At 58.6% G+C, this 57,671-nt stretch carries 46 protein-coding genes (2 of these 46 cut by a window edge); 26 read left to right on the top strand and 20 right to left on the bottom strand.

What is annotated here, in order from left to right; all coding sequences use genetic code 11:
• The 9 genes from K3J57_RS15850 to K3J57_RS15810 form a co-directional block, all read right to left on the bottom strand.
• Positions 1-123, bottom strand: the 5' end (the start) of a protein-coding gene (locus tag K3J57_RS15850; protein ID WP_259797880.1) for a biotin transporter BioY. It extends 423 nt beyond the left edge of the window; 123 of the gene's 546 nt are visible here — the first part of the coding sequence; its start codon is at positions 121-123; its stop codon lies beyond the left edge, outside the window.
• Positions 124-147: 24 nt separating this feature from the next.
• Positions 148-774: an energy-coupling factor transporter transmembrane component T family protein gene (locus K3J57_RS15845; RefSeq protein WP_259797878.1), complete on the bottom strand. Its 627-nt coding sequence runs from the start codon at positions 772-774 to the stop codon at positions 148-150.
• Positions 749-1,486: an energy-coupling factor ABC transporter ATP-binding protein gene (locus tag K3J57_RS15840; protein WP_259797877.1), complete on the bottom strand. Its 738-nt coding sequence runs from the start codon at positions 1,484-1,486 to the stop codon at positions 749-751. The genes K3J57_RS15845 and K3J57_RS15840 overlap by 26 nt, the downstream gene beginning before the upstream one ends.
• A 210-nt stretch (positions 1,487-1,696) precedes the next feature.
• The gene (locus K3J57_RS15835; protein WP_259795076.1) at positions 1,697-2,347 is read right to left on the bottom strand and encodes an ATP-binding cassette domain-containing protein; all 651 of its coding nucleotides are present in this window, start codon (positions 2,345-2,347) and stop codon (positions 1,697-1,699) included.
• A 4-nt stretch (positions 2,348-2,351) separates the two neighbouring features.
• The gene (locus K3J57_RS15830) at positions 2,352-4,052 is read right to left on the bottom strand and encodes an ABC transporter permease (RefSeq protein ID WP_259797875.1); all 1,701 of its coding nucleotides are present in this window, start codon (positions 4,050-4,052) and stop codon (positions 2,352-2,354) included.
• A 53-nt stretch (positions 4,053-4,105) separates the two neighbouring features.
• The gene (locus tag K3J57_RS15825; RefSeq protein ID WP_375542853.1) at positions 4,106-5,302 is read right to left on the bottom strand and encodes an ABC transporter substrate-binding protein; all 1,197 of its coding nucleotides are present in this window, start codon (positions 5,300-5,302) and stop codon (positions 4,106-4,108) included.
• Positions 5,303-5,338: 36 nt separating this feature from the next.
• Complete coding sequence (locus tag K3J57_RS15820) at positions 5,339-5,941, bottom strand: CDP-alcohol phosphatidyltransferase family protein (protein ID WP_259787299.1); 603 nt, start codon at positions 5,939-5,941, stop codon at positions 5,339-5,341.
• 163 nt (positions 5,942-6,104) lie between these two features.
• Positions 6,105-7,202, bottom strand: coding sequence for a ParB/RepB/Spo0J family partition protein (locus K3J57_RS15815; protein WP_259795069.1), 1,098 nt, complete (start codon positions 7,200-7,202; stop codon positions 6,105-6,107).
• Position 7,203: 1 nt separating this feature from the next.
• A complete protein-coding gene (locus K3J57_RS15810) occupies positions 7,204-8,589 on the bottom strand; it encodes an AAA family ATPase (protein ID WP_254450064.1) in 1,386 nt (461 codons plus the stop codon).
• 500 nt (positions 8,590-9,089) lie between these two features.
• Between K3J57_RS15810 and K3J57_RS15805 the strand changes: the two genes are divergently transcribed.
• Positions 9,090-10,280 (top strand): replication initiation protein, encoded by a 1,191-nt coding sequence (locus K3J57_RS15805; protein ID WP_259777501.1) that lies wholly within the window; start codon positions 9,090-9,092, stop codon positions 10,278-10,280.
• A 21-nt stretch (positions 10,281-10,301) separates the two neighbouring features.
• Here K3J57_RS15805 and K3J57_RS15800 read toward each other — a convergent pair whose 3' ends face one another.
• The 6 genes from K3J57_RS15800 to K3J57_RS15775 form a co-directional block, all read right to left on the bottom strand.
• Entirely contained in the window at positions 10,302-11,291 is a 990-nt protein-coding gene (locus K3J57_RS15800) for a helix-turn-helix domain-containing protein (RefSeq protein WP_259795066.1), read from the bottom strand.
• A gap of 71 nt (positions 11,292-11,362) precedes the next feature.
• Positions 11,363-14,221, bottom strand: coding sequence for an aminomethyl-transferring glycine dehydrogenase (gcvP, locus tag K3J57_RS15795; RefSeq protein WP_259797869.1), 2,859 nt, complete (start codon positions 14,219-14,221; stop codon positions 11,363-11,365).
• A gap of 72 nt (positions 14,222-14,293) precedes the next feature.
• A complete protein-coding gene (gene gcvH / locus K3J57_RS15790) occupies positions 14,294-14,659 on the bottom strand; it encodes a glycine cleavage system protein GcvH (RefSeq protein ID WP_173485117.1) in 366 nt (121 codons plus the stop codon).
• Positions 14,660-14,724: 65 nt separating this feature from the next.
• Positions 14,725-15,822 (bottom strand): glycine cleavage system aminomethyltransferase GcvT, encoded by a 1,098-nt coding sequence (gene gcvT / locus K3J57_RS15785; protein WP_259797867.1) that lies wholly within the window; start codon positions 15,820-15,822, stop codon positions 14,725-14,727.
• A 90-nt stretch (positions 15,823-15,912) separates the two neighbouring features.
• Positions 15,913-16,326: a universal stress protein gene (locus tag K3J57_RS15780; RefSeq protein WP_173485115.1), complete on the bottom strand. Its 414-nt coding sequence runs from the start codon at positions 16,324-16,326 to the stop codon at positions 15,913-15,915.
• 61 nt (positions 16,327-16,387) lie between these two features.
• Positions 16,388-17,749 (bottom strand): alanine/glycine:cation symporter family protein, encoded by a 1,362-nt coding sequence (locus tag K3J57_RS15775; protein WP_259795061.1) that lies wholly within the window; start codon positions 17,747-17,749, stop codon positions 16,388-16,390.
• A gap of 250 nt (positions 17,750-17,999) precedes the next feature.
• On the opposite strand from K3J57_RS15775, the gene K3J57_RS15770 reads away from it, so the two are divergent.
• The 7 genes from K3J57_RS15770 to modC all read left to right on the top strand — a co-directional run bounded on the left by K3J57_RS15770 (position 18,000) and on the right by modC (position 23,673).
• The gene (locus K3J57_RS15770) at positions 18,000-18,614 is read left to right on the top strand and encodes a helix-turn-helix domain-containing protein (RefSeq protein WP_259795059.1); all 615 of its coding nucleotides are present in this window, start codon (positions 18,000-18,002) and stop codon (positions 18,612-18,614) included.
• Between the two features lie 134 nt (positions 18,615-18,748).
• Positions 18,749-19,453 carry an ABC transporter permease gene (locus K3J57_RS15765; RefSeq protein WP_173485113.1) on the top strand — a complete coding sequence of 235 codons (705 nt, stop codon included), beginning with the start codon at positions 18,749-18,751 and terminating at the stop codon, positions 19,451-19,453.
• Complete coding sequence (locus tag K3J57_RS15760) at positions 19,453-20,172, top strand: ATP-binding cassette domain-containing protein (RefSeq protein WP_259797866.1); 720 nt, start codon at positions 19,453-19,455, stop codon at positions 20,170-20,172. Before K3J57_RS15765 ends, K3J57_RS15760 begins: the two co-directional genes overlap by 1 nt.
• The gene (locus tag K3J57_RS15755) at positions 20,169-20,963 is read left to right on the top strand and encodes an ABC transporter substrate-binding protein (protein ID WP_055191065.1); all 795 of its coding nucleotides are present in this window, start codon (positions 20,169-20,171) and stop codon (positions 20,961-20,963) included. The genes K3J57_RS15760 and K3J57_RS15755 overlap by 4 nt, the downstream gene beginning before the upstream one ends.
• A 163-nt stretch (positions 20,964-21,126) precedes the next feature.
• Entirely contained in the window at positions 21,127-21,894 is a 768-nt protein-coding gene (gene modA / locus K3J57_RS15750; protein ID WP_259797865.1) for a molybdate ABC transporter substrate-binding protein, read from the top strand.
• Entirely contained in the window at positions 21,894-22,592 is a 699-nt protein-coding gene (modB, locus tag K3J57_RS15745; RefSeq protein ID WP_055191069.1) for a molybdate ABC transporter permease subunit, read from the top strand. The genes modA and modB overlap by 1 nt, the downstream gene beginning before the upstream one ends.
• Entirely contained in the window at positions 22,585-23,673 is a 1,089-nt protein-coding gene (gene modC, locus K3J57_RS15740) for a molybdenum ABC transporter ATP-binding protein (RefSeq protein ID WP_259795051.1), read from the top strand. The genes modB and modC overlap by 8 nt, the downstream gene beginning before the upstream one ends.
• Positions 23,674-23,841: 168 nt before the next feature.
• Here the strand turns inward: modC and K3J57_RS15735 are convergent, their stop codons facing one another.
• Complete coding sequence (locus tag K3J57_RS15735; RefSeq protein WP_259795047.1) at positions 23,842-25,392, bottom strand: alkaline phosphatase family protein; 1,551 nt, start codon at positions 25,390-25,392, stop codon at positions 23,842-23,844.
• 365 nt (positions 25,393-25,757) lie between these two features.
• On the opposite strand from K3J57_RS15735, the gene K3J57_RS15730 reads away from it, so the two are divergent.
• The 7 genes from K3J57_RS15730 (at position 25,758) to arsJ (ending at position 33,647) form a co-directional block, all read left to right on the top strand.
• Positions 25,758-26,891 (top strand): ABC transporter substrate-binding protein, encoded by a 1,134-nt coding sequence (locus K3J57_RS15730; protein ID WP_259787175.1) that lies wholly within the window; start codon positions 25,758-25,760, stop codon positions 26,889-26,891.
• Positions 26,892-27,011: 120 nt separating this feature from the next.
• Positions 27,012-28,124: an ABC transporter ATP-binding protein gene (locus K3J57_RS15725; protein ID WP_259787174.1), complete on the top strand. Its 1,113-nt coding sequence runs from the start codon at positions 27,012-27,014 to the stop codon at positions 28,122-28,124.
• Positions 28,125-28,135: 11 nt separating this feature from the next.
• On the top strand, positions 28,136-29,056 hold the full coding sequence (locus tag K3J57_RS15720; RefSeq protein WP_173485105.1) for an ABC transporter permease: 921 nt from the start codon (positions 28,136-28,138) through the stop codon (positions 29,054-29,056).
• Positions 29,053-30,324 carry an ABC transporter permease gene (locus tag K3J57_RS15715; RefSeq protein WP_259797864.1) on the top strand — a complete coding sequence of 424 codons (1,272 nt, stop codon included), beginning with the start codon at positions 29,053-29,055 and terminating at the stop codon, positions 30,322-30,324. The genes K3J57_RS15720 and K3J57_RS15715 overlap by 4 nt, the downstream gene beginning before the upstream one ends.
• 247 nt (positions 30,325-30,571) lie before the next feature.
• Positions 30,572-31,390, top strand: coding sequence for an arsenate reductase/protein-tyrosine-phosphatase family protein (locus K3J57_RS15710; RefSeq protein WP_259797862.1), 819 nt, complete (start codon positions 30,572-30,574; stop codon positions 31,388-31,390).
• A complete protein-coding gene (locus tag K3J57_RS15705) occupies positions 31,387-32,385 on the top strand; it encodes an ArsJ-associated glyceraldehyde-3-phosphate dehydrogenase (RefSeq protein WP_259797861.1) in 999 nt (332 codons plus the stop codon). Before K3J57_RS15710 ends, K3J57_RS15705 begins: the two co-directional genes overlap by 4 nt.
• A 26-nt stretch (positions 32,386-32,411) precedes the next feature.
• Positions 32,412-33,647, top strand: coding sequence for an organoarsenical effux MFS transporter ArsJ (arsJ, locus tag K3J57_RS15700; protein WP_259798000.1), 1,236 nt, complete (start codon positions 32,412-32,414; stop codon positions 33,645-33,647).
• A gap of 34 nt (positions 33,648-33,681) precedes the next feature.
• On the opposite strand, the gene K3J57_RS15695 is transcribed toward arsJ, so the two are convergent.
• Entirely contained in the window at positions 33,682-36,018 is a 2,337-nt protein-coding gene (locus K3J57_RS15695; protein ID WP_259797860.1) for a Tex family protein, read from the bottom strand.
• A 78-nt stretch (positions 36,019-36,096) separates the two neighbouring features.
• Positions 36,097-36,522: an Lrp/AsnC family transcriptional regulator gene (locus K3J57_RS15690; RefSeq protein ID WP_173485099.1), complete on the bottom strand. Its 426-nt coding sequence runs from the start codon at positions 36,520-36,522 to the stop codon at positions 36,097-36,099.
• Between the two features lie 86 nt (positions 36,523-36,608).
• Between K3J57_RS15690 and rocF the strand changes: the two genes are divergently transcribed.
• The 5 genes from rocF (at position 36,609) to K3J57_RS15665 (ending at position 45,218) form a co-directional block, all read left to right on the top strand.
• The gene (gene rocF, locus K3J57_RS15685; protein WP_259795035.1) at positions 36,609-37,529 is read left to right on the top strand and encodes an arginase; all 921 of its coding nucleotides are present in this window, start codon (positions 36,609-36,611) and stop codon (positions 37,527-37,529) included.
• A complete protein-coding gene (ctlX, locus tag K3J57_RS15680) occupies positions 37,529-38,449 on the top strand; it encodes a citrulline utilization hydrolase CtlX (RefSeq protein ID WP_259795033.1) in 921 nt (306 codons plus the stop codon). Before rocF ends, ctlX begins: the two co-directional genes overlap by 1 nt.
• Positions 38,450-38,461: 12 nt before the next feature.
• A complete protein-coding gene (gene ocd / locus K3J57_RS15675; RefSeq protein ID WP_375542852.1) occupies positions 38,462-39,502 on the top strand; it encodes an ornithine cyclodeaminase in 1,041 nt (346 codons plus the stop codon).
• A 128-nt stretch (positions 39,503-39,630) separates the two neighbouring features.
• Positions 39,631-41,460, top strand: a complete 1,830-nt coding sequence (locus K3J57_RS15670) for an autotransporter assembly complex protein TamA (protein WP_259797858.1) — start codon at positions 39,631-39,633, stop codon at positions 41,458-41,460.
• The gene (locus K3J57_RS15665; RefSeq protein ID WP_259797856.1) at positions 41,457-45,218 is read left to right on the top strand and encodes a translocation/assembly module TamB domain-containing protein; all 3,762 of its coding nucleotides are present in this window, start codon (positions 41,457-41,459) and stop codon (positions 45,216-45,218) included. Before K3J57_RS15670 ends, K3J57_RS15665 begins: the two co-directional genes overlap by 4 nt.
• A gap of 206 nt (positions 45,219-45,424) precedes the next feature.
• Here K3J57_RS15665 and katG read toward each other — a convergent pair whose 3' ends face one another.
• Positions 45,425-47,617, bottom strand: coding sequence for a catalase/peroxidase HPI (gene katG / locus K3J57_RS15660; RefSeq protein ID WP_259797999.1), 2,193 nt, complete (start codon positions 47,615-47,617; stop codon positions 45,425-45,427).
• A gap of 120 nt (positions 47,618-47,737) precedes the next feature.
• Between katG and K3J57_RS15655 the strand changes: the two genes are divergently transcribed.
• The 6 genes from K3J57_RS15655 (at position 47,738) to K3J57_RS15625 (ending at position 57,294) form a co-directional block, all read left to right on the top strand.
• Complete coding sequence (locus tag K3J57_RS15655; RefSeq protein ID WP_259787165.1) at positions 47,738-48,688, top strand: LysR substrate-binding domain-containing protein; 951 nt, start codon at positions 47,738-47,740, stop codon at positions 48,686-48,688.
• Positions 48,689-48,879: 191 nt separating this feature from the next.
• Complete coding sequence (gene rpiB, locus K3J57_RS15650) at positions 48,880-49,329, top strand: ribose 5-phosphate isomerase B (protein ID WP_259795028.1); 450 nt, start codon at positions 48,880-48,882, stop codon at positions 49,327-49,329.
• Between the two features lie 248 nt (positions 49,330-49,577).
• A complete protein-coding gene (locus tag K3J57_RS15645; RefSeq protein ID WP_259797854.1) occupies positions 49,578-52,373 on the top strand; it encodes a calcium-binding protein in 2,796 nt (931 codons plus the stop codon).
• 179 nt (positions 52,374-52,552) lie between these two features.
• Positions 52,553-53,683 carry a DegT/DnrJ/EryC1/StrS family aminotransferase gene (locus K3J57_RS15640; protein WP_259787163.1) on the top strand — a complete coding sequence of 377 codons (1,131 nt, stop codon included), beginning with the start codon at positions 52,553-52,555 and terminating at the stop codon, positions 53,681-53,683.
• Positions 53,684-53,799: 116 nt separating this feature from the next.
• Positions 53,800-56,178, top strand: coding sequence for a M10 family metallopeptidase C-terminal domain-containing protein (locus K3J57_RS16070; RefSeq protein ID WP_311196524.1), 2,379 nt, complete (start codon positions 53,800-53,802; stop codon positions 56,176-56,178).
• 273 nt (positions 56,179-56,451) lie between these two features.
• Positions 56,452-57,294 (top strand): glycosyltransferase family 2 protein, encoded by an 843-nt coding sequence (locus K3J57_RS15625; RefSeq protein ID WP_259787162.1) that lies wholly within the window; start codon positions 56,452-56,454, stop codon positions 57,292-57,294.
• Here the strand turns inward: K3J57_RS15625 and K3J57_RS15620 are convergent.
• Positions 57,234-57,671, bottom strand: partial view of a glycosyltransferase family 2 protein gene (locus K3J57_RS15620; protein WP_259797850.1) — the 3' portion only. 606 nt of this gene lie beyond the right edge of the window; the window shows 438 of its 1,044 coding nt (coding positions 607-1,044); its start codon lies off the right edge, out of view; it ends in the stop codon at positions 57,234-57,236. The two genes, K3J57_RS15625 and K3J57_RS15620, sit on opposite strands and share 61 nt — an antisense overlap.

The following is a 57,671-nucleotide window of genomic DNA, read 5'->3' as shown; positions in this document are numbered from 1 at the left end:
CAACATCACCCCAAGGCTTTGCGCCGTGATTGGCACCCCGAACCCCAGCGCAATCGGCGGGATCAGCCCCAGCGCGGCAATCAACGCCGCAAACAGCGCAATCAAAGTCACATTCCGTTCCATAACCCTCACTCCTTCAGGATCGTATTATTTATTTGTGTCTGACATCTGCATGGCCTGAAACCCACCCCTTGCGCGCAAGGCATCGGCCACATGATCCGCATCATCCAGCGCCTGCACCGTAAAAGGCAGCACGATACGCCAGCCGGGCCGGCGGGTCGAGCGCGCCTGCCACGCCATGCGCAACCCCTGCCCTTTCTCAACCAGAACCGGTGTGAAACGGATGACCAGAGCGATAGCGATTTCAAGCGCCTCCGCCCGCAGCCCAACCCGCCGCAACGGCCGGGTGATCCAGCGGATCACCGCAATGAAATCCGACAGGCGCGTGGTCATGGTAACAAGATTGGCCAGCCCGACCGCCGTCATCATCCGCAGAACGATCACACTGCCCGCCTCGTAATCTGCGGTGACCAGATGCCAGGCCGCCATCAGGGCCACAAACGGCCAGATCACCCGCACCGCGCGCCAGCCCGCTTTGGCAAACTCCACTCCGGGCAGCACATAGAGCACCACCATCAGGACAAAACCTGCCAGCTGCGGTGGAATCGTGCGCGCCGAGAAAAGGACGACAGTTGCGCCCCCCAAAAGCGCCAGCTTAACCCCGGCGGGCCAATCATGTGCGGGGGTCTTAATTGGCGAGGTCAGCGAGATCATTACTCTCTCCTTGCCGCGCCATTTCATCCAGATAGGCAGGCAGCAGAGTATCCGGTGCCCCCTGCCCCACCAAACGGCCCTGATCCAGCCAGATCACATCGTCATACCCGGTCAGGTCCTCTGGCGCATGGGTCACATGCAATATGTGGCCATCATAGCGGGCAAGACGCCGTGTCAACTGTGCCCGAATGGGCAGGTCCAGACCGGAAAAGGGTTCATCAAGGATCAACCATTTCGGCCGCATCGCCAGCACTGACATCAGGCACAAAAGTTGCTTTTGCCCCTGTGACAACTGACTGACATGAGCATCGCGCCAATGTGTCACCTGATAGTCTGCAAGCCATGTTAGAGCCTGTTTTTCCGCCGCCTCCCTCGTCTCTCCCATCTGGGTCAGACCAAAACACAGCTCTTCCAGAACCGTCGGGAAAATGATCTGGTGATCCGGGTTCTGAAACAGGATCCCAACAGCGGACAACGCCGCTTTGCGATTTTTGGAAGGAGAGATGCCGGCGACCCTGATTTCGCCCGTATCCGGGTCCAAAAGGCCGGCCACAAGGCGAGACAGCGTGGTTTTCCCGGACCCATTGCGCCCAACAACTCCCACGCGCCGCGCAGAGACCGACAGTGACACATCCGCCAGGATTGCCTTTCCATCGCGTGCATAAGATACGTCGTCAAACCGTATCCCGTTCATGGGCTGCTGCTGTTGCATGTGTTGCATCGGTCCCGAAAATCTCCCGGCCATCCACCGGATTCGTTCATTGGCAGGGTTTTACGCGCATCGCACCATAAATGCCGCAAGAAAATGCACCAACATCATTTGCGAGAAACCTGGGCCGTGCATAGATCCCCACCCCTCAATGAGATTGAGATCTTTTGAAATCAGTCTTGGTGAACCACTGGAAGGGTAGATCCGGGCAGGTTAGAGACTGTTTTCGACAGAATTCTCCCCAAGAACCACAAGCGACCCGGCGGCGGCCAAGGCATCCTCGCGATCATGGGTCACCATCAGAACGGGCAGGTTTTGCGACCTCGCCTGCTCAAACACAACTGCGCGGATCTGATGGCGCAAAGTTTCATCCAGCCCTGAGAACGGTTCATCCAGTAGAAGGGCCCGCGGTTGTGACAGCAGGACACGCATCAAAGCCACACGTGCGCGCTGCCCCCCCGATAGCGTCGCGGGATCGCGGTCCGCAAACCCTTCCAACCCAACTTGAGCCAAGGCGTGCTCGACCGTGGCCTTGCGCTGTTCACGCCCGCCCCCAGGCGCAAGGCCAAACGCCAAGTTCCCGCCAACCGACAGGTGCGGAAACAACAGGGCATCCTGGAAAAGGATCCCAATCCGGCGCAAATGAGGAGGTCTGTCGGTGATGTCCTCTCCGTTCAAAATGATCCTGCCGCGCAGATCAAAGGCCGGAGCCAGGGATCCGATCACGGCAGACAGAAGGGTCGATTTCCCGACCCCGGATGGCCCCATGAGCGTCAGCACCTCTCCGGGGCTGATATGCCGGTCCAATGATACCAACGGCGTTTGATTGTGAGTGATTTCGACCCTATTCAGGCTCAATCCCATGGATTTATCCTTCATGTCGCAACCCCAACCTATTGCGCCAGAGCAGCGCAGGGACCAATAATGCCAGAGCGAAGGGCGCAAGCGCCACCACGGTCTGCAACAAGGCAAACACGCCAATCGCGCGACGATCGCCCCCGGATGACAGGGCCAGAGCTTCTGTTGTCAGGGTTTCCACCCGGCCGCCGCCCATCAGAAGGGTTGGCAGATATTGCCCAACCGAAACCGCCACGCCAACCGCAAGCGCCGTCAGGACTGGTCCCAACAGCATTGGCAGGCGGATCTGCCAAAGCACCCGGTTCGCAGAAGCGCCGAGCGACGCTGCCACCAAAGCCTGCCGCTGATCCCATTGTCGCCACGGATCCTGAAGAGAAAGGCGCATATAAGGCAACACAAAGACCAGATGAGCCAGCAGCACCCCTGCCCTGCCCGTCTCGATCCCAAACGACAGCATCAAGGTCTGCAGGCCCGGCAGGAACGCGGTTTGCGGCACCAGAAGCGGCAGATACAGAAGCCACATCCCACGGCTGCTCAGACGTTTGCCCTGACGCTCTTCCGCTTCAAGGCATCCTATGGTCAGAAATAGACCCAAACTTACCACAATTCCCGCAATCAAAGCGGTTTCAAGCGTGGCATTCAGGCTGCCCGTGGCATGTCGTTGCCAACTGCGCAGGGTAAACTGGTCCGGCAACAGGTCAGGAAAGGTCCAAAACCCTGCAAATGACCAAACCAGCATTCCCAGCAGGCCCAGTATGAGCCACAGAACGACGCTGAACGCCAAGAACAGCCCTCCGCCCCGCGCGGCACCGTCCGCTTCAAACCGAACGCCACGCGCCACCAGACGGCCACAGAGGCCCGCCAATACCCGTTCCAGCCCCCACCATAGGGCGAGCCCCCCCAGAACCAGCCCAAATTGCAGCAACGCGCCTGCTGCGGCGCGCAATCTGAACACCAGATCGGGGTCCGACATCCAGCGCACAATCTGAACAGAAAGGGTGGACGGCGTGGAGGGCCCAAGGATAACCGCGACGTCAACCACCGACATGGACCATGCCAGCACGACCAGAACCGGCAGTCGAATCCTTTGATAAATGGCGGGGAACACAGCGATCAGCCAACCAGCGACACGCCCGTAGCCCAGAGATTGCGCCACAATCAGCCGCCGGCCTCCCCCAACCTGGCCCAATGCAGCAATGGACATCAGCAGCAAGAACGGAACCTCTTTCATCACCATTCCAGCGATCAGTGAGAGCCCCGCCGGGTCCTGCAGGATCAACAGATCCGGCGGTCGCTCCCACCCGGTCAGACCAGGTGAGAGCAGTCGAAACACCCAACCGGATGGCGCAATGAGGAACGCGAACCCAAAGGCTGCGGCCGCGTGCGGCACCGACAGTAATGGTGAGAGCGCGCGTTCAACCCAGGCAAACCATCGGGTGCCCGACCACCCCGCAAGGATCAGCGCCACAATGAGCAGTGACAAAGCGGCTGCCGCAAAACCGGTGGTCAGAGACAACCGAACCGATGCCCCCAACCCCGGCCAGGCCAACAGGTCCCGAAACGGCTCGAACGATGGTCCGACATAGCCGGCGGCGGGCAAATGGCCCAAAGCGGGTAGGACCACGCCATAGAGTCCCGCCAAAACCGGGCCAAGCAACACCAGAAGGGTCAAGCCTGGTAAGACAGACAATAGGCTGGCTCGGTTTGACATTCACACTCCCGACTGATGCAAATCAGTCCCTAAACAGGCGAATAGAGACGGTTTTACTGCGACACACCATACCGGGTTTGCCAGTCTTCCGAAATGCGCGTCATCCAGCTCGGATGAGGTTCAGCCTGCGCTTGCCCCAACTCTTCCGGCGACAAGGTCGCAATCCCCAGATCGAGGTCGGCAAACCGGGCTTTATCAGCCTCAGGCAGCGACGCAACATCCAGCACAGTGCCATATCCAAGCACATTCGGGTCCTGGGCACGGGCCTGTGCTTCTGGGCTCAGCAGGAAGTCGGCCAAGACCATGGCCCCTTCCTTGGATCCGGAATTATAGGGAATTGCCACGAAGGAGGCATTGCCAATGGTACCCTTTTGCAGGACGAACGTGCGAACCGTGTCAGGCAACTCATAGTTTGCAATGGCGGTTGACGCTGCACCCGGGCTGAAGGAAATCGCCAGATCCAGCTCTCCGTCATTGATCAGCTGGATTTGTCTGGTTCCGTTGGGAGGATACGCCCTGCCCTCGCGCCACAGAACCGGAGTGAGCTCTTCCAGATATGCCCAAAGCGGTTCGGTTACGTCGGCATAGGTTTCATCCGACACCGGTTGCGACAACAACGCAGGGTCTTTGATCAGGTCGACCAGCACCTGTTTGAGAAACGTGGTTCCCAGAAAATCAGGCGGTTGAGGATAGGTGAATCGACCCGGATGCGTTTTGGCCCACTCAAGGATCTGCTTGGCAGACGGCAAAGGCGCATCGATATCTGCGGTGTCATACATGAACACGACTTGCGCCATTGCCCAGGGGCTTTCATACCCCTCAACCGGAACGGTGAAATCGGTGCGTACGGTTTTGCCCTCAACGTCAACATACCGCCAGCCGGGAAGCTGTTCGGCAAAAGGCCCAAACAACAGGTTTGCTTCTTTCATCGAAGCAAAATTCGCACCATTGATCCAGATAAGATCAATCGCACCATCATCGTCCTTGCCCGCCTGTTTTTCCGCAAGCACCCGTGTCACCGCATCGGCCGTATCAGTCAACTTCACATGTTCAACCGTTACCCCATATGCTTCCTGCACCCGCTGACCTGCCCAGGCAATGAACGCATTGGTCGTTGGCGATCCGCCCCAGGCATTCCAATAGACAGTTTGCCCTTCAGCTTTTTGGAGCACGTCACTCCAGTTGCCCGGATCTGTGTCGGCCTGCGCAGAGAACGGGACCAACGCCCCGAAAACGGCTGCCTTCAACATTGTTTTGATCATGGTCTCTCCATCTTTCATATCTGGTCAGAACAGTTTGGACGCGCCAAATACGCGCAACCCGGCCGTGAGGAAGCAAAGGATACCGAACCCCCAGGCCAAAACCGGGAAAATTGCCGGGAAGAGGCAAAGAATAACAAAAAATGCAATAGTTTCAGTGCCTTCCAGAATTCCATTGGAGTAATAAAGCGTTTTCACACCTTGCGCACGCGTCTCCATGCCAGCTTTGGCCGCCAGAATGGCATATCCAAGGAAGCTGGCGCCATTGGCATAGAAGGACAAAAGCAGAAAGGCCCCTGCGGAAGCGTTGGTCGCGGGGTCCGCAAGGACAAATGCAAACGGAACAGCCCCGTAAAACACAAAGTCGCAAACGATATCGAGATAGCCTCCGAATGCGGTCGGCCCGCGAGTTCGAGCCACCGCACCGTCAAGCCCATCCGCCATTCGAGAAAGCAACACGAAGACAAGTGCAACAGAATAGATTTGCGCAACGATAAGGCTGGCAGCAATCAGCCCCAACCCAAGCCCAATCAGGGTCACCATGTTGGCAGAGATGCCCAACGCCGCCACGCCCTGCCCCATTGCATTCAACGGAGGATCAATCAGTTTTCGCATGACACGGTCGAGCATCAGTTTCTTGTTCATCTTGTTGGTTTCGGATCTCGTCACCATCCGGTCTAGGCGGAATAACGCCCCTGGTCCATTGCGCAAACGGAAACGTGAGAACTTGTTAAAACGGCAAGTCCGGTCCCGCCAATCTGGGATACAGGAAGGTTTCGCGGCGAAACCTCTTTCAGTCCGAGAGGAGTGCTGTGAGTTCAGCAGTCAGAGCCTCTACAATAGCTTCGTCCACACCAGCCCCTTCCAACCGCAGAAAAAATCCACTGGCATCTTTGCCGGATTTTATGACCACAGGCTCCCCACGGCGAAGCGCCTTGAACCGATCCTTGGCGGAAGTTGCTTTTCGTGAACTTTTCGGACGCCCCCCTCGGGTACTGTCTTTTGGACCTTCTTCCGCCGCTTCGATCACTGGCAACAGAGCTGACCATTCCTCCTCTGCAGAGTGCACCTCTCCATGGGCAAGGCACTCACGCAAGGCCTGAACATGTCCCATGCGCAGAGCACCCGCTAGGCGCAGCCCCTGCTTCTCCGTCAGCTCCGATGCAAACAACATCAGGTCACCCATCTCCTCAAAGACATGCGCAAACGAACGTACCTTCGATCGCTTTGCTTTGGACGCCGACGCAAACAAGGCAGACACTGCGCCCTCAACAGTCTCAAATGCGCCCTTTTGGGTCGAAATCACGGCGATTCTACCGCGCTCAAAGTGGCTCAGCTGTGAACGCACTTCGTTTTCTTCGACCATAGCGACGAATGCGTCCGGAACAGTCTCTATTGGCTTGATTAGAGCCTTAACTGTCTTGAATTGATCCCGCCCGGTTTCAGCAAGGAGGTCTTTGATCGCCAGGACACGCCTAAACCCGGAAACAACGCCAAAACGGTGAGGGTTGCTAGCGTCGTTCAACTCGTAAAGCTCGACGGGCAGTCGAAGCCCATTGGCCGAAATCGAGGTCTTCAGTTCCTCAAGTTCAACTGGGTCGATATTCACGCGATCCCTGATCATATCCTCAAGATCGATCTCACTCAGATCAACCTCTACCATGACAAGACCTCGCCCTCGGGCAACCCGAAGCTCATCAGCATCTGCGGCGTCTTTTGCGATTTTTTCCCGCGATGCCGTATCAAGAACGGGGCTTTGGCCAGCCGCGTCCGCCGCCACTTGGGCAATCGGCGCCATGGCACCTTTCATCGGGGTTTCGCGGCGAAACTCTTGCTCCAGCCTGTCCAGATCTGCTGCTGAAGGGGCTTGTAGTTTCCGTCGTTTTGCCATCTCAAACCTCCTCAGCATCATTCATTTGAAGATCTCGCCACCAGCACCCAAGGATCAGCTCCTTCACCTCGGCCCATGTGCGATCAAAGGTTTCCCGGCCCCGCACATATGTATCCCGATTAAACTCTCGATAATCAGCCTCATAAATCCCATTCACCTGCTCACCTGCTTGCCCGACCATGGCCGTGACTTCCTGGCGATAGGTGGTCATGAAATCCCCGAAATATGCCTGGATGACATTTGCCAGATCCGTCTGCTGAGCGGCGTCAAATCTGGTGATCAAGGCGCGGACCGCGTCCCATTCAAAGCGGACCTCCTCCAGCCCATGCTGACGTCGCATGGCATTTTCACCTTCTTCGATTGAGGCGAAGGTGGAATACAACATGTCAAAAAACCGGCCCGTAGAGTCGAATTCCAGAAAAGATGCGCCGAGCGGGATCAACAGAATATCGGCGGCCGCCAGGGCATTGATGGTCAGATATCCTAGGGCAGGGGGGGTATCCAGGATGATCAGGTCATATTGAGAGAGCAGATCTTCACTCTCCAGAAAACCCGTCAACGCGTCCCAAAGCGGCCAGGAGCGCAGTTGCATCCGCCAGACCGGCACCTGAAACTCAGCCCAATACAGGTTCAATTGGGCACCGATCAGATCGATATTTGGCCAATGGGTGTTTTGAATAACGCGCGTGGCGTCAAACTCCAGCGCCTCCTTGAGTGTCTCGTCAAGTGGCAGGGTAGGGTGCCCGGCAGCGGCACGCACCTTGTTCTCTTCTTCGAGGAACTGGGCATAGTGTTTTGCCATGAGCGGAAAAGCGGTTTGCCATTCATCCTCAACCTGACCGCCCATGATCGAGGTCATTGACCCCTGACTGTCAAGATCAATGACCAGAACCTTATACCCGTCCAGCGCTGCGGACATGGCCAGATGCGCCGCGGTTGAGGTCTTCCCAACACCGCCTTTGAAATTCGCAACCGCCAAAACCTTTGCGTCCAATCCCTCAGGACGCCAAGGGCGGTATTCACGTGTCGACACACCTTCTGCGGCGAAGTAATCGCGCAATGTCAGAACGTCGGATAATGTGAACCATTTTGAGCCACCATCACCTTCGCCTTGAGGGAGTGACGGGTTTTGTTTCAGAACTCTTCGAAAATGCGCGGGAGCCACGGGAATGAGGTATTTGCAAACTTCCCAGGTTGAAAACTTACGTAGCCGTTTGCGGCCATCCGGGGCATAGCCTCGCTTGGCCAGGTCATCACGACCACGGGCTGCAAAGCTGGCAGCTTTGGCAAATCTTGCGGTGTTGATTGGTTCGGAGAGTTTGCCTGCGGCCTCTTCTGGGTTAATGTTGAAATACGGAGGAGGAGGTGTTTGAGCTGCTCTAGCCATGGTTTTTCCCATATGTGCGCTTTTTCTGCATTTATTGCGTAAACCATATGACATGGCGGTTGCAATGAAAACATCCCATTGGAAAGGGAAGGGTTTCGTGACGAAACCATAAATAATGGCAACAACAATGCTTTATTTTTTTTAAGATATTTAGAATCTTTCGGATCGAAAACAAACCTTATTTCAAACACTTAACTATATTAGGGGACCTGAATACGGGAGCAAAGGCACCCTTTGACAGGACCAGAAGCACCAATACCCGTGCTGGAGAGGGCTGATTCGCAGGGAGAAGGGGTCCTGACTCCGGTTTCTGAGGATAACTCGTGGTTTTTGTGGATAACTGGACCAAATGGGCGCGCCGCAGTCCCGTGTATGGGTACCTAAAACCCCCAAAGGTACCTGTTTCCGGTCTCGCGGAAATTCGCAAAGGAACCCGCTGCCGACTTGTCATGAGGTGCCTATCATGCGATTGTTGGCCAGTTTCAAAGAGGTCGAGCAGAATGGACCCGATTCCCAAAGACCGCCTGACGGGCGCATTACGGCGTGAAAGCGTCAAAAAGAACGTGGCGGCGATCCACGTATCCGGCAAGTTGTCTCTGTTGCAGCGAAAGCTGTCCAATGTGCTGTTGCTGAATGCCTATGATACGTTGACCTCTCAGGCCAGCCACAGGATTGATGCCCGAACCCTGTGCGCGATGATTGGGTATAACTCAAACGATTTCGATACATTGAAAGCCTCGTTGCGTGGATTGGCCGAGACGGTTGCGGAATGGGATATGCTGGACGAAGCGGGGCGGCAGGAATGGGGCGTTTCGGCGTTGTTGTCCTATGCCAAGCTGAAAGGGGGAATCTGTGAATATGCCTATTCCCCTGCGTTGGCAGAGAAATTGCATGACCCCAAGGTATTTGCCCTCATAAACCTCAATATCCAGCGGCAGTTCACCGGCGGGCATGCGCTGGCGCTTTATGAGAACTGCTTTCGGTTTGTGAATACCGGGTCAACCGGATGGTGGACGCTGGAGATCTTTCGTCGCCTGATGGGGGTGGATGACAGTGACTATTACAAAAGTTTCAAACACCTGAATGCCAAGATTATCAAACCCGCCGTGGCAGAGGTGAACAAGGTCAGTGATATCATCGTCACGCCGGAAACCCGAAAGATGGGGCGGGCGGTGACGGACATTCGTTTCCTGATCAAACGCAACCCACAGCTGACCATTCTGGATATTGATGATGGCAAGGGGCTGCGCAACACGGCGACCTATGACCGCCTGACCAAGCTTGGTGTGAGTGATCGCCTGGCGCGCCAGTGGATCGGCCAGCATGGGGATGTTTATGTGTCAGAGAAGATTGATCTGGTCGAGGCGCGGGATGGGGTGAAAAGCCCGGTCAAATACCTGTCGGCCGCGATTACCGAGGATTACCAGCCAACCGAAACCGGGCAGGGCAGGGCGGTCACGCCACAAACGCGTGCCCGCGGGGCCCGGATTGGGCGTGTGCTGGAGGTGGCCAACAAGCGTTCCCCTACACAAAAAGACGCTGATCGCCGCCTGTTCATGAGCCAATTGTCCGACCCGGATGCGCGGGATGATTTTGAACGGCATGGATGGACCTCGGCATTGAATGTCGAGGCGATCTTTGCCTTTTGGGAAGATATGGTGCCTGGCCTGTTCGAGGATCTGAGCAGCTGACCGAGATTGGGGGCGCTGCACTCAGGCGGCTGATGCGGTGTAAGAGGATTGTCGCAACGCGCAGGGCGTCACCTCATACACGGTGCGGAACCAGCGGGTCAGGTTTGATGTTGCGCCAAACCCCGTGGCAATAGAGATTTCACGCAGCGGCATGCTGGTCAGCGTGATCAGTTGATGCGCCCGTTCAAGCCGCAGGTTTCGATAAACGGTAAGGGGCGTCTCCCCTGTCAGATCCATGAACCGGCGCTGCAACTGCCGGGAGGAAATATTGTGCCGCTCCGCCAGCTCTTCAATCGCCAGGGGTTGCTCCAGATCCGCCTGCATCGTGTCTAATGCCGCGCAAATCAGGCGATCGCCCCCGGATTTTTGGCGGATCTTCAGGGCAAACTTGCTCTGGCTGCGCTCAAAGCCGGTTTCCAGCCCGATATAGTCGCCCAGAGCGCCCGCCACATAGTCGCCGTGACGATGGGCAAATTGTTTCAGCAACAGGGTCAGGGCGGCAAAGTTGCTGATGGCGCTGTCGATGCGGCCGGACGAGGCGTATTTCAAGCCGATATCACCGCAGATCAGGCCTTCCTCTTCCGCGGCGGCGAGGAAGTTCGGGTGAATGGCCAGGGGCAGGTTAGAGGCCTGACCGGACTGGCACAGCAGAAAGATGGCACCGCCAACGAGGACAGACCGCCCGGAAAGACGCAGGATCTGTTGGGCGCGGCCACGTTCCTCGCGCGAAAAGGACCAGCGAGACCGGATATCCCCCAGAAACAGGACGGTTCGGTCGCGCCAGTATAACGGGTCACTTGCAGGGCTGTCGGTAAGCGTATGGGTGTCGACAACATAAACGCTGTTCGGTGCCAGATCATTGGCCGCCGAGAAAAGGTCGTTGAACATCTGGGCGCTGGCTGCGTTTGCGCGGGCCGGCAGGATAATGTTCACGCGATGCATGGTCAGGTGGGCCGCGGGGGCGGGCAGGGCGGTCTCATTATCGAGAGCGGCGGGAGAAATCTGGTTCATTTCTGTCTCCTGCTTGGGGTCAGACCCCGCCAGCGAACTGGCGGGGCAGAGTGTTTTGGACGTGCCAGGCCTTACTCGGCTGCGTCTTCGTAGGCCTCCATCGGGGGGCAGGTGCACACGAGGTTACGGTCGCCATAGGCGTTGTCCACGCGGTTGACTGGGGACCAGTATTTGTCGACCCCCAGGGACCCGGCCGGGAAACAGGCTTCTTCGCGGGAATAGGGTCGATCCCAGTCCCCCACCAGATCACGCACCGTGTGCGGCGCGTTTTTCAGCGGGTTGTTTTCCGCGTCGATCTTGCCGTCGATGATGTCCTGCGCTTCACCGCGGATCGAGATCATGGCGTCGCAGAAACGGTCCAGCTCGTCCTTGGGTTCCGACTCGGTCGGTTCCACCATCAGCGTTCCGGCCACCGGCCAGGACATGGTCGGTGCGTGGAAGCCGCTGTCAACGAGGCGCTTGGCGATGTCGTCCACGGTCACGTGGCCCGCTTCGTCCAGCGGACGGGTGTCGAGGATGCATTCATGCGCCACCCGGCCCGTTTCAGAGGTGTAAAGGATCGGGTAGGCATCTTTGAGGCGCGCCGCGATATAGTTGGCGTTCAGGATCGCCACTTTTGTCGCTTGCGTCAGGCCAGCCCCGCCCATCAGCAGCACATAGGCCCAGCTGACCGGCAGGATCGAGGGCGAACCGAAGGGTGCGGCGGAAACCGGTCCAATGGCATCGTTCAGCTCCGGGTGACCGGGCAGATAGGGTTCGAGATGTGCACGCACACCGATCGGACCCATGCCGGGGCCGCCCCCACCATGCGGAATGCAGAAGGTTTTGTGCAGGTTCAGGTGGCTCACATCACCGCCGATCTTGCCCGGTTGGGCCAGCCCGACCATGGCGTTCATATTGGCGCCGTCGATATAGACCTGACCGCCAAAATCATGGGTGATCTGGCAGACCTCCTGGACGGTTTCTTCAAACACGCCGTGGGTGGACGGGTAGGTGATCATGCAGGCGGCCAGCTGTTCGGAATGTTCCGCAGCCTTGGCCTTGAAATCCACCACGTCGATATTGCCGTTCTCATCCGCTTTCACCGGCACAACCTTATAGCCCACCATCTGTGCGGTGGCCGGGTTGGTGCCGTGGGCCGATGTCGGGATCAGGCACACGTTGCGGTGTCCCTCCCCACGGGCCTCGTGGTAGTTGCGGATGGTCATGAGCCCCGCATATTCGCCCTGGGCGCCCGAGTTCGGCTGCATCGAGATCGCGTCATATCCGGTGATCTGGCACAGCTTGTCGCTGAGATCCTCGATCATTTCCTTATACCCAAGCGCCTGATCTTCCGGCACAAACGGGTGCAGGTTGGCAAATTCGGGCCAGGTGACCGGGATCATTTCGATCGTGGCATTCAGCTTCATCGTGCAGGACCCGAGCGGGATCATCGCGCGGTCCAGTGCCAGGTCACGGTCGGCCAGACGGCGCATGTAGCGGGTGATCTCGGCCTCGGCCCGGTTCTTGTGGAAAATCGGGTGGGTCAGATACTCGCTTTCACGCAGCGCATAGTCGGGCAGGCGATAGGCGCGGTTGGCGACACTGTCGTCTTTCTTGTCGATGCCAAAGGCGCCCCAGACCGCTTCGATGGTCTCGGCGCGGGTCTGTTCGTCCAGCGAGATACCGATGCGGTCGTCACCCACTTTGCGCAGGTTCACGCCACGGGCCACGGCGGCCTCCATCACGGTTTTCTGCAGCGGGCCAACCTTGATCGTGATCGTGTCGAAGAACACGGCCGGATCCACCTTGAACCCGTGCTCTTCCAGCCCGGCGGCAAGGCGCGAGGTCTTGCGGTGCACCGATTGGGCAATCGCCTTGATTCCGTCGGGGCCGTGGTAAACGGCATACATCGACGCCATGACCGCCAACAGCGCCTGGGCGGTGCAGACGTTGGAGTTGGCTTTTTCGCGGCGGATATGCTGTTCGCGGGTCTGCAGGGCAAGGCGATAGGCCTTGTTGCCGCGACTGTCGATCGACACGCCGATGATCCGGCCCGGCATGGAGCGTTTCAGCTTGTCGCTGGTCGACATATAGGCCGCGTGCGGACCACCATATCCCATCGGCACACCAAAGCGCTGGGTTGAGCCAATGGCGATATCGGCCCCCATCTCGCCGGGAGATTTCAAAAGCGCCAGAGCCAGAATATCTGCGGCAATAATCGCGATGCCCTTGTGTTCATGGATTGCGGCGATCTCGGCGGTGAAATCACGCACATGGCCGTAAGTGCCGGGATATTGGAAAATGGCCCCGAAATAGGCGCCGGGTTCCAGCTCGTCGGGGTCGGCCACGGTCACGTCAACCCCCAGCGGCTTGGCGCGGGTCTTGATCACTTCGATGGTTTGGGCGTGGCAGTTGCGGTCGACAAAGAAAGCGGCGGCGTTCGATTTCGACTTGCTGGCGCGTTTCGCCATTGCCATGGCCTCGGCCGCGGCGGTGGCTTCGTCCAGAAGTGAGGCGTTGGCCACGGGCAGCCCGGTGAAATCCGACACCATGGTCTGGAAGTTCAGAAGCGCCTCAAGGCGGCCTTGGGAAATCTCGGGCTGATAGGGGGTGTAAGCCGTGTACCAGGCCGGGTTTTCCAGAATGTTACGCAGGATCGGGGCAGGCGTGGTTGTGCCATAGTAACCCTGACCGATCAGAGAGGTCAGAACCTTGTTCTTGTCCGCCACCTGTTTCATGTGGAAAAGCGCGTCGCGCTCGGTCATTGCATCGCCCCAGTCCAGCGCGTCTTGCTGGCGGATGGAGGAGGGAACGGTGGCGTCGATCAGCTCATCAAGGGTTTTGAAGCCGATCACTTGCAGCATGTCGGCCATCTCTTGCGGCGATGGGCCGATATGGCGTCGATTGGCGAAATCATAGGCTTCGTAGTCGGTCAGTTTGAAAGCCATGCTGTGATCCTTTACGTGGGAGGGTCCCCCGCCGGGACGGGTCCGGCGGGGCCGTGAGTGGATGTGGTGGATTTAACCGATAAAGGCTTTGTAGCCGTCCAGATCCATCAGATCTTCCAGCTGCGCAGCGTCGGACAGTTTGATCTTGTAGATCCAGGCACCGCTTTCCGGGCTTTCGTTGAGCGAACCGGGGTTGCCTTCCAGATCCTCGTTCACTTCGACGACAACGCCGTCCACCGGAGCATAGATCTCAGAGGCGGCTTTTACCGACTCGATCACACCGATCTCATCGCCTTTTTCAAATTCATCATCGGCTTCTTTTTGCTCGATGAAAACAACTTCGCCCAGCTGGTCGGCAGCGTGTTGGGTGATACCGATCGTGGCGGTGTCCCCTTCAACGGTCAGCCATTCATGTTCTTCGGAATAATAGGTGGTCATAGGGACTCTCCTGTCTGGTAGTGGGGCGCGGCGGGAAAGGTAGTCGCCGCGCCGTTTTCAAAGCGTTAGCGTTTGTAGTTCTGCTGGACGAAGGGCAGGGCAACAATCTCAGCCGGTTGTGCCTTGCCGCGGATGATCAGATTGACCTTCTCGCCGGTTTCGCCATGTCCTTTGGCAACATAGCCCATGGCAACCGGACCACCAACCGTGGGGCCAAAACCACCCGAGGTGATCTCGCCGATGGTGTTGCCGTCAAGGTCCTGGATCTCCACATGTTGGCGAGCCGGTGCGCGGCCTTCGGGCTTGATGCCAACCAGTTTGCGGGCCGGTCCCTCAGCCAGTTCCTTTTGAACGCGATCAGCCCCCGGAAACCCGCCTTCTTCCTTGCGGCGCTTCTGGATTGCCCAGCTCAGGGACGCTTCGATCGGCGAGGTGTCATTGTCGATATCGTTGCCATAAAGGCAAAGACCGGCCTCAAGGCGGAGCGAGTCACGCGCGCCGAGGCCTGCGGGTTCACAATCCTCATGGGCAAGGAAAGCACGGGCCAAGTCGACGGCTTTGTCTTCCGGGATCGAAATCTCATAGCCATCTTCGCCGGTATAGCCCAGACGCGAGATGCGGCATTCGATGCCGTTTATGTCAGCCACGGTGGTTTCCATGAATTTCAGCTCGCGCGCAGCGGGGCACAGTTCGCCCACCACGTCTTCGGCCTTCGGGCCTTGCACGGCCACCAGTGCGCGGTCGAAGATCTCGGTCACTTCAACGCCGTCCAGATGGGCCTTCATATGCGGGATGTCCTGGTGACGCATCGAGGCGTTCACCACAACAAAGAAATACTCACCGGCGTTCGAGACGATCAGGTCGTCCATGATGCCGCCGTTTTCATTGGTGAAGAAGCCGTAGCGGGCCTTGCCCTCTTTCAGGGTCGCATAGGCCTGTGGGCAGATGGTTTCCAGCTTCTCGCCGATGTTTTCGCCTTTCAGGATCACCTGACCCATGTGGCTCACGTCAAAGAGGGCGGCCTTCTCGCGGCAATGCTTGTGTTCGCCCATGATCCCCATCGGGTATTGCACGGGCATATCCCAGCCGGCGAAATCAACCATCTTGCCGCCAAGTTCCACATGCAGGTCATAAAGCGGGGTGCGTTTGGGGGCATCGGTCATGTCAGTGCCTTTCCTCTGAGCGTCGGCGGGCCTGCCGCCAGTAATGTCGTGTAGGGTAGAGTGCCGATGGCCGGCACTCGTTGATTTTTGTCAGTCGCGCACAACGGTCACAGTGCAATGTGCGTTGCGCACCACGCGGGCCAGGTTCGGGCCGATTTCGTAATTCGGGAAATCGCCCTTGGACGAGGCCATGATAATGTGGTCAAAGCCTTCCTTATGGGCCAGCTTCAGGATCTCGCGGTAAATGCTGCCTTGCTGAATATGCACAGGCAGGTTTGCGGCACCATTGGCGGCCAGAATCGCTTCGATCTTGCCACGAACAAAGTCCTTTGCGCCAGAACCATAGCCTTCCGGCAGGTTTGGCAGCTGGATGATCTCGGGCACAACCTCAACCACATGCAGGCCAGCGCCGTAGAATTTGGCCTGTTCCAGCGCCAGCGGCAGAGCTTTTTTCCACGAGCGATCATCGGTGTGATCAATCGGCAAAAGAATTTTTGTCGCCATTGTCTTGTCTCCTTTGAAGGATGGAGAGGGGGGCCGGATTGGCTGGCCCCCCGGTGGTGGCTTACTCGGCAGGCTCTGACGTGCCGTTCTGATTGGCGAAATACTCTTTGGTGAGTTTCACCACGACCGGCGACAGAAGTGCCAGGGCAATCAGGTTCGGGATGGCCATCATGGCGTTCAGCGTATCGGCCAAGAGCCAGATAAAGCCCAGATCAGCGGTCGCACCGAAATAGATCATTACGATCCACAGCACGCGGTAGGGCACCAGGGCACGGGCGCCGAAGAAGAAGCCGACACATTTCTCGCCGTAGAACGACCAGCCAAGGATGGTGGTGAAGGCGAAGATCGACAGCGAAATGGCGATCAGCGATCCACCAATACCCGGCAGCGAGGTTTCAAAGGCCAGCGAGGTCAGAGCCGCGCCGCTTTCGCCTGAGGTCCAGGCACCCGACGAGATGATCGCAAGACCCGTGATCGAGCAGACGATGATCGTGTCGATGAACGTGCCCAGCATGGCCACCAGACCCTGGTTCACCGGGCTGTTGTTCGAAGCCGCCGCGTGGGCGATCGGTGCCGAGCCAAGACCGGCTTCGTTCGAGAACACACCACGGGCCACACCAAAGCGGATCGCCGCCCAGACAGCTGCACCTGCAAAACCACCGGTCGCGGCCGAGGGGGTGAAGGCATAGGTGAAGACCAGCGAAAGCGCATTGCCGATTTCAGAGATGTTGATCAGCAGAACAAGCAGACCAGCGAGGATATAGCTCACCGCCATGAACGGCACCAGCTTACCGGCCACCGCACCAATGCGGGTGATGCCGCCGAGGATCACAGCTGCGGTCAGCACCATCAGGATCACGCCGGTGACCGACGTGTTCACGCCGAAGTTCGAGTCCAGCACCTGCGCCACGCCGTTGGCCTGCACACCGTTGCCGATGCCGAAGGCGGCAATCGCGCCAAACAGTGCAAAGGCCGGCGCTAGCCAGTACCACTTCGCCGACAGGCCGTTTTTGATGTAATACATCGGGCCGCCCACATAGTTGCCCAGTTCGTCAGTTTCACGGTATTTCACCGCGCAGACGGCTTCTGCGTATTTGGTGGCCATACCGACAAGTGCGGTCATCCACATCCAGAACAATGCACCCGGACCACCAAGGAAGACGGCGGTCGCAACACCGGCAATGTTGCCGGTGCCGATGGTGGCCGACAGGGATGTCATCAGGGCGTTGAAGGGGCTGATCTGTCCTTCACCCTGGGCTTCGCGGCCCTGAAACAGCATCTTGAAGCCCGTGCCGACCTTCAGGATCGGCATGAATTTCAGCATCACCTGAAGCAGAAACCCTACCCCAAGAATCAGGACCAGCATCAGCGGCCCCCACACGACGCCATTGATGGCACCTACGATATCGTTCAACGCTTCCATGGTTTCCTCCCCATTGCGTTTATCCCGCCGCGCCAATAACGGCCTGACCCGTTTGGCGCGGTTTAGTCTGGTTCATGTGTCGCTTTTGGGGGCCAGAGCGGCGTCTTTTCCCCAACGTCACGTGAAGCGCGTTCCTTATAGGAAACTTTTCCATAATAGGCAACAAAAGTATGCCAATGTGCACATATCGGGATTTTGACATGTGAAGTGCGCACGGATAGGCTTTTAGAAAATAGGGAGAAAAGTGCCGATGGAGTGGATTCCACGCGAGGAAAACATCGCAAATGCGGATGCAGAACAGGCCCCGGATGGTGAGGTTCTGGGCAAAATGATTCGAGAAGCGCGCAAAGAGAAAGGGCTGACACTGGAAGAAGCCGCAGGGGCGGCCGGTATTGGCAGATCGACCCTGTCCAAGATCGAAAACAACCAGACAAAGCCCAGTTTCGATATCATTCGCCGCCTGATGCAGACGTTGGAATTGGAAACCCCACAGCTTTTCGTGCAATCCGCCAAGTCCGATATCTCGGGGCGCCGTGACTTTACCTCCTCGGGCAAAGGCGAACACAAGGAAACGCGCACCTATGACCATGAACTCCTGTGCAACGAACTGACGTCAAAACGCATGGTGCCCTATATCTCGACCATCAAGGCGCGCGAGGCAGCTGATTTTGATGGCTGGGTGCGTCACAGCGGCGAAGAGTTCATGTTTGTCCTCTCCGGTGCGCTGACACTTTATACCGAACATTACCGCCCTTTGCAGATGGGGCCGGGTGACAGTGTCTATTATGACAGTGGGATGGGGCATGGCTGCGTGTCGACCAGCGAAGAAGATGCCAAGGTGCTGTGGGTGTCGCTGCAAGACTGAGCAGGGCATCCGGTATACCGAAGGATGCGGGGGGCGCATCCTGCCCGCCACCTGTCGCAACCTGCTGCTTGCGCGTCCGGTATTCTGATAGGTTTCGTCAGACGTGAAACCGGGATGACCAGCGGGGATGATCCATGAATGATCTGTGGGATGGGATGATGCAGGCCGTGTGGCTTCTGATCTCGCTTGACCGCGATCTGGTCGAGATCACTTTGCGCAGCCTTGCCGTCACCTGTTCCGCCGTGGTGATCGCATCGGCCATCGCCCTGCCGCTTGGCGCGTTGCTGGCGGTGCGCCGGTTCCGACATCGCCGTCTGACCATCGCGGTTCTGAACGCGCTGATGGGTCTGCCCCCCGTGGTTGTAGGGCTGATCGTCTATGTGATCTTTTCACGTTCCGGCCCTCTGGGGGTCATGGGGCTGCTGTTCACGCCAACCGCCATGATCATTGCGCAGGTCATCATCATCGTGCCGCTGATTGCGTCGATCACGCAGCAGGCGTTGCGAGAGCTTTGGTCTGACTACCGCGATCTTCTGATCTCGCTGAACACATCCCTGCCGCAGCGCCTGGGCACGCTGTTGTGGGATGGACGTCGCGCCCTCCTGACGGCCGCGCTGGCGGGGTTTGGTCGTGCGATTGGTGAAGTGGGGGCGATCATGATTGTGGGCGGCAATATCGACCACCACACCCGGGTGCTGACAACCGCCATTGCGCTGGAAACCGGCAAGGGGGAGTTTGCCATGGCGCTTGGGCTGGGCTTTATCCTGATTGGCCTGGCCATCGCGGTGAATATCGCCATCCACACCCTTAGCCATACCGAACAGGAGGGACGTTGGTGATGTCATCCCAATCCCTCTTTCCGATCGACGCCCGCGCGGTCACCGTGCGCCGTCGGGGCCGAAACCTGATCGGTCCGCTTGACCTGACCGTAGAGGGGCAGGGGGTCACGATTGTCCTTGGTCCAAACGGGGCCGGCAAGACCACGCTTCTGCGGGCGCTACATGGGATCGAGCGGCTGAGTGGCGGACAGATCACCTATGGCTGCCCGCGGCCCGATGCGCTGGCCGCCCAGGCATTTGTCTTCCAGACCCCGGTGATCATGCGGCGCAGTGTGCGCGAAAACATGTCCTATCCGCTGGCCCTGCGCAAAATGCCCAAGGCGGACATCGCGGCACGGGTGGAAGAGGTGGCGGATCGGGTCGGTCTGAGCTTTGCCCTGAACCGCCCCGCTCGGGTCCTGTCGGGCGGCGAACGCCAGAAGCTCGCCCTTGGTCGCGCCCTGACCCTGCGACCGGAGCTTTTGTTTCTGGATGAACCCTGTGCCTCGCTGGATGGTCGCGCCACCCGTGAGATCGAGGATGTGTTGCAGCATGAGATTGCTCGTGGCCGCCGGATCATCATGTCGACCCACAATCTTGGCCAGGCCCGCCGTCTGGCCCAGGATGTCTGGTTTGTCCACAAAGGCCAGATCCATGAGGCGGCCCCGGCGGAGCAGTTTTTCAACACCCCCGCCACCGAAGCGGCGCGGGCATTCTTAAACGGAGATATTGTCGAATGAAGAAGATCCTGACGGGGTTTTTTGCCCTCCTGCTGCTGACGGGGCTGGCTCAGGCGGACAGTATGAAGATGGCGGTCACCACCTCATTTCATAATTCCGGTCTGGCCGAGGTGCTGTTGCCGGAAATTCAGAATGATCTGGGGCTTGAGGTGCAGCTTCTGGTCGTGGGGACCGGGCAGGCGCTGAAGCTTGGTCGGGCAGGGGATGTGGATGCCATCCTCGTGCATTCGCGCAAATCCGAAGAGGCGTTTGTGGCTGAGGGCTTTGCCCCTCATCGCACCGAGATCATGTATAACGACTTTGTGCTGATCGGCCCGAAATCCGACCCGGCGCAGATTGCCGGCGCCAACAGTGCCGCGGATGCCTTGGCGCGTATTGCCAAAGCCGAGGCGCCTTTCGTCAGTCGCGGCGATGATAGCGGCACCCACAAAAAGGAACGCAGCCTCTGGGTGGCAGCCGAAGTGGCCCCTGCCGGGGACTGGTATCGGGAAGTGGGGGCGGGCATGGGCGCGTCGCTCAACACCGCTGCCGGGATGGGGGCCTATATCCTTTCGGACCGCGCCAGCTGGCTGAACTTTGCCAATAAGGCCGACCAGGCGCTTCTGTTTGCAGGGGACAAGGTTCTGTTCAATCAATACGCCTATTTGCCGATCAGTGCGGAACGCCACCCGCATGTGAAATCTGAACTGGTCGCCAAACTTGAGGCTTGGCTGGTCTCGGACCGGGCAAAAGCCCTGATCGACGGCTATCGCCTGTCGGGTGAACAGCTTTTCACCTTCAATGCAAAGTAACGGCGGGGGCGGAGGATGAGCCTGCGCCCGCCTATTTCGTAATGACCCGAAATTTTTGCCCAAACCCTTAGGGTTTGGGCTTTGCCCTGAAAAGGGCAGCGCAGGCGCCGCCTCAGATCAATTTGATCTTGTCGCTCTCGCCTAAACCCGTCACTCTCCGCACATGTTTTTGCGCCTGATCAAATCCCTTATGGCCCTTGCGCTTCCCGTGTGCTTTGCGGTGCCATCCGTGGCCGGTCAGGTCACAATCTTTGCCGCGGCCAGCCTGAAAACCGCGTTAGAGGATCTTGCGCCGGTTTTGGAAAATGCCACCGGGCATGAGCTGACCCTGTCTTTTGCCGGCACCTCGGCGCTTGCGCGGCAGATCGAGTATGGCGCCCCTGTTGATATCTTTATTTCCGCCAATCCCGACTGGATGGATTATCTGGAGGCCAAAGGTCTGACCCAGCCCACCAGCCGGACTGACCTTGTTGGCAACCGGCTGGTCCTGGTGGGGCAGGGCGGGGCGGCTGATCTCAACAACAGTTTCGACTTTGGTGCCCGCCTGAAGGGAGGGCGGCTTGCCATGGCGCTGGTTGATGCGGTGCCTGCCGGTATTTATGGCAAGGCGGCGCTGCAATCGCTGGGCAAGTGGGAAGCACTGATGCCGCAGGTTGCGCAGGCCGACAATGTGCGCGCTGCCCTTGCCCTCGTGGCACAGGGGGCCGCTCCGCTGGGGATTGTCTATGAAAGTGACGCAAGTGCCGAACCACGCACCCCTGTTATCGGTGTCTTCCCGGCAGACACGCATCCGCCGATCCGCTATCCGGCGGCCTTGACCCTGGGCGCAGCCGGTGACGCGCGCGAGGTGCTCGATTGGCTGATGGGTCCTGTTGCGCAGGATGGTTTCCGAAGCCACGGGTTTCAGGTTCCGGGGCAGGGGATGCAATGATGGACTGGCTTGGGCCACAGGAATGGGACGCGGTGCGCCTGTCGCTCAAGGTTGCCTTCTGGGCAACGCTTCTGGCCCTGCCGCCGGGTGTGCTGGTGGCGTTGCTCCTCGCACGAGGGCAGTTTTTCGGCAAACAGATCTTGAACGGGCTGGTGCATCTGCCGCTGGTCATGCCGCCGGTGGTGACAGGGTATCTGCTGTTGGTGGGCTTTGGTCCCAACGGGCCTTTGGGCTGGCTGTTCGGACAGATTGGTGTGGTGTTTGCGTTCCGCTGGACCGGGGCCGCCCTGGCCGCGGCCATCATGGGGTTTCCTTTGATGGTGCGGGCCATCCGCCTGTCAATCGAGGCGGTGGATCGCAAGCTGGAACAGGCCGCGTCGACCCTTGGGGCCTCGCAGGTCATGGTGTTTTTCACCGTCACCTTGCCCTTGATCCTGCCCGGCCTGCTGACCGGTGCAATTCTGGCCTTCGCCAAGGCGATGGGAGAGTTCGGCGCCACCATTACCTTTGTGTCCAACATTCCCGGTCAGACCCAAACCCTGCCATCGGCCATTTACGCGTTCTTGCAGGTGCCAGGTGGAGAGGCGGCGGCCACGCGCCTGGTGGTGATCTCAATCGCCATCGCGATGGTCGCTCTTGTCGCCTCGGAAGTGCTGGCGCACCGATTGGCCAAACGGATCGGGGGCGAGGATGCTTGACGTCTGGCTGAAACACCGGTTTTCCGGCTTGGATCTGGACCTGGAATTTACCGCTCCGGATGGGCTGACCGTGCTTTATGGGGCGTCTGGATCCGGCAAGACAACTGTCGTGAATGCGGTGGCAGGTCTGTTGCGCCCGGATCAGGGTCGGGTTGTGGTTGGGGACGAGGTGCTGGGCGATACGTCGCGCGGGATCTGGCTGCCGCCACACAAGCGCGGGTTGGGCTATGTGTTTCAGGAAGCGCGGCTGTTTCCGCACCTGACCGTGCGCCAGAACCTTGCCTACGGGGGCTGGTTCGCTCGCCGTCCCTCGGCGCCCGACACCGTTGCCAGCTTTGATCAGGTGGTCGACATGCTGGGTATTGCCCCGTTGCTGACCCGTCGTCCCGCCAGCCTCTCGGGCGGGGAAAAACAGCGTGTTGCCATAGGGCGTGCCTTGCTGGCCCGTCCAAGATTGCTTTTGGCGGATGAGCCCCTCGCGGCGCTGGATCAGGGGCGGAAATCTGAAATTCTGCCCTATTTCGAACGGCTGCGGGATGAGATCGCGTTGCCGATCCTCTATGTCTGCCATGCCCCCGAGGAAGTCGCGCGTCTGGCCACCACCGTTGTGGCGCTGGATCAGGGGCGGATCCTCAAAGTGGGGCCAGCAGAAGATGTGCTGGCAGATCCGGGCTTTACCCCGCAGGGCCCGCGCGCCGTGGGCGCCATTTTGCGGGCGCAGGTGGCTGTTCAGCACGAGGATGGCCTGACTGAGCTGGACGCAGGAGGTGTGCCGCTTTTTGTCCCGCATATCCAAAAACCTACCGGGAGCAGGCTGCGCCTGCGCATTGCCGCCCAGGATGTGATCCTGGCCCGGGACCTGCCCGGTGATATGTCTGCGCTCAATGTCTTGCCGGGCGTGATTGATGAGCTGCGTGTAGGGGATGGTCCGGGGGCCATCGTGTCCCTGACGACCCCCGCAGGAAAACTCCTGGCCCGGATCACCCGCCGGTCCGCCGACTCCATGCAGCTTGCACCGGGACAGCCCATGAACGCGATCGTGAAAACCGTTGCCATCGCTCCCGAGGATGTGGGGCGTTAACCTCCCCTTTTCCCTTTGCTCCAAATATCCCGGGGTGAGGTCCCGCTCACAGAGCGGGATCGAGGGGCAGCGCCCCTGCCGCATTGCGGCTGGAAAAACAGCCGAGCGAAGCGAGGCCACCCCCAAGCAGTGGCGATCCTCACAGAGGATCAGTCGCACGCGGGAGCATCACCGCCGTCGGGAAAAATGCCGGGGTCCTGAGTGGGTAATCATATCCATCGACAATGTGTGATCCATATTGCGCATTCGGTGACGCAGCATCTGTCGGGACATGCGTGCGAGATCCGCCGCGTAAGAGGGGTTGCGCGCCACATTCTCAGTCTCGCCATTTGCGCGATGGTCAAACAGGATCGGGTCCAGCGTTTCGGCTGCAAATTCAATCAGCGTCAGTTGCTCGTCACGCAGGATCGACAGGTTGGACGTGCTGGGATCTGTTCCGAGCTCGCGTTCCCACCGGGTTGGGTGTTCGGGATCCGCGAAATCCAGTTCTGAGAAGGAATAGCGCCGCCAATCCGATGGGATATCGCCTTGGGCCAATGGCAGGAGTGAGCGGCCATCAACGGAGTTTGGCACCTCCTGTCCAACCCAGTCGAGGATCGTGGGCATCAGGTCGATCGACTCGGTGGGCTGGGAAACCCGCTCTCCTGCCCGCTCGTCATTTCCCGGAAGGCGTATGATCAATGGGGTATGATAGGCCGCGTCATGCAAAGTCATCTTCCCCCAGAGGTGATGATCCCCCAGCATTTCTCCGTGATCAGCGGTCACGATCAGCAATGTGTCGTCATATTGTCCGCTGTCTTTCAGGAACTGAACGACCCGTCCGATGTGATGATCTACCTCGGTGGCCAACCCCAGATAAACGGCGCGCAGGGTCTGGATGGCCTCGTCCGTCGGGGACAGGTCAGGGAACCCTTTGACAAAATCCGCCACGGTGCTGCTTTTCTGAGCGGGGGCAAAATACGGGTGCAGGGCCGCGTCCCTTTCAGCGCTGTCCAGCCGGTTGGGCAGGGGCAGCCCGGCCGGGTCATACATGTCATTATAGGGGGCAGGTGCCACCAGCGGAGGGTGGGGGCGAATATAGGTCAGATGCGCAAACCAGCCCTGTTTTGCATAGGCATCCATCGTTTCCAGAAACCGGCCGGTCAGAAACGCCGTATCGCTGTGTTCGGCCTTGTAAACTGCGGGATCATTCAGCTTTGGGGGTTTGCCGCATGGGGAGACCGGTTTGTAAAGATCCCAGTAATCGTCAAACTGATACCCGTTGCGGATCAGGTAACTCTGCCACGGCAGCGATTGTTCCAGACGCATTTCGAGCATCTCGTGAAACCCGGCCATCGGGTATTCATAGCTTTGCACCGCGGGATCGTTGGGGTGGTGAATGCGTGGGTCGCCGGATGTGTCGGTATACCCAAACAGCATCGGCAAATACCCCGCCTTGCGCATCTCCGTCGCCACATTGGGCGTGTCATGGCGCAGCGGGGTGCCATTTCGGACCGAGCGGTGGTTCATCGAATATTGCCCAGTCAGGATCGAGGCACGTGACGGTCCGCACGGGTTGACCACCGAAAAATGGCGTTCGAATGAAACGGCATCCTCCATCAGGCTGCGCAGGTTGGGCAGATCGACATGATCTGCCATCGCGCCACTCACGCAATCTGCGCGCAACTGGTCGATGATGATAAAGAGCACGTTCTTGCGGGGCGGTGTCTGGGCTGTCATGGGTTTCCCGATCGGTAATGACCTCTGTTCCCTCTGAACAGGTCGCATATCTGTGCTGGCGTCAAGATTGGAGTGTGGCTCGCGCGTCTTCACGGCGCGGGAAAGGATGATTTCGGTTTGCCACGAATCAGCCTGATCCTGCCAAAGGGTGGCCGGGGAAATTCAATTCAGGTGTCGCAAAACTGTGATCTCCCCGTGGAAAAACGAGGTTTCGTTGCTCCGTGACAAGAGAAGGAGGGAAATGCTACGCTCAGCTCTAGGGCCAATTGGACCGAAAAAGGATTTTCAATTGGCGCTATCCGTTGTGCCGGAAATTACCAAAACTAATGACACAATCAAAAAAACAAATCCAACGGGAGTTTGTCATGACAACCAAACAGAACCTTACCCGCCGCTCGGTGCTGAAGGGTGCGACCACAATGGGGGCCGCTGCTCTGGCATCGCCGCTCTATGTGAAATCTGCCCTGGCCTCGTCGGGTGAGATCAATATCCTGATGTGGTCGGATTATCTGCCACCCGAGTTCATCGCGGGTTTCGAGGCTGAGACCGGCATCAAGGTGAATTATACCGGGATCGGGTCGAACGAAGAGATCATCAACAAGATGAAGGCCACCAAGGGCCAGGGGTTCGACATCGTTTCGCCGACCAACAACCGGTCCCTGCAATGGGGCCCGCTTGAGCTTCTGAAACCGTTTGACCTGAACAAGGTCAACCTGGATGCGGTCAACCCGGCCATGTCGAAGATCGGCACGGATGCATGGGACTTTGGCGGCAACGGGGCACATTGGCTGCCGCATATCTGGGGCACCGAAGGGATTGCCTATCGCACCGACAAATGGCTGCCGGCGGGTGATGCGCCGAGCTATGGCGATGTCTGGTCGGAAGAGAATGCCGGCAAGACCATGGGGCGTGCGCATTCGATGATGCTGGGTGCCGGTCTTTACATGGAAGCGTCTGGTGAGATGGAGCCGGGCTCGATCTGGGCTGCCTACAACGATGAAGAAACCATGCGCAAAGTCTGGGGTCAGGTGGCGGATTGGTGCATTGCACGCAAGTCGCGCATCAAACTGATCTGGAACGATGCCGACACCCAGAAAAACGGCCTGCTGAACGAAGGAGTTGTGGTTGGCCAGACCTGGGATGGTCCGCCTCTGGCGCTGAAATCAGCAGGTGAGCCTGTGCATTACCAGGCGCCGGTCGAAGGGGCGATGGCCTGGGTCGACGGCATGTCGATGCCAATTGGCGCGAAAAATGAAGAGCAGGTTTATGCTTTCGTCGACTACGCCTATCGCAAGGAACCGGCCGGTAAGGCGATTGACAGCCACGGCTACAACTCGCCGGTGCTGGGTGCCGACACCTATTCGGGCGACACCTATAAAAAGAACTTTGCCGAAGCCTATCCTGGCGACAGCCTGGCGAACCTGAACCCATGGCCGGCTGAGGCCCCGTGGTATGCGGATGTCCGCACCGAGTTCGTCAACAAGTTCAAGAGCGCCTGATCGCTCAGACGTATCGGCCCTGCCTTTGACGGGCAGGGCCAACCAACCGTTTTCAACAGGCTCAGCTGTCAACCCTTCACGAGGGACCGAGAGAGCTATGTGCCAATGAGGAGAAGCCATATGAGTGCCGGAGTAGGCGTCGATCTGGAAAACCTGTGGATCCGCTTTGGGGACTTCGTCGCCGTGCGCGATGCCAATGTGAACATCAAAGGGGGCGATTTCTTTTCGTTCCTCGGGCCATCGGGCTGTGGCAAGACCACCATCCTGCGGGCGGTATCGGGTTTTCTTGACCCCAGCGAAGGCAATGTGCTGATCGGTGGGAAAAACATGAAGGGCATCGGGCCGAATAAACGCCCGACCGCCCTGATCTTTCAGAACCTCGCGCTTTTCCCACTGATGAAAATCTGGGAAAACATTACCTTCTCGATGGAGATCCAAGGTGCCAGCGCGCGGGAGCGCCGCAAGCGTGCCGATGAGCTTCTGGACATGATCGCGCTGCCGGGGCAGGGCGACAAACTGCCATCCGAGCTGTCGGGTGGCCAGAAACAGCGTGTGGCAATTGCCCGTGCGCTTTGTGCCGAACCGGATGTGCTGCTTCTGGACGAACCGCTGTCAGCCCTTGACCTCAAGCTGCGTCAGCATATGCGCACCGAGCTGCGGGAGATCCAGCAGCGGGTGGGGATTACCTTTATTTACATCACCCATGACCAGGGTGAAGCTCTGACCATGTCTGATGATATTGCGGTGATGCGGGCCGGTGTGATCGACCAGATTGCGGACGGTAAGACCATCTACAATGACCCGGCCACCGCCTTTGCGGCCAGCTTTGTTGGTGAGAACAATGTCTTCCGCGGCAAGGTCAGCAAAATCATCGGCAATGAGGCGCTGATCAGCACCAACCGCTCAGGCGAACTGCACGCGCGGATTTCCACCGCCAATCAGGGAAAGTTGCAGGTTGGTGACGATGCCATGATGTTCATCCGGCCAGAGGCACTTTCGCTGGCACCCACCGGCACCACGGGGGACCATTTCGTGACCGCGCAGGTGACCCATGAGGAGTTTGAGGGCAACACCTATAACATCTTCACCGAGGGCGATGGCGGCAAGGAGATCAAGATCTCAATCCCCAATCTTGGCCAGTCGTTTGACGATCACACCGGCCAACCCATTACGCTGGAATATGACGTCAACAACGCGGTTGTTGTGCCTGCCGGCGAACTGGCAAGCGAGTAAGGGGGACAGATATGCCTGGCTTCCTGAAAGAATTTTTCAATCGCAACGGCACGCTTATGGGGTCGATCATGTTGGGGCTTGTCCTCTTCTGGGTCGTGGGCCTGATCATACTGCCCCAGCTGTCGATGCTTGATTTCTCGTTCCGGCCCAACCTGCCCCCCCCGGAGATCGGCGGGCCAAAGGATGTCTATACGCTGGAGAACTACAAATACCTGATCTATGGCCCGGAAGGCGGGTCGCAGGATTACAATGCGGTGGACCTGAAAGTGTTCTTCCGCACGCTGGTGGCTGCGGTCTGTGTGACCGTCTTCAACCTGCTGTTCTGTTATCCGATCGCTTATTATCTGGGGCAGAGCAAAGGCAATCACATTCGCATCTTCGCCCTGATGCTGATCATTCCCTACTGGATCAATGAGATCCTGCGGGCCTTTGCCCTGCGGATCATTTTTGGCGAAAGCGGGGTGCTGAACACGCTCCTTGTGGGGTCCGGGATCTTTGACACGCCGTTTGATTTTATCCGCAATGACATCGCGCTCTATGCCGGTCTGGGCTATGCCTATATCCTGTTGATGATCTTCCCGATGTATAACGTGATCGAAAGCCTTGATGGCAATCAGATCGAGGCCGCCCGTGATCTGGGTGCGCCCTGGTGGCGGATCCATTGGCGGGTGGTCATCCCTTACGCCAAACCGGGGATCAGCTCGGGCTGCACCATGGTGTTCATGTTGTCTGCCGGTGCGCTCGCGGCGCCGCAGATCCTTGGCGGTCCTTCGTCGCTCTGGTTCACCCAGTTGATATACCAGCAGTTCAACGACAACTCTGACTGGCCACAGGGGGCGGCCTACGCAATTGTCCTTCTGGTCACCTGTATTCTGCTGGTTCTGGCAGTGATGCGCCTGTTCAAAGTGAACATGGGGGATATCGGCAAATGAGCTCTGATAAAATCATCCGTATCTCGATCTGGATCTATCTGGGCATCTTCTTCGCCTATCTGCTGGGTCCGTTGATCATCATGTCGATGACGGCGTTCAATTCGCCGACATTTCCCAGCATGACACCATGGGAGTGCCTGACCTTCGACTGGTTTGGGGTTCTGTTTCAGGATGAACGTATCCTTACGGGCATCTGGAACTCGATCCTGGTGGGCGCTGGCACGGTGATCCTGTCGGTGTCGATGGGGCTGGCGGGGGCGCTGATGCTGACCCAGATCTGGCCAAAACTTCGGGCCACCTACTACACCATTATCATTGCGCCAATCCTTATTCCCGGCGTGGTGCTGGGGATCTCGACCCTGGTGTTCTGGGATCGCATCAACCGGATGCTAGGGCTGGGGGCGGACAGCTTCCTGTCAAACGGGCTGTTTCTGACCATCATCGGTCAGTCCACCTTTATCGCCAGCTATTGCATGCTGGTGCTGGTGGCCCGTCTGCAGCGTTATGACACGACGCTGACCGAAGCGGCACTGGATCTGGGGGCCACCCATGCCCAGGCCTTCCGCAAGGTGATGCTTCCGTTCATGTTCCCGGCAATTGCCTCGGCCGCGGTGCTGGCGTTCCTCGCCTCGTTCGAGAACTACAACACCACCACCTTCACCTTCGGGGAATACCCGACGCTGACCATCGAACTGGCGCAGAAAGTGCGTTACGGCATCAACCCGTCAATCTCGGCCCTGGCCTTTATGATTGTCGCCCTGACCGTGATTTTTGCCCTGATCAACGAGGCAAATATCAAGCGCAAGGCCCTGGTTGCCGAGGCGCGCAAGGATGCCACTGTAAGCGAGCTGGCCGGCAAGGTCGAAGTGCCCGGTATCATCAGCCGCAACCCGGCTGCGATTGCGCTGATCGTGGTGCTGCTTGGCATGGCTTCGGTGATTGGCTCTGCGATGGCCTATAGCCCCGATCAATGTATCGCCGGTGTGCAGGAGCAAAAGCGCCTGGAAACCGAGCGCCGCATTCAGGAGCTGCGCGACAAACGCGCCAAGGAAGCTGCTGAGAAAGCCCAGCAACAGGGCGGGGCAGGGGCGCAAACGGCACCGAAACCTTCGAACAACTCGGGGTTTGGGAACGTGTTTGCACCAAACACCCTGGGTGGCGATGAAGGCAGCAATGGGGAAGAGGCCGCCCCGTCAGATAGTGGTGGCAACAACTCCGGGTTCGGAAATGTGTTTGATCCAAACGCACTGAATTCCGACGGGAACTGATCCTCTAAAGCGTTTCGAGATTAACTTGAGTCACAAGTTGATTTCGAAACGCCCGCAACATTAGTAGGTTTCGAGTGTTTCGCCTCATTATTGTGTCTCAATAATAAGGCGAAACACTTTAACAAACCAACAAAACGGCCCGCCCTGAGCGGGCCGTTTTTTGTCAGGTGGTTTTGGAACCTGTCACTTTTCTGTTTCATACTTCATTTATTCATGAAATATGGAAGCCTTAGAAGAGGACCACCTTATGGACAAATTGCAGATCGAACGCCTCACAGCTTTGGGACATGCAGGCCGCATGGCGCTGTATCGCCTGCTGGTGCGACGCTATCCAGATTATGTCGCGTCGGGCGATCTTGCTGAAATTCTGGGTCAGCGAACCAACACCATGTCAGTCTATCTGGGAACTTTGCTTCGTGCCGGTCTGATTGAACAGAAGCGCGAGGGCCGCAGCCAGCTTTACCGCTTTGACCCGGAGGGGGCCGATAGTCTGACAAGCTATCTTTACAAGGATTGCTGCCGGGGGCGCCCAGCCAATTGTGCGGTGCCGGAGATCTTTTCTCCGCCGCGGGACAAGCAGAAAGTTCTGTTCCTCTGCACCGGAAATTCGGCCCGCTCAATCATGGCAGAGGTGATTCTGCGCGACCTTGCAGGCGGGCGGTTTGAGGTCCGTTCCGCAGGCACCCGACCCGCCGTGGCGCTGAATCCGGTTTGTTTGCAGATTTTGCAGGACAAGGGGCATGACGTGACGGGGTTGCGTCCCCGGCACCTGTCCGACCTGAAGGACGAGGTGTTCGACTTTGTGTTCACCGTCTGTGACCGGGCTGCAAATGAAGATTGTCCGAGCTGGCCGGGTTTGCCAGTGACGGCCCATTGGGGGGTGCCGGATCCGGCAACTCCGCAAAACCACGCCACCCCAGCCGAGATGTTGCTGGGGTTTCAGCGGGTATATGGCGAACTCCATCGCCGTCTGACCCTGTTTGCGGCACTTGATGTCCATGCGCTGGACCGCCTGTCGCTGCAAAACGAACTTGATGAAATTTCCCAGTCTGGAGAAAAGAAATGACCACCTACGCGATCAATGGCCTGGGCCGGATGGGCAAACTTGCCCTGCGCCCGCTTCTGGAACGCGGCGCAAAAATTGCCTTTCTGAACGATGCGGTCGGCGACCCCGAGATGCATGCGCATCTGTTGGAATTCGACACGGTGCATGGCCGTTGGCCCGCGGCGTTTTCCCACGACGCGGACAGCATCACCATCGACGGCACCCGCCTGCCGGTGACCTGCACCCGCAATCTGGAAGAGCTGCCTTTGCACGGCGTTGACGTGGTGATCGACTGCACCGGCGCCTTCAAAACCGCCGAGAAGCTTGCGCCCTATTTCGCGGCAGGTGTGAAGAAGGTTGTGGTCTCAGCTCCGGTCAAAGAAGACGAAGCCGCCAATGTCGTGTTCGGTGTGAACGATCATATCTATGACGCCGACATCCACCGCATCGTCACCGCAGCCAGCTGCACCACCAATTGCCTCGCGCCCGTGGTGAAAGTGGTTCTGGACAATTTCGGCATCAAACACGGATCCATGACCACGATCCACGATGTGACCAACACGCAGACCATCGTCGATCGCCCGGCAAAAGATCTGCGTCGTGCGCGTTCTGCCCTGAATTCGCTGATCCCCACCACCACCGGCTCGGCCAAGGCGATCACCCAGATTTTCCCGGAGCTGACCGGCAAGCTCAATGGCCACGCGGTGCGGGTGCCGCTCTTGAATGCCTCGCTGACCGACATTGTGTTTGAGCTGGAGCGTGAGACCACGGCCGAAGAGGTGAACGCGGCCTTCAAAGCTGCCGCCGACGGGCCGCTCAGGGGCATTCTGGGCTATGAGGAGCGCCCGCTGGTGTCCACCGATTACACCAATGATGACCGCAGTTCGATCATTGATGCGCTCTCGACCATGGTTGTGAACGGCACCCAACTGAAAATCTATGCCTGGTATGACAATGAATGGGGCTATGCGATGCGTCTGGCGGATGTGGCCCTGATGGTTGGGAAATCACTGTGACACAACCTGCGGAACGGCCCACCGGCATGGCGGCCTATATGGCCGTTACCGCCGCCTATTGGGCTTTCATGCTGAGTGATGGCGCGCTGCGCATGTTGGTGCTGTTGCACTTTCACACGCTGGGGTTTTCGCCGGTTGAGCTGGCCTATCTCTTTGTTTTGTATGAGATCGCAGGGGTCATCACCAACCTGTCTGCGGGCTGGATCGCCGCGCGATTTGGTCTGACATCGACGCTATATGCGGGGCTTGGGCTTCAGATCATCGCCCTTCTGGCGCTGACACAATTGGACCCGACATGGACCGTCACCCTGTCCGTTGCCTATGTGATGCTGGTGCAGGGCGCGTCCGGCGTGGCCAAGGATCTGGCGAAAATGTCGTCGAAATCGGCGGTCAAACTGCTCGCCCCTACCGAAGGGGATGGGCTCTTCCGTTGGGTTGCTGTGCTGACTGGGTCGAAAAACGCGGTAAAAGGGCTGGGCTTTTTGCTGGGCGCGGCGCTTTTGGCGCTCGCCGGGTTCAACTCGGCCCTGCTTGGCATGGCCGCTGTGCTGGGCGTGATCCTCGCAGCCATTATGGCAAAAATGCCCACGGGTCTGCCAGCCGGGCGCAAAGATGCCAAATTCCGAGAGGTCTTTTCCAAGAACCGCAATATCAACTGGCTCAGCTTCGCCCGCGTCTTCCTGTTCGGTGCGCGGGATGTGTGGTTTGTGGTCGGCATCCCGATCTATTTCCATGCTGTTTTGTCAGATGGCAGCTCCAAAGGGGATCACAGGGCATTCTTTCTGGTGGGCGGGTTCATGGCGCTCTGGATCATCTTCTACGGCGTGGTGCAGGCCAATGCGCCCCGGCTGTTGCGGGCCAAGGCGCGCGGGGCAGGGGAGTTGACCCGGCTGGCAACCCGCGCGGTCGCATGGCTTGCATTGGTGCCTGCGGTGCTGGCATTGGTGACCTACCTGGCGGGATCCCCCGCGATGTGGCTCACCCTCACTCTGGTGGTCGGACTTTTGCTCTTTGGTGCGCTCTTTGCGCTGAATTCGTCCCTGCATTCCTACCTGATCCTCGCCTTTACGGATGAAAAACGGGTCACGATGGATGTGGGGTTTTACTATATGGCGAATGCGGCCGGGCGGCTGATTGGCACAGTTCTGTCCGGGGTGAGCTACCAGCTCGGCGGTTTGCCTGCCTGTCTGGCCGTGGCCGCCCTGATGCTGGGTCTGTCGGCGCTTGGCGCGGCACGATTGTCGCCACAACAGACCGCCTGAAAACGCCCCGGCCTGATTTGACCGGGGCGTCATTTCATTTCTTCTTCATCGCATCCAAAAGCGCCGATCCAAGCCCACCCACCTGAGGCCCGCCCGATGATTTCGGGCCGGAGGATATATTGCGCCCACCTGGTTTGCCGCCACGCGGTGGGCGGCGGTCCTGTTGCTTGCCCGGACCCCGTGCATTGCGATCTTCCTTGGCTGACGCCCCGCCATCCTTGCGCATGGTCAACCCGATACGTTTGCGCGGAATGTCCACCTCGGTCACGGTCACCTTGACCACATCGCCGGTTTTCACCACCTCATGCGGGTCTTTCACGAACCGATCGGCCAGTTGGCTGATATGCACCAGCCCATCCTGATGCACCCCAATATCCACGAAGGCCCCGAAGGCGGCCACATTGGTCACCGTGCCTTCCAGCACCATGCCGGGTTTCAGGTCTGAAATCTCTTCCACGCCATCGGTAAAGCTCGCGGTTTTGAAGCTGGGTCGCGGGTCGCGGCCCGGTTTTTCCAGTTCCGAAAAGATGTCGCGCACGGTCGGCAGGCCGAAATCACCACTGACAAAATCCGCCGCTTTGAGAGATTTCAAAGCGCCTTCATTGCCCATCAGGTCCCGCAGATCCCGCCCGCAGGCGGACACGATTTTCCGCGCGACATCATAGGCTTCCGGGTGCACGGCGGAGGCATCAAGCGGTTCTTCCCCGTCCCGGATGCGCAAAAACCCCGCGCATTGTTCAAAGGCGCGCGGCCCAAGGCCCGACACCTTCAAAAGCGCCTTGCGCGACGGAAATGCGCCGTGGATATCGCGATGGGTGACAATGGATTGCGCCAGCGATGACGACAGGCCCGACACATGGGCAAGCAGTGGCGCCGAGGCCATGTTCAGGTCCACCCCCACCGCGTTCACTGCGTCCTCAACCACCGCTTCCAGCGATTTTGACAGGCGGCGCTGGTCCACGTCATGCTGATATTGCCCGACGCCGATGGATTGCGGGTCAATTTTCACCAGCTCGGCCAGCGGGTCCTGCAAGCGCCGTGCAATTGACACCGCGCCCCGCAGCGATACGTCGAGCTCGGGGAATTCCTTTGCGGCCAGTTCGGACGCGGAATAAACCGACGCCCCGGCCTCACTGACCACAACCTTGGTTGGGGCTTTCATGCCCGCAGGCAGGCGTTTCAGCGTGTCGGCGACCAGGCGCTCTGTCTCGCGCGAGGCGGTGCCGTTGCCAATGGCAATCAGTTCGATTTTGTGTTTGGCGATCAACGCAAGGATTGCGGTCTGTGCCCCCTGCACATCCATTCTTGGCTGAAACGGATAAAGCGTGGCCGTGTCCAAAAGCTTGCCGGTGGCATCCACAACGGCGGCCTTCACCCCGGTGCGAATGCCCGGATCCAGACCCAATGTGGTGCGCGGCCCGGCTGGGGCGGCCAGAAGCAAGTCTTTGAGGTTTCGGGCAAAAACATCAATCGCTTCGTCATGGGCGCGGGCACGCAGGTCCCCCATCAAATCCAGCGTCATCGACAGCGCAAGCTTTACCCGCCACGCCCAGCGGGCGACGGTGCGCAGCCACTCATCCCCGGGGGTTTGACCGCCGGCCTCCAACCGGGCCGCAACCATATCCACCGCCCGCACCGCGCCCTCTTCATCGGGTGCAATATCAAGTGTGATCACCCCTTCTTTTGAGGCGCGCAGCATGGCCAGCGCCCGGTGTGACGGGGTTTTTGACCACAATTCCTGATGGTCGAAATAATCCGAGAACTTTGCCCCGGCCTGTTCCTGACCTGCGACAAGCTTGGCCGTCAGAAGGGCCTCGCGCTGCATGAATACGCGCAGGGCACCGACAAGTTCCGCATTTTCCGAGAGCTCTTCGACCAGAATGTCCCGAGCGCCATTGAGCGCGTCTTTTGCTGTCGGAACGGCCTCGCTCAGGTAAGCTTCGGCATGGGTCACGGGGGCGATGGTTCGGTTGCTGCGGATTTTGTCCAGAAGCGGTTCCAGCCCGTTTTCCCGCGCGATCATCGCCTTGGTGCGGCGCTTGGGTTTATAGGGTAGATAAAGGTCTTCGAGTGTGGATTTCGTGTCTGCCGCGGCGATGGATCTGGCCAGGTCTTCGGTGAGTTTTCCCTGATCCCGGATGCTGCCCAGAATGACCTCGCGCCGGGCTTCCATCTCACGCAGATAGGTCAGCCGGTCGGCAAGTGTGCGCAGTTGGGTGTCATCCAGCCCGCCGGTGACTTCTTTCCGGTATCGGGCGATGAAAGGCACGGTGGCACCGCCATCAAGCAACTCAACTGCTGCATTAACTTGTTGGGAAGACGCGGAAATATCGGTTGCGATGGTCTGGGAAATGCGGGTGTTGGTGTCCATGATCTCTCCTGTTCGGGTGACCTGTTTAGCGTCAGTTCCGAGGCTGGGGAAGGGGGAATGAAAAGGCGTGCTGGCGGATTATCGCCCGCGTTTGGTCGAGAGCAGCAGGTTGGTTTCGGACCGCGTGATACCTTCCATCCGACGAATGGCAAAGAGCACCTGATCCAGTTCTTCCAGGGTCTGGGTGCCGATTTCGGCAATCAGGTCCCAGGTGCCGTTTGTGGAATGCACGGCCATGACCTGCGGAAGGGCGGCGACGCGGGACATGAGCCGTTCGGTGCCGCGCCCCTCGATGCCCAGCATCATCAGCCCCCGAACGGGGTTGGGGGCCACGTCCTGCCGGGTGACAACGGTGAAGCCAACCACCTCTCCTCGTGCCTTGAGGGCGTCAAGCCGGCTGCGCACCGTGGTGCGTGTGACCCCAAGGTGGTCGGCAAGCTCTGACACCGAGGCACGGCCATCGCGATGCAGCAGTGTCAGGAGGCGAGTGTCCAGTTTGTCCATCAATGCTTTCCAATTTGATCAATGCTGGCTCATTTTGAGCAATTTAATCCCTTCCGGCAAGCCGGATCCTCGCGAATAGATGAGATATGGAACAGAAAAACATCATTCTCGTTGGGGCCCCGATGGATTCGGGCAAGAAGCGTCAGGGGTGCCGGATGGGCCCGGACGCCTATCGGGTGGCTGGTCTGGCCGAGGCGCTGGCGGCACTAGGACATCAGGTGGAAGATATCGGGGATGTGGTCCCGGACCCGGAGAACATGCCCGCGCATGATCATCTGGTTCAACTGCCGGAATGTGTCGGTTGGACACGGGCCTTGAGCCGCGCGGCCCAGGCATCTGCAGCGCGAGGGATGCCGATTTTTCTGGGCGGAGATCATGCGCTTGCGATGGGCTCGGTGGCCGGGATGGCGGCCTATGCCAAGTCGCAGGGGCGCCCTCTTTTTGTTCTTTGGCTGGACGCGCATACGGATTTCCACACGCCACAAAGCACCGAGAGTGGCAACCTGCATGGCACCCCGGTCGCTTATTTTACCGGGCAGCCGGGGTTTCATGATTTTCCCGCGCTGGAAGCCAAGGTAGAGGTTGAACATGTGGGCATGATGGGTCTGCGCTCGGTCGATCCTGCGGAACATGCGGCGCTGGCCAAACATAATGCGATGCTGGCCGATATGCGGGCGATTGATGAACATGGGATCAAGGCACCCCTGGTGTCATTTCTGGATCGGGTGAAAGCGGCAAACGGGATGCTGCATGTGTCGCTGGATGTGGATTTTCTGGATCCGTCCATCGCGCCCGCGGTTGGCACAACCGTCCCCGGGGGGGCAACCGAACGCGAGGCGCATCTGGTGATGGAGCTTCTCTGTGACAGTGGGCTTGTAACCTCTTTGGATCTGGTTGAGCTGAACCCGTTTCTGGATGAGCGTGGGCGCACGGCCATGCTGATGGTGGACCTCACGGCCTCGCTTCTGGGGCGGCGTGTGTTTGATCGTCCCACCCGGAGCTTTTGATGATTGCGCTTCAGGCCCCTAGCGCGGTGGTCATGATCCGGCCCCATGCCTTCATGTCAAACCCCGAGACACGGGATGACAACGCGTTTCAGACCCTGTCGAACCGGTCGGCAAAAGCGACGTCGGTGGCGGCGCGCGACGAACATGATGCAGCGGTTGAGGCTTTGCGGGCCGCCGGGGTTCGGGTGCATGTATTTGATGATCTGGGGGAAAAGAATACACCGGACAGCGTGTTTCCGAACAATTGGTTTTCCACCCATCCCGGTGGTCATGTGGCCATCTATCCGATGTTTGTCCCGTCCCGGCGCCGCGAACGGCGGGCCGATGTGATCGAGATGCTCAAGGCGGAATACCGGGTGCAGGATGTGATTGATTACTCGGGACTTGAGGCCGACAATCTTGCCCTGGAAGGAACGGGGGCGATGGTGCTCGACCACCTGGCGCGCATTGCCTATACGGTGTCGTCGCATCGGGCCGATCCGGTGCTGCTGGAGCGGTTCTGCACCCATTTCAACTATGAACCCATGGTGTTCGAGGCACGCGATGCGCAGGGTCGGGATGTCTATCACACCAATGTCCTGATGGGGATCGGCACGGAATATGCGTTGATTTGCCTTGATATGATCGTTGATCCGGCGCGGCGCGCCGAGCTGCGGGCGCGGCTGGAAGAGACGGGGCGCAAGGTGATTGACCTCAGCCATGAGCAGATCGGTGAATTTGCCGGCAATGCGATTGAGCTGACCGGGCGGGACGGGCGCATTCTGGCCCTGTCCGCACGCGCCCTAAAGGCGCTGCGCCCGGATCAGATCGCCATTATCGAACAAAGTGCGGCGCCGTTGCCGCTGTCCATACCCACAATCGAAACTGCGGGTGGATCCGTGCGCTGCATGATTGCCGGCATCCACCTTGCTCGCCGTTAAGGAGCCATGACCATGCAACCGTCCGACAAGGCGCTGGTGCCTTTTGTATCCGTCGACCACATGATGAAACTGATCCACCATATCGGGCTGGAACAGATGATGACCGGGATCGCGGCCGAGATTGAACGCGATTTCAAACGTTGGGAAAGTTTCGACAAGACCCCGCGTGTGCCCGCCCACTCACCGCATGGGGTGATTGAGCTGATGCCGACCTCAGATGGTGAGGCCTATGGGTTCAAATATGTGAACGGGCATCCGAAAAACACCTCGGAGGGGTTGCAGACCGTGACCGCCTTTGGCCTGCTCGCGGATGTCTATACCGGTTATCCGACGCTTCTGACCGAAATGACGATCCTCACGGCACTGCGCACTGCGGCGACTTCGGCCCTGGTGGGGAAATACCTCGCCCCCAAGGGCGCGACCACCATGGCGATGATCGGAAATGGCGCGCAGTCAGAGTTCCAGTGTCTGGCCTTCAAGGCGCTTTGCGGCATCGACACTGTGCGCCTTTATGATACCGACCCGGCGGCAACTGCAAAATGTGCGGCAAACCTTGCCGGGCGTGGATTGACCGTGGTGCAATGTAAAACGCCTGAAGAGGTGATCGAAGGCGCGCAGATCATCACCACCTGCACGGCTGACAAGAAAAACGCTACGATCCTGACCGACAACATGGTCGGAGCGGGTGTGCATATCAATGCCATCGGGGGGGATTGTCCGGGCAAGACCGAGTTGCATCGCGACATCCTGTTGCGCTCAGATATTTTTGTCGAATACCCGGAACAGACCCGCATTGAGGGTGAGATTCAGGCGTTGGACGCTGATCATCCGGTGATCGAAATGTGGCAGGTGATGACCGGGCAGGTCCAAGGCCGCAAGGATGACCGCCAGATCACGCTGTTTGACAGTGTCGGCTTTGCAATCGAGGACTTCTCGGCGTTGCGATATGTCAAGCAAGCCATTGAAGGCACCGAGTTCTTTGAAACTCTGGACATGTTGGCCGACCCGGATGACCCACGGGACCTGTTTGGCATGGTCAATCGGGCGAAATAACGCAACCATACCGAACGGGTGGAAAGCGTGCCCCGCTTTAGCGTCAAAAAGCAATAAACTGCCGAGTATTCAATACGGGTGGTGGCCGAATTCTATTACGGTTAGGTTAGGGCAATCTATCTTGTCTGATGCCTTCTGGTGACTGGAATTCTGCCGTGACACGCCTGCGCTCTGCTATTGGATCATTGGTGCTGGGCACCGGTTTTTTGCTTGGGCTGGCATGGCCGGGACTGGCATTGGATCAGCTTACGTTCAAAGTGACAGGCGCGTCGTCTGAGCTTCGGGACAGTCTGAAATCCGCCTCTTTGCTGGAACAGGCCCACCGGGCGCAGGACGGCACCCCGCGTGAGCTTTTTGCCGCAGCTCTTGCTGATTATGGCCGCCTGACCGAGGCCCTTTATGGTGAGGGCTACTATGGTGGCGTGGTCCAGATCAGGGTGGACGGACGAGAGGCGGCGGATGTCCCGCTTTTCTCAGTGCCCAAACACATTCAGCGCATCGACATACAGATTGATCCCGGCCCGCTGTTTCGCTTTGACAGGGCAGGGGTGTCGCCGCTGGCCCCCGGTCACGCCCTGCCGGAGAATTTTCGTGCAGGCAAGGTGGCGCGAAGCGGCGAGGTGCAGATAGCCCTTGATGGGGCGGCCGAGGCCTGGCGCGATGCCGGGTATGCCAAGGTCGGGCTGGCAGCCCAGACATTGCGGGCAAATCACGCCACCCGAAAACTGACCGCCCTCCTAAAGCTTGATCCGGGGCCGAAAGTGCGTTTTGGCACACTGGTTCAACAAAGCGAAAGCGGTGTGCGGGCCGCGCGCATTCAGCGGATTGCCGGCCTGCCGACAGGGGAAGTGTTCTCCCCCGCAACCCTGCGCAAGGTGGCGACGCGTTTGCGGCGCACCGGGGCGTTCGCCTCTGTATCGCTGAGCGAAGGTGAGGTTCTGCGGGCTGGAAATGTGATGGATATCGGCCTGTCTCTTGTGGATGAAAGGCCCCGCCGTTTTGGGGCCGGGGCAGAGCTGTCCACGTTGGATGGCCTGACCCTGACAGGTTTCTGGATGCATCGAAACCTCTTGGGGGGCGCGGAACGTTTTCGCGTGGATGGAGAGGTCAGCGGGATCGGCAGCGTGGATGGTGGGCTGGATTACAGGCTCGGCGCGCGCCTGGACCAACCGGCCACGTTCGGCGCGGATACAAACGGGTATCTGCTCGCCACCCTGTCCTATGAAGATGAACCGGGTTTCATTTCCCGGAAAGTGGAATTGGGGGCAGGTGCCAGCCGGATCTTTTCGGACAGTCTGACGGGCGAGCTGGGGGTCGGGCTGAGCTATGCCGAAACCACTGATTTCAAAGGGGATCGCCGGTTTGTTCTGCTGACCCTGCCGGGGGCGCTGACATGGGACCGGCGCGACAATGAGTTAAACCCGACCGAAGGCTTTTATCTGCGGGCAGATGCCAAACCTTTCCTGTCGCTCGAAGGGGAAGGTGCCGGGCTGTGGGCGCTGACGGATGCCCGCGTCTTTCATGCGCTGGATACGGAGGCCCGCTATGTGCTGGCCGGCCGGATGCAGCTGGGAGGGGTTTTTGCAGGTGCGACGGGCCACATCCCACCCGATTTCCTGTTCTACTCCGGCGGGGGCAACTCCGTGCGGGGGCAACCCTATAAATCTCTGGGCGTGACCCGAAACGGAAAAATGACAGGCGGTCAGGGATATCTGGCCCTGTCGGCTGAAATGCGGGCGGACGTGACGGACAAGATCGGCGTTGTCGGCTTTTTTGATGCGGGTCACGTGGGGGATGCCGGGGTTTTCCAAGGGAAAGACAGCTGGCATTCCGGGGCAGGTCTGGGGCTTCGATACCAGACCCCAATCGGCCCGCTGCGATTGGATCTTGGGGTGCCGGTGACAGGGGATACTGGCAACGGGCTGCAACTCTATCTCGGGATTGGACAAGCATTTTGAAGCGCATTCTTCTCATATGGCTGGTGACCGTGCTGCTGCCCGGCCTGGCATGGGCGCAAGAGGCTCGTTTGCAGTCGGAACTGGACGACCGCGGCTATCTTCAGGCGTTTTTGGAGGACAACCTTTCGGATGTGGGGCGCGATATTCGCATCATCGGCTTTGAAGGGGCGCTGAGTGCCAAAGCCAAGGTGGCCCAGATCACGGTTGCGGATGAAAAGGGGATCTGGCTGACATTGAACGAGGTGGGGCTGGGCTGGAACCGGACCGCAGTTCTGGGCGGGGTGCTGGATATTTCCGAGCTTTCCGCTGAGGAAATCCTCCTGACCCGCCGCCCCATCACAAGCAACGAGGCTCCCTCTCCCGAGGCAACCGGGTTTTCCCTGCCGGACCTGCCAATTTCAATTGATGTGGAGAAAATTTCAGCCTCTCGGATTGTCATCGGGGCCGAGGTGTTCGGTCAGGCGGCAACCATGTCTTTGCAGGGCGAGGCGCATTTGTATGGGGGCAGCGGGTCTGCCCGGCTTGTGCTGGAACGCGAAGACGGAGTGTCTGGGCAGTTCTCGCTGGAAGGGGCGTTCACGAATGTCACCCGCGAGTTGACGCTGGACCTTGATCTGTCCGAAGCGCCGGATGGGATCGCGGCCAATCTGATCAACCTGCCGGGGCTTCCTTCCGTGGATATGCGTGTAAGCGGTAGCGGGCCGTTGACAGATTTCGTGGCCGACATCCAGTTGTCGACCGATGGCGAGGAACGGTTGGCCGGTCAGGTGAAGCTGGGTGAAGATCAAGAAGGCCAGTCACAGTTCAAGGTTGAGCTGGCAGGGGATATCGCCCCCGTTTTCCTGCCGGATTACCGCGCGTTTTTCGGAGACGAGATCAGCCTGACCAGCCTGGGGCATCGTCAGGCCAGTGGCGCATTGGTTCTGGAACAGCTGGCACTGTCTACCCGGGCCTTTTCCATGCAGGGGTACGCAGCCCTTTCCCCGGATGGCTGGCCTGATCAGGTTGAGCTGAGCGGGCAGCTTGCAGGGAACGCGGATGGACGGGTGCTTTTGCCTCTGCCGGGGGAAAAAACCTATGTGAACGCGGGTGACTTCTCCCTTCAATATGATCGCAGCGAAGGTCAGGACTGGCGATTTCGCGCGGCCTTGGACAGGGTGGAACGGGCGGATGTTTCCCTTGAATCCGCGGCAATCGTCGGTCGCGGACAGCTTGGGCCTGCGACGGCGGGCAAGACCGGGTATGCCTCCGGTGATTTGTCCGTCACCCTTGCAGGGCTGACCTTTGTTGACCCGGCCCTGACCAAGGCGATCGGGTCAAAAGTAACGGGCAAGCTTCAGGTTGACTGGCACGAAGGCGCGCCCGTGGTCCTGTCCGGGCTTGATCTGACCAATGGCATTGCCCGCCTGCAGGGCGAGCTGGTTGTGCGGGATTTCGCGTCTGGAATGGTGGTCAAAACCCGCCCGGCGCTCTTGTTGTCGGTATCCGATCTTGCGCCATTTGACCAATGGGTCGGGCAGGATCTGCGCGGTGCGGCTGATCTGGTGCTGACCGGGCAGGCCAACCTTCTGGGCGGCGCGTTTGACGTGCGACTGGTTGGGACCGGAGAGGCGCTTGCCTTGGGGCAGCCGCGTGTGGATCCCCTTTTGGCGGGGCAGACCCGGCTGGAAGTCATTGCGGTGCGCGATGCTGAGGGGCTGCGCCTGCAAAAGGCGGATATCGTTTCAGACCACGCCTCTTTCCATGCCAGTGCGGATCTGAAAACCGGGGCCTCAAAGCTGGATTTTTATGCGGAGGTCAAACAGGTCGCGGTGGTGGATCCCGGCCTGACCGGTGCGGTCACCCTGTCAGGGACGGCCATACAGACCCAGGACCGCTGGGCCCTGAATGCCGAAGGAGAAGGGCCCGGTAGGGCGACGCTTATGTTCTCGGGTATCGTGGCGACCAAAGATGGTGCTCCAGAGCGTATCGAGGGACAGGTGACAGGGCGCATTGCCCGTTTGGCAGACCTGCAGGGGGTGATTGGCCAACCGGTCTCTGGCGATATTGAGCTTTCGGCGCAGGGTAATATGGCGGTGGAAAGTGGCGCGTTTGACGTGTCGCTCGATGGGACCGGGCGCAACCTGTCCATTGGCAATGCCATGCTGGATCCGCTGACCCTCGGGAACAGCCAGCTGTCGCTTGCGGCGCACAGAGAGGCCGGGCAACCCATCCTGTTGGATGACCTGCGCCTGACAACGCGTGAGGTGACGCTGACAGCAAGTGGGGAAAGTGGCGACAGGGGGCATTTGCTGCGCTTTGACGGGCGGTTGCGGGATCTGGGCCTGTTGGCAGAGGGTGTTTCGGGGCCCGCAGTGGCGCAGGGCACCGCCCATCTGAACGGTTCGGAATGGGAGATCGAGATTGACGGGCAGGGCCCGAACCAGGCGGATATCAAGGCAAGGGGGAAGGTTGCGTCGGATGCGTCGCGGGCCGATCTGGATATTGACGGATCCGTGCACATGGCGCTGCTAAACCCGCTGATCCGGCCACGGGTGATGACTGGCACGGCGCAATTGGATCTTTCCTTGACGGGACCTCTGGCCCTATCCTCCCTGACCGGACAGGTGGATGTTGCAAATGGGCGGCTGATCCTGCCGCTTTACAATGTGTCTTTGAACCTGAACCGGGCGCAGGCCCGTCTGGCCAATGGACAGGCGCAGGTGGATGTTCTGGCTGCGGTGCAGTCAGGGGGAACGCTGACCGCTCAGGGCAGGTTCGGCCTGTCCGCCCCTTATCAAGCAGATATGCAGATCCGGGCAGATCAGGTGCATCTGAGTGATGGCGTTCTTTATGATACGACGGTGAACGGTAAGGCCGATCTGGCTGGCCCGTTGCGGGGGGGCGCTCAACTGAGCGCCAAACTCACCCTTGGCACCACCGAGATCCGCATCCCGGAGGCGGGCCCAAGTGCTGTGCCGATCATGGCTGATCTGGAACATGTGAACAGGCCCGCGGCGGTGACGCGGACATTGAAGAATGCCGGCATGATATCCGAGCCGGGCGAAGATCAGACCGGTCTGGTGTATCCGCTCGACATTACCATTGACGCCCCGTCCCGGATTTTTGTGCGGGGCCGTGGTCTGGATGCCGAACTGGGGGGGCGGTTGCGCATCACGGGCACCAGTGCTGATGTCATCCCGCAGGGACGGTTTGAACTGGTGCGGGGGCGGCTGGACATTCTGGGCAAACGTCTGACCCTGACCACGGGGCAGGTCGGGATGCAGGGCAGCTTTGATCCGATGCTGTATTTCGTTGCTACAAGCCAGACGGATGTGGCGGATGTGTTTATCACCGTTGAGGGGCTGGCATCTGCGCCGGAAGTGCGGTTCTCCTCGGTGCCGGATCGCCCGCAGGATGAGGTGCTGGCCTTGTTGTTGTTTGGCCGGGACATTACCCAGATTTCCCCGCTTCAGGCGCTGCAGATGGCGGCGGCCGTTCGAACCTTGGCAGGTCAGGGGGGGGACGGGGTTGTCGCCAAGCTGCGGGGATCCTTTGCCCTTGATGATCTGGATGTCGCGACCGATGAAAGTGGCGTGACCAATTTGCGCGTTGGCAAATACATCTCGGACAATATCTATAGCGACGTGGTGGTCGGATCCGATGGCACCAGCGAGGTGAATCTGAACCTGAATATCAGCCCCTCGGTCAAGGCGCGCGGTGGGGTGCGGTCAACCGGCGAAAGCACGCTCGGGATCTTTTTTGAGCGCGATTACTGATGTTTAAAGCGTTTCGGGATAAACTTGAGGCTCATGTTTGTTCCGAAACGCCCACGACATTGATATCTCTGACAGTGTTTCGACTTTCCCCTGTCTCAGGTTAAAGTCGAAACGCTTTAACCCCTGTTCAGTCGGGCGATCCCATATCTGACAAGCGAAACGGGCCGCCAAAAGGCAGCCCGTTCCATTGGGGTAATCAAGACAGATCAGCGCAGATCAAACCGATCCGCATTCATGACCTTGACCCATGCCGTCACGAAGTCTGCAATGAATTTCGCCCCCGCATCCTTTTGTGCGTAAACCTCTGACAGCGCGCGCAATTGGGAATTGGAGCCGAACACCAGATCAACGCGGGTGCCCGTCCATTTCACCTTGCCGGTTGCCCGATCGCGCCCTTCAAACAGGGTTTCGGTTTTGTCCGTGGCGGACCAGGATGTGGCCATATCCAGCACATTGACAAAGAAGTCATTGCTCAACGCGCCGGGCCGGTCGGTGAAGACGCCATGCGTGCTGCCGCCATGGTTTGCCCCGATCACCCGAAGCCCCCCAACCAGCACGGTCATTTCCGGTGCGCTCAGGGTCAGAAGCTGCGCACGATCCACCAGGAGCTCTTCCGCAGAGACGGAATAGCGGGCTTTTTGGTAATTGCGGAACCCATCTGCCACCGGCTCCAGCACATCGAAACTCTCCGCATCGGTCTGATCTTCGCGCGCATCCATCCGACCGGGCGTGAAGGGCACGTCGATTGTGTGGCCCGCCGCATGGGCCGCCTGTTCCACGCCAACAGACCCTGCCAGCACAATCACATCAGCCAGCGAGATCTTCTTGCCGCCGGTGGCGTTTGCGTTGAATGCGCTGCGGATGCCCTCAAGCACATCCAGGACACGAGACAGGTTTTCCGGTTCATTCACCTCCCAATTTTTCTGAGGGGCCAGGCGAATGCGTGCGCCGTTGGCGCCACCCCGCATGTCGGACCCGCGGTAGGTTGAGGCCGAGGCCCAGGCGGTGGTCACAAGATCGCGGGTGGACAGGCCAGCGTTTGCAATCTTCGCTTTCAGCGCCGCAATATCGGCCGCATCGACCAGCGGATGATCGACCGCTGGGATCGGGTCCTGCCAGATCAGATCCTCTTTCGGCACATCCGGCCCAAGGTAACGTGTTTTTGGCCCCATATCGCGGTGGGTCAGCTTGAACCAGGCCCGCGCAAACGCATCGGCAAACGCCTCGGGATCTGCGAGGAACCGCCGGGCAATTGGTTCGTAGACCGGATCATATCGCAGCGAGAGGTCCGCGGTGGTCATCATCGGGCGATGTTTTTTCGAAGGATCAAATGCGTCTTCGACCATGTCGGCGTCGTCCACATCCTTGGCCAGCCACATATTGGCCCCGGCCGGGCTTTTCACCAGTTCCCAGTCGTATTTGAACAGAACCTCAAGATAACCCATGTCCCAGGTGGTGGGTTTGGGCTTCCACGCACCCTCGATACCGGATCCGATCGCGTCACCCGCCTTGCCGGAGCCATGGCTGCTGGTCCAGCCCAGCCCCATTTCCTGCAGGCTGGCGGCCTCGGGCTCCGGCCCGACAAGGGCCGCATCCCCTGCGCCATGGGCCTTGCCGAACGTGTGCCCCCCCGCAATCAGGGCGACGGTTTCTTCGTCATTCATCGCCATGCGGCCAAAGGTGTCGCGCACATCAAAGCCAGAGGCCACGGGGTCAGGATTGCCGTTTGGCCCCTCCGGGTTCACATAGATTAGCCCCATTTGCACAGCAGCCAGCGGGTTTTCCAGATCACGCTCACCAGAATAGCGCTCATCGGCGAGCCACTCACCTTCGGCCCCCCAATAGATGTCTTCTTCCGGTTCCCAGATATCCGCGCGGCCACCGCCAAACCCGAAGGGTTTCAGCCCCATGGAGTCAATGGCCACATTGCCTGCCAGAATGAACAGATCCGCCCAGGACAGGGCGTTGCCGTATTTCTGTTTCACCGGCCACAGAAGGCGACGGGCCTTGTCGAGGTTCACATTGTCCGGCCAGCTGTTCAGAGGTGCAAAACGCTGGTTCCCGGTGTTGCCGCCGCCGCGCCCGTCAGCCGAACGATATGTCCCGGCCGCGTGCCAGGCCATGCGTACGAACAGCGGGCCATAATGGCCATAATCGGCGGGCCACCAGTCCTGACTGTCGGTCATCAGGGCGGTCAGATCGGCCTTGACTGCTTCCAGGTCCAGCCCTTCAAAGGCTTTGGCATAGTCAAAGTCGTCGCCCATCGGGTTCGACTTTGCACCATGCTGGTGCAGAATGCGCAGGTTCAGCTGTCCCGGCCACCAATCGCTGTTTGACCGCGTGCCGGTTGAGGTTGCGCCATGGGCCACCGGGCATCCTGTCTTGGCATTTCCGTCCATCATTCTCTCCATTCCTTGACCATGAATTCCGGGCTGAAATTGCCCGTGACAGGATCAGGCTAGGGGGAGAGGTTGATAAAGGGAAATTGCCTTTCTCAATCACTGTGATAAGTTTAAATTATGATTGATATCACTCTGAGAAAGCTGCGCTATTTCGATGCGCTGGCCCGCACCGGGCATTTTGGGCGCGCAGCGGAAATCTGCGCGGTTTCCCAGCCAGCCCTGTCTGTTCAGATCAAGGAGTTGGAGGAGATGCTGGCCACGCCGCTTTTTGAGCGCAGTCCGCGCCACCTGCGCCTGACCCGGTTCGGGCAGACCTTCCTGACCCGCGCCCGCGAGATCCTGCGTGCGGTGGATGATCTTGAACAGCTTGCCCGCACCTCGCAGGGGCGGCTGGTGGGGTCCTTGCGTATCGGGGTGATTCCGACCATTGCGCCTTATCTTTTGCCGCGGATCATCCAGCGTCTCAGCGCGGAATATGATGAGGCGGAAATCCATGTGCGGGAAACGCAGACCTCAACCTTGATCAAGGAACTAAAAGAGGGGCGGATCGACATGGCGATCCTTGCGCTGCCGATCGCTGATCCCGCTTTTGCCGAACTGGCCCTGTTTGATGAGCGTTTTGTCCTCGTGCGCCCCGAAGGGGAGGCCCGGACCCCGGTGCCCAGCCCGGAGAAGCTTCGGGAAATGCGCCTGCTGCTGCTGGAAGAGGGGCATTGTTTTCGCGATCAGGCCCTGTCCTTTTGCAACCTGCCAACCGGTGCGATGGGCGGGGGCCGTGTTGAGTTGCGCGAAATGCTGGATGGCAGTTCCCTTGCCACTTTGGTGCAGATGGTCGGGGCAGGCATTGGCGTGACGCTGATCCCGGAAATGGCCGTGTCGGTGGAAACAGCCTCGGCCCCCGTATCGGTGGCGCATTTCCCGGATCCACAACCCTCGCGCACAATCGGGATGATCTGGCGGAAATCCAGCCCGATGGGGCCGATGTTTCATGATATTGCCCAGACCGTGCGGGACTGCGCGCAGTTGGGGTCTGTGCCCGGTAACGAAAGCGTTGCGACTTTGACCTGAGACTGGGAAATGTCGAAACGCTGTAAGAGACCTCAATGATAGGCGCAGAATACGCGTCTTATGGGCCTGCCTCTATTCCCTTTGCCGATGCAATGTGGCAATTCTAACCTCAGCACCCGCCCGGATCCGTTCACGTCACACCCGGGTCTTATCACCCTTTGCCCAACCTCTAGAAAGCAAGAGAGTTTTTCATGTCTGCAAAACGCATCGTTCTGTCCAGCGACCACGCAGCCATCGACCTTCGTCAGGCCGTGGCCAAACATATTGCGGAACAAGGTTACGAGGTGGTGGATATCGGCCCGACCACACCCGAAAGCACCCATTATCCGAGACATGGCGCAGCTGCGGCTGAACGTGTAGCATCCGGAGATTGCGATCTGGGCATCATCTTTTGCGGCACCGGGCAGGGGATCATGATGGCGGCCAACAAAGTGCCGGGCATTCGCTGCGGGGTCTGTTCCGACAGTTTTTCGGCCCGGATGATCCGCCAGCACAACAATGCGCAAATCCTGTCGATTGGGGCGCGTGTGGTCGGTGAGGGTCTGGCCCTTGAGATTGTGGATGCGTTTCTTGGCGCCGAGTTCGAGGGCGGCCGTCATGCCACCCGTGTTGACATGATCGAGGCCCCCGTCGCGGATTGACAGACCCTTCAGCTGCGCCATTCAACGATGAGTGTCGTGGCGTTGCTGTTCTGAAAGGGACCGGGGGTGGCAGTGAATAATTTCCTGTCTCCCCAGGTGCCGGGGCATATTGCAAAAACATTGCAAAAAACCCCGTAAAATAATAGCAAAACTTGACCATCAGGTCACTGTTTCGCCACCGTTTGCCCACCAAAATTCCTGTCCGGTTTTCCATCTTTCCCATGGGTATTGGGGAAGGGTGAAGAGCCATGAGTGGGTATTTCTCAGGCGGCCAGTTCATCAGTGTTGACGTGACTTTGCATGACGCTTTGGCGCCGGGCATTGAAATCTCTGGTACCGGGGCGGATCTGGATATTTCGGTCCACCTGTCGGGTGGAAACACAAATTTAAACTACAGTTTGACCAACGGAACGCTGAGCCTGCTGGGCACTGAGCTTGAGAAAGGCGGCTATACCAAGTTTGATCTCGGGAGCAGCCAGATCTGGCTCTACCGTGCCGACCTTCTGCGCATCCGAGACGGCATTGGCCCCCAAAACCGCTCAGAAATGCTGTTTCACAATCAGGAAGGCTGGAGTGGCAACCGGGCCACCGTGATGATGTTACAGGTGGGCGGGGAAGACATTTTGCTGGCATCGCGGCATGGCATGTCGGGCTTTGCCAGCTTTTCCATGGATGCGGATGGGCTGCTGTCTCCTCTGGCCTCTGTCAGTGACAATGCGCAAAGCTATGCGGCGGATGTCTATCTGATGGCCAGCGCCGAAATCGGCGGGCGGACCTTTGTCTTTACGGCGTCGCAAAGTGAATCCGGGATCAGCAGTTATGAACTGAAATCCGATGACAGCATCACCTTGACCCACAGTATCGGAGCGGCCGAGGGGGTGGGTATGAACGCGCCCAACGTGATGCTGGTGGCCAATGTAAACGGGCAGGATTTCCTTCTGGTTGGGGATGCCGGGACGCATATGATCAAGGTGCTGCAGATCTCGGCCAACGGGGTGTTGAGTGAAGTGCACAGCGTGATGGACAGCACGGACACGCGTTTTGCGGATATCAGTGTCTTGCAGACGATCGAGGTGAGCGGCAGAACCCTGGTGCTGGCAGGGGGCAGTGATGACGGGTTGTCGCTTTTCATTCTGACACCGACCGGGCAGCTTGTTTTGCTGGATACGATCGAAGATACGAATGCGCTTGGGCTGACCAATGTCACCAATATCGAATTGCGTCTTGATCAGGATGTGATCCACGGATTTGTCACCTCGGAATCCGTGCCCGGCCTGACCCATATCACAATTGACATCTCCTCTCTTGGGAATGTGCTTGTGGGTGATGGGGGGGCTGACACCCTGACAGGCGGGGGGAAAAACGACATTCTGCTGGATGGGGCGGGGCAGGACGTGCTGACCGGTGGCGCGGGGGCAGACCTGTTTGTCCTGGCTGCGGATGGCGCGCGCGATGACATCATGGATTTTACCATTGGACAGGACCGGGTGGATCTGTCCCGCTGGGAAAACCTTTATTCTGTGGCGCAGTTGGAGATTGTGTCCATCACCGATGGCGCAAGGGTGAGCTATGGCACGGAGATTATTTACCTGCACACGGCCAATGGTCAGCCGCTGACCTATCAGGATTTCATCGACAACGATCTTCTGGGTCTTTATCGCCCCCCCCTGACCTTCAATCAGCCAAAGGTCAGGATGGGCACGTCAGAGAATGATCGCCTGACGGGCACTTCCGCTGATGAAAAACTGCAGGGCATGGAAGGGGATGACTGGCTGGAAGGCCTGGATGGCGCAGACGAGATCGACGGCAATCAGGGCAATGACACTTTGGTTGGCGGGAATGACAATGACCTTCTCATTGGGGGTGTGGGCAACGACCGCGTTTGGGCCGGAAACGGTCGGGACGTTGCGTGGCTCGGGTCAGGGCACGATATTTTCAATGACAATGGACAAAGTGGTGAGAATGGCCGGGACACGGTCCATGGTGGCAGCGGCAAGGACCTTATCAACGGCGGTGATGGCGACGACCATTTTTATGGCGACAGCGGAGATGACACGATTTTTGGTGGGGACGGAGATGACGTTCTGTCCGGCGGATCGGAATGGGACCAGCTTTCAGGGGGCGAAGGAAATGACCGCGTTTGGGGTGGGAATGGATGCGACCGGGTCTGGCTTGAGGGCGGGCATGACGTGTTTTTTGACAATGAGCAGACCGGGGCCATGGCGAAAGACACGGTTTCCGGCGGTTGGGGCAATGACACTATCAATGGGGGCGGTGGGAATGATTATGTCTATGGTGACGACGGCGAAGATCGTCTGTTCGGAGGCGCGGGTGACGATGTTCTGGCAGGCGGGAATGGCTGGGATCAACTGACGGGTGGGTCCGGCAACGATCGTGTCTGGTCCGGCAACGGTCGGGATGTTGCGTGGCTTGGGTCAGGTGACGACATCTTCCACGACAACGGGCAGGGTGGCGATAATGGCCGGGACACGGTCTATGGCGGCAGCGGCAAAGACCTTATCAAAGGCGGTGCTGGCGATGACCAGTTTTATGGCGACAGCGGAGATGACACGATTTCTGGTGGGGACGGAAACGACGTTTTGTCCGGTGGATCGGAATGGGACCAGCTTTCAGGGGGCGCCGGAAATGACCGCGTTTGGGGCGGCAACGGATGCGACCGGGTCTGGCTTGGCGATGGCAATGACACCTTCTATGACAATACTCAGACCGGGGAAAATGGGGCGGATTCCATTTGGGGAGGCAGCGGTTCCGACACCATTCATCTCGGAGGGGGGAATGATCTGGTGTCAGGAGGTGCGGATGCGGATGTTTTTGTCTGGAATACAACACAGTCGACCGGTGCGGATCGGATAACTGATTTTCAGGATGGTCTGGATCTGCTGCAGATGAGTGGTGTCAGTTTTGCCGACCTGACCATCAACTCGACAGCTGACGGAGCGTTGGTGTCCTGGTCAACAGGGTCGGTCCTGCTGCTGGATGTAGAGATCGCGAACATAACCGCAGATGATTTTGTATTCATTTGAGGCGCGTGTTGAAACGTGATCTCTACACGGTTCGGTTGTATGGGGAAGTGGCGGTTTTCCGCTATGGTATGGTGGATCGACCTTTTCAGGAAGGCTGAAAATTGTTAGGCAGGACGAGATTTGGAGCAAAGCGCTGATGTGGTGATTGCTTATTTGTAATGAGAACGCTGGAAAGCTTTATGACGATGATCCCCTTCCTGAAACCCAATCTGGACCTGAGCACCTTCGGCGAGCGTCTTTCCGAACTAACGGTTGGTTGGTACTCCAATTTTGGCCCGGTCGAGACCCGGTATTGCGATGCCATGCGGGAGCAGTTCTTCCACCCCGATCACCATATCGTTGGTGTGAATAACGCAACTGTCGGGCTTTCGGTCGCCTTGCGGATGGTGGATGAAGCCTTTCACGACACGCCGGCAGAAATTGTTCTGTGCCCGTCCTTCACATTTGCAGCGACGGGGCTGGCTGCCCTGTCGATTGGCAAGAAAGTGGTGTTTTATGATCTGGACCGGCAGTTCCAGCCGGATCTGGATCAGATCCTCGGCTTCATGGATGCTCAGGCAGGTGCGCCTGTTTCCCTGATCCTGTATGAAACCTTTGGAAATCAGATTGATCCGGCCATTCTGGACCGGTTGCATGACAAAGGCATCCCCTATGTGCTGGATTGCGCGGCCAGCCTGACCCTGCCGTCAAATCACAAGACGCGCCGCCCGAAATGTATTCAGGTCTTTTCGACCCACGCAACCAAGCCGTTCCCCACCATCGAAGGGGGCTTGATTGTGTGTAATGGGGATGAACTCGACCTTCTGCAGATCCGCTCCTACCTGAACTTTGGGTTCCGCGGCAGCCGCAGCGCGCAGGTGAATGCCACCAACGGAAAGCTTGGCGAAATGCATTCTCTGGTCGGCCTTGGCACCGTGGAACGCTTCCCCGCCCTGATGCGCAGCTATCACGAACGGGCAAACCGCTATCGTGAGCGGTTGCATGATATCCTCGCTCCGATGCCGCAACATGGTCATGAACCGGCCTATCAATTCTTTCCCTGCCTGTTGAAAGATGGCCTGCCCGCGAAGGACATCATTGAGACGCTGACCAATCAGGAAGAGTTCGGGACCGGGCGCTACTTTGTACCATGCCTGCACGAACAGCCCGCCTTTTCCGAAGCGACATGCGCGGGGCCATTAAACGGCACCCAATGGCTGGCGGATCATATCATTGCACTGCCGCTCTATTCCTCACTTTCGATGCAGGATGTGGACCGCATTTGCGACCGGGTGCTGGAAGCGGCAGATGCCCGCATGAGTGTTGTCTGATCCCTGCTACCCCCGTCTTTTTCTTCATCCTGTGAGATCGGCGTCATGGCCATAACTATGCCCAACTTTTGACGACACTTGCTGATAGGCTCTCTCCGCCAGAAAGGATTTTCGCGATGACCAAAACCTCCCCCGATCAAATCTCTCTCGTGTTGAATCAGATCGTCAATGAGAGTGGGGATGCGGCTGCCGGTATTCAGACCACAGCCACCATGTCGGTGGGGGATGAGTTTCGGGGCACGCTTGGGAGCTCTGGGGATGCGGACTGGGTCCGGATCTCGCTCACCGCAGGTGAAAAATATGTTTTCACCGTTTGGGGCACCGGGGGGAGCGCTTCGGGCGTGGATGACACGACCCTGACACTTTACGATGCAAATGGCAGCCGGATCCTTTTCAATGACGATTCTGATGCCTCGAACGGGGTGCGCTTCTCGCAGATCAGCTATACAGCTGCGACCTCTGGCACCTATTATCTGAAAGTGGACAATTACTCCGATGCGGATACAGGAAACTATATTCTGGAGGCTGCAACGGATGTGTTCACCGTTGATCAGGTGGTCAATCAGCTGGTTGAGCACGGATGGGGGTTTTCCACGCCCGTTGCCTTTGATCACACCAATATCACGGTCAACCTGACAGGGCTGACCGCAGAAGGGCGCCAGCTTGCGCTATGGGCCCTGGAGGCGTGGGAAGCCGTATCAACGCTTCGTTTCACGACCACAACCTCCAGCTCTGCCGACATTATCTTTGATGATAATCAGCCAGGTGCTTTTGCCGGGCCTGGGCAGATCAACCCGAACACCGGGACAAACACCCAATCAACCGTCAATGTCAGCACAAGCTGGATTAATGCCTATGGCAGTGAAATCGGGTCGTATTCATTCCTGACTTACATGCATGAAATTGGCCATGCGCTGGGGTTGATGCATGCTGGGCCGTATGATGGGAACGCAACCTACGGCAGCGACAATACCTATCGCAATGACAGCCTTCAGATGACGATCATGTCGTATTTCAACGCAAATACGAATACCTTTGTAAATGGCAGCGAATACAATCCGATCACACCGATGATCGCGGATATCGCGGGGATCTGGCAGCTGTATGGCACGCCTGCAGATGTCAACGCGGGGAATACGGTCTGGGGGCATAATTCCAATGTCGGCGGTTATCTGGGGGAAGTTTCGGCAATTCTTTTTGACGGGGCCGCTGACCGGAACCGGATCCTTGATGAAAACGCCCCGATTGGACTGACAATTGTTGATACCGGTGGGTTTGACACGCTGGATCTCTCGACTGCCAGCGGCACCCAGACTGTGAATATGGCAGCGGGCGGTATCAGCGATATTGGTGGCCTGACCGGCAATCTGGTCATCGCGCAGGGCACGGTGCTTGAGAAATATGTGGGCGGCGCGGGGCGGGACAATGTCACGGGCAATGATGTGGGGAATGTCATCAAGACCGGCGGCGGCGATGACAAGCTCTTTGGTCAGAGTGGCAATGATACGTTGGATGGTGGCGCCGGAAATGACACGCTGTCCGGGGGATCGGACTGGGATCAGCTGACCGGGGGCGACGGCAATGACCGGGTCTGGGGCGGCGACGGACGTGACAAGGCGTGGCTTGGCGCCGGGAATGATTTCTTCTTTGATAATGCGCAGGCTGGCAGCAACGGTGCCGATACCGTGTATGGCGGTGGTGGCCATGACAAAATCAATGGCGGCGGCGGCAATGACGTTTTCTATGGCGATGCTGGCAATGACACATTGTCAGGCGGTGATGGTGACGATGTCCTGTCCGGTGGGACTGATTGGGACCAGTTGACCGGTGGAAACGGCAATGATCGCATCTGGGCCGGCAATGGTCGTGACAAAGCCTGGATGGGCAATGGCGACGACATTTTTTATGACAATGATCAGACCGGAACCAATGCGGTTGATACGGTATATGGCGGCGCGGGCAAGGATCGCATCAACGGTGGCGGCGGAGATGACGCCTTCTACGGTGATAGCGGCAATGACACGCTGTTTGGCGGCGAAGGCAACGATATTCTGTCCGGTGGGACCGATTGGGATCAGCTGTCGGGTGGAAACGGTAATGACCGTGTCTGGGCTGGCAATGGCAGCGACAAAGTTTGGCTCGGGGGCGGCAATGACACGTTCTTTGACAACACCCAGACCGGCAGCAATGGCAAAGATACGGTGTATGGGGGGCTCGGCGACGATACGATCAACCTCGGGGGTGGTGATGACTGGGCCTCTGGTGGCGCAGGGGCCGATACCTTTGTCTGGAATGCGGATCAGAATACCGGGGCCGATCTGATCTCGGACTTCGAGGATGGCACCGATATTCTGAAGATGAAGAACATCACCTTTGCCGAACTTTCGATTTCGCAAACGGCAAATGGCGCAGAAGTGTCCTGGGACAATGGATCCATCCTGTTGGAGGGGGTCGCGTCCTCCGCCATAACTGCGGATGATTTTGTCTTTGTCTGATCGGATCCTGACGGGTCGGATATGTGATTTGCGGTGAAACCGGGCCTGTGAACGGGGCACGTCCGATCCTGATTGTTTGATCCGTTGTCCCCGCGTATTGGGCTTGCACCTCTCTGGTGTTCCTCAGGCGTTTCGAGATAAAATGAAACACATGTTTATTCCGAAACGCCCACAACAATGATATCTCTTGCGGGCTTCGCCTTTTCCCTGTCTCAGGCTAAAGTCGAAATGCTTTCGCACATCGCTAAAGCTAGACTTGAAACGGATTGACCCATGCTGACAGTTGTCGTGACAGCCTACGAATGCGCGGCAACCATCGAATATGTGCTTGATGGGATCCGCTGGCAGAAATTGCCGGACAATATGCCTGTCAGGATCCTTGTCGGATATGAAAACTCGGCAGACCGGACGCTTGAGGTTTTGGAAGCGTGGGAGGCAAAGCTGCCCCCAAAGGGATCCGTTTCAATGCAGATTCTGATGTCGCCCGGGCAACAGATCATTCACGGGCGTGTCACCGGGCGAGGCAACCTGTTCAACGTGCTGAAGCAGGTGGGCGAGACGCCGTTTCTCGCGTTTTGTGATTGTGATGATATCTGGGTTGATCCAAACAAGATTGCCAAACAGATCGAGGTTTTGAAAGATCAGAAGGTTGCTGCTGTCTACGGGCAGACGGCGCCTCCGCAGCGCCAGTTTGATGGGTCCAAAAACCTGTTCTGGCGGGGCAATCGCTACTGTTTTTCAAGCCTCCTGACGCGCGGCACATGCCTTCAAAGCAGCCTGAAACAACATGAAGAGCTTTTGCAAAAGACCCCGGTCTTTGACTGGATGTTCGCGATTGCCCTGCAGCAACAGGGAAAGCTGGTTCATCTGGCGGATCCAATGGTTGCCTTTGGGGTGCAGACCGATGAGGAAGCCGGGTCGGTTTCCAGTTGGCACGGTGACAGCGTGTCCGCTCAAAAGCGATACAGCGCCATAACTGCCAGCCAAATTGCCTTTTCCATGACTGGGATCAGCAGCGCCAGCAGGGTGGGCGCGGCACTGCTGGCGCTTAGGCTTTATTGCGGTTCGAAAAGGTTTATGCGCCGTGCCGTGCGCAGCTCGGACCCGTCCAGATAAGTCTCGCGGTATTTCCGGACAAACCGGCGGTATTTGGGATAGCCCCACATCAGATGCAATGTGGTCAAGGCGAGGTTGACGAGGATCAACGGGTTTTTTGTGCGCCTCAGGGCTTTGAGCGCCTCATTGCGATAAATGCGCAGGTTCTGATACCAGCCCACCCAAAGCGCCGTTTTCTTCTCTCCGTCATAGAGCTGCATCAGGTCTTCCCGGATCCACAGCCGGCTTCTGAGCTTTTCAAGCTGGGTCAGCGAGGACCAGACACCGGCGCCGGTGATATTATAGGCCGTCATCGGACGGTCCATATACCGGCATTTGCCATGTTCCAGAAAATAGAGCGCAATGCCGTAATCGGTGAAATACGGTTCCTTGAAGCG

Origin of the sequence: Aliiroseovarius crassostreae, from assembly GCF_025137635.1 — a bacterium.
Classification (GTDB): Bacteria; Pseudomonadota; Alphaproteobacteria; order Rhodobacterales; family Rhodobacteraceae; genus Aliiroseovarius; species Aliiroseovarius crassostreae.
Note: the sequence above shows the minus strand (reverse complement) of the source record. Positions and strands in the feature narration are given on the sequence as shown.

Coding starts and splice junctions, on each gene's coding strand:
- K3J57_RS16070 (WP_311196524.1), top strand. CDS start 53,800: ATGACCAAAACCTCCCCCGATCAAATCTCTCTCGTGTTGAATCAGATC.
- K3J57_RS15645 (WP_259797854.1), top strand. CDS start 49,578: ATGAGTGGGTATTTCTCAGGCGGCCAGTTCATCAGTGTTGACGTGACT.
- K3J57_RS15710 (WP_259797862.1), top strand. CDS start 30,572: ATGGACAAATTGCAGATCGAACGCCTCACAGCTTTGGGACATGCAGGC.
- modC (WP_259795051.1), top strand. CDS start 22,585: ATGCTTGACGTCTGGCTGAAACACCGGTTTTCCGGCTTGGATCTGGAC.
- K3J57_RS15735 (WP_259795047.1), bottom strand. CDS start 25,392: ATGACAGCCCAGACACCGCCCCGCAAGAACGTGCTCTTTATCATCATC.
- K3J57_RS15780 (WP_173485115.1), bottom strand. CDS start 16,326: ATGGCGACAAAAATTCTTTTGCCGATTGATCACACCGATGATCGCTCG.
- K3J57_RS15775 (WP_259795061.1), bottom strand. CDS start 17,749: ATGGAAGCGTTGAACGATATCGTAGGTGCCATCAATGGCGTCGTGTGG.
- gcvP (WP_259797869.1), bottom strand. CDS start 14,221: ATGGCTTTCAAACTGACCGACTACGAAGCCTATGATTTCGCCAATCGA.
- ocd (WP_375542852.1), top strand. CDS start 38,462: ATGCAACCGTCCGACAAGGCGCTGGTGCCTTTTGTATCCGTCGACCAC.
- K3J57_RS15730 (WP_259787175.1), top strand. CDS start 25,758: ATGACAACCAAACAGAACCTTACCCGCCGCTCGGTGCTGAAGGGTGCG.
- K3J57_RS15845 (WP_259797878.1), bottom strand. CDS start 774: ATGATCTCGCTGACCTCGCCAATTAAGACCCCCGCACATGATTGGCCC.
- arsJ (WP_259798000.1), top strand. CDS start 32,412: ATGGCGGCCTATATGGCCGTTACCGCCGCCTATTGGGCTTTCATGCTG.
- K3J57_RS15640 (WP_259787163.1), top strand. CDS start 52,553: ATGACGATGATCCCCTTCCTGAAACCCAATCTGGACCTGAGCACCTTC.
- K3J57_RS15815 (WP_259795069.1), bottom strand. CDS start 7,202: ATGGCAAAACGACGGAAACTACAAGCCCCTTCAGCAGCAGATCTGGAC.
- ctlX (WP_259795033.1), top strand. CDS start 37,529: ATGATTGCGCTTCAGGCCCCTAGCGCGGTGGTCATGATCCGGCCCCAT.
- K3J57_RS15720 (WP_173485105.1), top strand. CDS start 28,136: ATGCCTGGCTTCCTGAAAGAATTTTTCAATCGCAACGGCACGCTTATG.
- gcvT (WP_259797867.1), bottom strand. CDS start 15,822: ATGACCGATGCCCCCAAACGCACCCCGCTTTATGACCTGCATGTGGAA.
- K3J57_RS15715 (WP_259797864.1), top strand. CDS start 29,053: ATGAGCTCTGATAAAATCATCCGTATCTCGATCTGGATCTATCTGGGC.
- K3J57_RS15760 (WP_259797866.1), top strand. CDS start 19,453: ATGTCATCCCAATCCCTCTTTCCGATCGACGCCCGCGCGGTCACCGTG.
- K3J57_RS15655 (WP_259787165.1), top strand. CDS start 47,738: ATGATTGATATCACTCTGAGAAAGCTGCGCTATTTCGATGCGCTGGCC.
- K3J57_RS15835 (WP_259795076.1), bottom strand. CDS start 2,347: ATGGGATTGAGCCTGAATAGGGTCGAAATCACTCACAATCAAACGCCG.
- K3J57_RS15625 (WP_259787162.1), top strand. CDS start 56,452: ATGCTGACAGTTGTCGTGACAGCCTACGAATGCGCGGCAACCATCGAA.
- K3J57_RS15830 (WP_259797875.1), bottom strand. CDS start 4,052: ATGTCAAACCGAGCCAGCCTATTGTCTGTCTTACCAGGCTTGACCCTT.
- K3J57_RS15705 (WP_259797861.1), top strand. CDS start 31,387: ATGACCACCTACGCGATCAATGGCCTGGGCCGGATGGGCAAACTTGCC.
- K3J57_RS15820 (WP_259787299.1), bottom strand. CDS start 5,941: ATGCTCGACCGTGTCATGCGAAAACTGATTGATCCTCCGTTGAATGCA.
- K3J57_RS15690 (WP_173485099.1), bottom strand. CDS start 36,522: ATGGACAAACTGGACACTCGCCTCCTGACACTGCTGCATCGCGATGGC.
- K3J57_RS15800 (WP_259795066.1), bottom strand. CDS start 11,291: ATGAACCAGATTTCTCCCGCCGCTCTCGATAATGAGACCGCCCTGCCC.
- K3J57_RS15805 (WP_259777501.1), top strand. CDS start 9,090: ATGGACCCGATTCCCAAAGACCGCCTGACGGGCGCATTACGGCGTGAA.
- K3J57_RS15825 (WP_375542853.1), bottom strand. CDS start 5,302: ATGTTGAAGGCAGCCGTTTTCGGGGCGTTGGTCCCGTTCTCTGCGCAG.
- K3J57_RS15725 (WP_259787174.1), top strand. CDS start 27,012: ATGAGTGCCGGAGTAGGCGTCGATCTGGAAAACCTGTGGATCCGCTTT.
- K3J57_RS15670 (WP_259797858.1), top strand. CDS start 39,631: ATGCCTTCTGGTGACTGGAATTCTGCCGTGACACGCCTGCGCTCTGCT.
- K3J57_RS15755 (WP_055191065.1), top strand. CDS start 20,169: ATGAAGAAGATCCTGACGGGGTTTTTTGCCCTCCTGCTGCTGACGGGG.
- K3J57_RS15695 (WP_259797860.1), bottom strand. CDS start 36,018: ATGGACACCAACACCCGCATTTCCCAGACCATCGCAACCGATATTTCC.
- rocF (WP_259795035.1), top strand. CDS start 36,609: ATGGAACAGAAAAACATCATTCTCGTTGGGGCCCCGATGGATTCGGGC.
- gcvH (WP_173485117.1), bottom strand. CDS start 14,659: ATGACCACCTATTATTCCGAAGAACATGAATGGCTGACCGTTGAAGGG.
- modB (WP_055191069.1), top strand. CDS start 21,894: ATGGACTGGCTTGGGCCACAGGAATGGGACGCGGTGCGCCTGTCGCTC.
- K3J57_RS15770 (WP_259795059.1), top strand. CDS start 18,000: ATGGAGTGGATTCCACGCGAGGAAAACATCGCAAATGCGGATGCAGAA.
- modA (WP_259797865.1), top strand. CDS start 21,127: ATGTTTTTGCGCCTGATCAAATCCCTTATGGCCCTTGCGCTTCCCGTG.
- rpiB (WP_259795028.1), top strand. CDS start 48,880: ATGTCTGCAAAACGCATCGTTCTGTCCAGCGACCACGCAGCCATCGAC.
- K3J57_RS15810 (WP_254450064.1), bottom strand. CDS start 8,589: ATGGCTAGAGCAGCTCAAACACCTCCTCCTCCGTATTTCAACATTAAC.
- K3J57_RS15765 (WP_173485113.1), top strand. CDS start 18,749: ATGAATGATCTGTGGGATGGGATGATGCAGGCCGTGTGGCTTCTGATC.
- K3J57_RS15840 (WP_259797877.1), bottom strand. CDS start 1,486: ATGCAACAGCAGCAGCCCATGAACGGGATACGGTTTGACGACGTATCT.
- katG (WP_259797999.1), bottom strand. CDS start 47,617: ATGGACGGAAATGCCAAGACAGGATGCCCGGTGGCCCATGGCGCAACC.